46 protein-coding genes and 1 pseudogene (2 of these 47 only partly in view) are annotated in these 57,671 nt (G+C 60.1%); 28 read left to right on the top strand and 19 right to left on the bottom strand.

Features of this window, described 5'->3' with window-relative positions; genetic code table 11:
- Positions 1–227 carry the 5' portion of a lysozyme inhibitor LprI family protein gene (locus J3P93_RS09155; RefSeq protein WP_434596731.1) on the bottom strand. 178 nt of this gene lie to the left of the window's left edge, so only the first 227 of its 405 coding nucleotides appear in the window; its start codon is at positions 225–227; the stop codon falls past the left edge of the window.
- Between the two features lie 58 nt (positions 228–285).
- Positions 286–1,206, bottom strand: coding sequence for an ADP-ribosylglycohydrolase family protein (locus J3P93_RS09160; protein ID WP_434596733.1), 921 nt, complete (start codon positions 1,204–1,206; stop codon positions 286–288).
- A 192-nt stretch (positions 1,207–1,398) separates the two neighbouring features.
- On the opposite strand from J3P93_RS09160, the gene J3P93_RS09165 reads away from it, so the two are divergent.
- Positions 1,399–1,887, top strand: coding sequence for an SRPBCC family protein (locus J3P93_RS09165; protein ID WP_434596735.1), 489 nt, complete (start codon positions 1,399–1,401; stop codon positions 1,885–1,887).
- Between the two features lie 288 nt (positions 1,888–2,175).
- Here J3P93_RS09165 and acnA read toward each other — a convergent pair whose 3' ends face one another.
- Positions 2,176–4,917, bottom strand: a complete 2,742-nt coding sequence (gene acnA / locus J3P93_RS09170; RefSeq protein ID WP_434596737.1) for an aconitate hydratase AcnA — start codon at positions 4,915–4,917, stop codon at positions 2,176–2,178.
- Positions 4,918–5,139: 222 nt separating this feature from the next.
- Between acnA and rlmM the strand changes: the two genes are divergently transcribed.
- Positions 5,140–6,213, top strand: coding sequence for a 23S rRNA (cytidine(2498)-2'-O)-methyltransferase RlmM (gene rlmM, locus J3P93_RS09175; protein ID WP_434596739.1), 1,074 nt, complete (start codon positions 5,140–5,142; stop codon positions 6,211–6,213).
- A 182-nt stretch (positions 6,214–6,395) separates the two neighbouring features.
- Positions 6,396–6,647, top strand: coding sequence for a sulfurtransferase TusA (gene tusA, locus J3P93_RS09180; protein ID WP_434596741.1), 252 nt, complete (start codon positions 6,396–6,398; stop codon positions 6,645–6,647).
- A gap of 76 nt (positions 6,648–6,723) precedes the next feature.
- On the opposite strand, the gene J3P93_RS09185 is transcribed toward tusA, so the two are convergent.
- On the bottom strand, positions 6,724–8,133 hold the full coding sequence (locus tag J3P93_RS09185; protein WP_434596744.1) for an MATE family efflux transporter: 1,410 nt from the start codon (positions 8,131–8,133) through the stop codon (positions 6,724–6,726).
- Between the two features lie 158 nt (positions 8,134–8,291).
- Here J3P93_RS09185 and pdxB point away from each other — a divergent pair, with 158 nt between their 5' ends.
- On the top strand, positions 8,292–9,434 hold the full coding sequence (pdxB, locus tag J3P93_RS09190; RefSeq protein WP_434596746.1) for a 4-phosphoerythronate dehydrogenase PdxB: 1,143 nt from the start codon (positions 8,292–8,294) through the stop codon (positions 9,432–9,434).
- Positions 9,435–9,602: 168 nt separating this feature from the next.
- Here the strand turns inward: pdxB and J3P93_RS09195 are convergent, their stop codons facing one another.
- Positions 9,603–9,782, bottom strand: coding sequence for a PA1571 family protein (locus J3P93_RS09195; protein ID WP_434596748.1), 180 nt, complete (start codon positions 9,780–9,782; stop codon positions 9,603–9,605).
- Positions 9,783–10,041: 259 nt separating this feature from the next.
- Here J3P93_RS09195 and J3P93_RS09200 point away from each other — a divergent pair, with 259 nt between their 5' ends.
- Positions 10,042–11,826 (top strand): ABC transporter transmembrane domain-containing protein, encoded by a 1,785-nt coding sequence (locus tag J3P93_RS09200; protein WP_434596750.1) that lies wholly within the window; start codon positions 10,042–10,044, stop codon positions 11,824–11,826.
- Positions 11,827–11,882: 56 nt separating this feature from the next.
- Positions 11,883–12,902, top strand: a pseudogene (locus J3P93_RS09205) (Fic family protein).
- A 75-nt stretch (positions 12,903–12,977) separates the two neighbouring features.
- Here J3P93_RS09205 and J3P93_RS09210 read toward each other — a convergent pair.
- Positions 12,978–14,906, bottom strand: coding sequence for a transglycosylase SLT domain-containing protein (locus tag J3P93_RS09210; RefSeq protein WP_434596752.1), 1,929 nt, complete (start codon positions 14,904–14,906; stop codon positions 12,978–12,980).
- A 214-nt stretch (positions 14,907–15,120) separates the two neighbouring features.
- Between J3P93_RS09210 and J3P93_RS09215 the strand changes: the two genes are divergently transcribed.
- A complete protein-coding gene (locus J3P93_RS09215; protein WP_208940392.1) occupies positions 15,121–17,043 on the top strand; it encodes an ATP-binding cassette domain-containing protein in 1,923 nt (640 codons plus the stop codon).
- A gap of 173 nt (positions 17,044–17,216) precedes the next feature.
- On the opposite strand, the gene J3P93_RS09220 is transcribed toward J3P93_RS09215, so the two are convergent.
- Complete coding sequence (locus tag J3P93_RS09220; RefSeq protein WP_434596754.1) at positions 17,217–17,654, bottom strand: universal stress protein; 438 nt, start codon at positions 17,652–17,654, stop codon at positions 17,217–17,219.
- Positions 17,655–17,756: 102 nt separating this feature from the next.
- Between J3P93_RS09220 and J3P93_RS09225 the strand changes: the two genes are divergently transcribed.
- From J3P93_RS09225 to J3P93_RS09255, 7 genes are all read left to right on the top strand, one after another.
- Complete coding sequence (locus tag J3P93_RS09225) at positions 17,757–18,194, top strand: hypothetical protein (protein ID WP_434596756.1); 438 nt, start codon at positions 17,757–17,759, stop codon at positions 18,192–18,194.
- A gap of 528 nt (positions 18,195–18,722) precedes the next feature.
- Positions 18,723–20,870 carry a fatty acid oxidation complex subunit alpha FadB gene (gene fadB / locus J3P93_RS09230; protein ID WP_434596758.1) on the top strand — a complete coding sequence of 716 codons (2,148 nt, stop codon included), beginning with the start codon at positions 18,723–18,725 and terminating at the stop codon, positions 20,868–20,870.
- Positions 20,871–20,899: 29 nt separating this feature from the next.
- Entirely contained in the window at positions 20,900–22,075 is a 1,176-nt protein-coding gene (fadA, locus tag J3P93_RS09235; protein ID WP_007910465.1) for an acetyl-CoA C-acyltransferase FadA, read from the top strand.
- A gap of 93 nt (positions 22,076–22,168) precedes the next feature.
- Positions 22,169–22,405 (top strand): DUF1653 domain-containing protein, encoded by a 237-nt coding sequence (locus J3P93_RS09240; RefSeq protein ID WP_093099868.1) that lies wholly within the window; start codon positions 22,169–22,171, stop codon positions 22,403–22,405.
- Between the two features lie 114 nt (positions 22,406–22,519).
- Positions 22,520–25,153, top strand: coding sequence for a type I DNA topoisomerase (topA, locus tag J3P93_RS09245; RefSeq protein ID WP_434596761.1), 2,634 nt, complete (start codon positions 22,520–22,522; stop codon positions 25,151–25,153).
- Between the two features lie 144 nt (positions 25,154–25,297).
- The gene (locus J3P93_RS09250; protein ID WP_434596763.1) at positions 25,298–25,822 is read left to right on the top strand and encodes a DUF6586 family protein; all 525 of its coding nucleotides are present in this window, start codon (positions 25,298–25,300) and stop codon (positions 25,820–25,822) included.
- Positions 25,823–25,928: 106 nt separating this feature from the next.
- The gene (locus tag J3P93_RS09255) at positions 25,929–26,162 is read left to right on the top strand and encodes a hypothetical protein (protein ID WP_003226592.1); all 234 of its coding nucleotides are present in this window, start codon (positions 25,929–25,931) and stop codon (positions 26,160–26,162) included.
- 95 nt (positions 26,163–26,257) lie between these two features.
- Here the strand turns inward: J3P93_RS09255 and sulA are convergent, their stop codons facing one another.
- Complete coding sequence (gene sulA, locus J3P93_RS09260; protein WP_434596765.1) at positions 26,258–26,731, bottom strand: SOS-induced cell division inhibitor SulA; 474 nt, start codon at positions 26,729–26,731, stop codon at positions 26,258–26,260.
- A gap of 11 nt (positions 26,732–26,742) precedes the next feature.
- Positions 26,743–27,351, bottom strand: a complete 609-nt coding sequence (lexA, locus tag J3P93_RS09265) for a transcriptional repressor LexA (protein ID WP_090284744.1) — start codon at positions 27,349–27,351, stop codon at positions 26,743–26,745.
- 229 nt (positions 27,352–27,580) lie between these two features.
- On the opposite strand from lexA, the gene J3P93_RS09270 reads away from it, so the two are divergent.
- The 4 genes from J3P93_RS09270 to J3P93_RS09285 all read left to right on the top strand — a co-directional run bounded on the left by J3P93_RS09270 (position 27,581) and on the right by J3P93_RS09285 (position 33,509).
- Positions 27,581–28,288: a TetR/AcrR family transcriptional regulator gene (locus J3P93_RS09270; RefSeq protein WP_090284742.1), complete on the top strand. Its 708-nt coding sequence runs from the start codon at positions 27,581–27,583 to the stop codon at positions 28,286–28,288.
- 158 nt (positions 28,289–28,446) lie between these two features.
- The gene (gene nagZ, locus J3P93_RS09275; RefSeq protein WP_434596768.1) at positions 28,447–29,457 is read left to right on the top strand and encodes a beta-N-acetylhexosaminidase; all 1,011 of its coding nucleotides are present in this window, start codon (positions 28,447–28,449) and stop codon (positions 29,455–29,457) included.
- Positions 29,458–29,468: 11 nt separating this feature from the next.
- On the top strand, positions 29,469–30,206 hold the full coding sequence (locus tag J3P93_RS09280) for an S-methyl-5'-thioinosine phosphorylase (protein ID WP_090284738.1): 738 nt from the start codon (positions 29,469–29,471) through the stop codon (positions 30,204–30,206).
- Positions 30,207–30,215: 9 nt separating this feature from the next.
- Positions 30,216–33,509, top strand: a complete 3,294-nt coding sequence (locus tag J3P93_RS09285) for an SNF2-related protein (protein ID WP_434596770.1) — start codon at positions 30,216–30,218, stop codon at positions 33,507–33,509.
- Positions 33,510–33,587: 78 nt separating this feature from the next.
- On the opposite strand, the gene J3P93_RS09290 is transcribed toward J3P93_RS09285, so the two are convergent.
- From J3P93_RS09290 to mfd, 3 genes are read right to left on the bottom strand one after another with little or no spacing between them, the layout of a single operon-like run.
- Positions 33,588–36,278 carry an SNF2-related protein gene (locus J3P93_RS09290; RefSeq protein WP_434596772.1) on the bottom strand — a complete coding sequence of 897 codons (2,691 nt, stop codon included), beginning with the start codon at positions 36,276–36,278 and terminating at the stop codon, positions 33,588–33,590.
- Between the two features lie 11 nt (positions 36,279–36,289).
- A complete protein-coding gene (locus J3P93_RS09295) occupies positions 36,290–36,856 on the bottom strand; it encodes a CsiV family protein (RefSeq protein ID WP_434596775.1) in 567 nt (188 codons plus the stop codon).
- 9 nt (positions 36,857–36,865) lie between these two features.
- Positions 36,866–40,315: a transcription-repair coupling factor gene (gene mfd, locus J3P93_RS09300; protein ID WP_090284730.1), complete on the bottom strand. Its 3,450-nt coding sequence runs from the start codon at positions 40,313–40,315 to the stop codon at positions 36,866–36,868.
- 354 nt (positions 40,316–40,669) lie between these two features.
- On the opposite strand from mfd, the gene J3P93_RS09305 reads away from it, so the two are divergent.
- Positions 40,670–42,133, top strand: a complete 1,464-nt coding sequence (locus J3P93_RS09305; RefSeq protein ID WP_016775482.1) for a glyceraldehyde-3-phosphate dehydrogenase — start codon at positions 40,670–40,672, stop codon at positions 42,131–42,133.
- Positions 42,134–42,315: 182 nt separating this feature from the next.
- On the opposite strand, the gene J3P93_RS09310 is transcribed toward J3P93_RS09305, so the two are convergent.
- Positions 42,316–43,617, bottom strand: coding sequence for an MFS transporter (locus J3P93_RS09310; protein ID WP_434596778.1), 1,302 nt, complete (start codon positions 43,615–43,617; stop codon positions 42,316–42,318).
- A gap of 75 nt (positions 43,618–43,692) precedes the next feature.
- Here J3P93_RS09310 and J3P93_RS09315 point away from each other — a divergent pair, with 75 nt between their 5' ends.
- Positions 43,693–44,739 carry an FAD:protein FMN transferase gene (locus J3P93_RS09315; RefSeq protein WP_434596781.1) on the top strand — a complete coding sequence of 349 codons (1,047 nt, stop codon included), beginning with the start codon at positions 43,693–43,695 and terminating at the stop codon, positions 44,737–44,739.
- A 201-nt stretch (positions 44,740–44,940) separates the two neighbouring features.
- Complete coding sequence (gene sthA / locus J3P93_RS09320; RefSeq protein WP_090284726.1) at positions 44,941–46,335, top strand: Si-specific NAD(P)(+) transhydrogenase; 1,395 nt, start codon at positions 44,941–44,943, stop codon at positions 46,333–46,335.
- Between the two features lie 51 nt (positions 46,336–46,386).
- On the opposite strand, the gene J3P93_RS09325 is transcribed toward sthA, so the two are convergent.
- Positions 46,387–47,100, bottom strand: a complete 714-nt coding sequence (locus J3P93_RS09325; RefSeq protein ID WP_434596783.1) for a glycerophosphodiester phosphodiesterase — start codon at positions 47,098–47,100, stop codon at positions 46,387–46,389.
- 14 nt (positions 47,101–47,114) lie between these two features.
- Complete coding sequence (locus tag J3P93_RS09330) at positions 47,115–47,696, bottom strand: PilZ domain-containing protein (protein ID WP_203418786.1); 582 nt, start codon at positions 47,694–47,696, stop codon at positions 47,115–47,117.
- Positions 47,697–47,790: 94 nt separating this feature from the next.
- Here J3P93_RS09330 and J3P93_RS09335 point away from each other — a divergent pair, with 94 nt between their 5' ends.
- From J3P93_RS09335 to J3P93_RS09345, 3 genes are all read left to right on the top strand, one after another.
- Entirely contained in the window at positions 47,791–49,041 is a 1,251-nt protein-coding gene (locus J3P93_RS09335; RefSeq protein ID WP_434596786.1) for a lipoprotein-releasing ABC transporter permease subunit, read from the top strand.
- Positions 49,034–49,732: a lipoprotein-releasing ABC transporter ATP-binding protein LolD gene (lolD, locus tag J3P93_RS09340; protein WP_093099885.1), complete on the top strand. Its 699-nt coding sequence runs from the start codon at positions 49,034–49,036 to the stop codon at positions 49,730–49,732. Before J3P93_RS09335 ends, lolD begins: the two co-directional genes overlap by 8 nt.
- 61 nt (positions 49,733–49,793) lie before the next feature.
- The gene (locus J3P93_RS09345; protein WP_434596789.1) at positions 49,794–51,038 is read left to right on the top strand and encodes a lipoprotein-releasing ABC transporter permease subunit; all 1,245 of its coding nucleotides are present in this window, start codon (positions 49,794–49,796) and stop codon (positions 51,036–51,038) included.
- Between the two features lie 131 nt (positions 51,039–51,169).
- Here J3P93_RS09345 and J3P93_RS09350 read toward each other — a convergent pair whose 3' ends face one another.
- Together J3P93_RS09350 and J3P93_RS09355 are read right to left on the bottom strand one after the other, a co-directional pair.
- Entirely contained in the window at positions 51,170–52,516 is a 1,347-nt protein-coding gene (locus J3P93_RS09350; RefSeq protein ID WP_434596791.1) for a heavy metal sensor histidine kinase, read from the bottom strand.
- A complete protein-coding gene (locus J3P93_RS09355; RefSeq protein ID WP_090284711.1) occupies positions 52,516–53,196 on the bottom strand; it encodes a heavy metal response regulator transcription factor in 681 nt (226 codons plus the stop codon). Before J3P93_RS09355 ends, J3P93_RS09350 begins: the two co-directional genes overlap by 1 nt.
- Before the next feature lie 163 nt (positions 53,197–53,359).
- Between J3P93_RS09355 and copI the strand changes: the two genes are divergently transcribed.
- Positions 53,360–53,893 (top strand): copper-resistant cuproprotein CopI, encoded by a 534-nt coding sequence (copI, locus tag J3P93_RS09360; RefSeq protein WP_434596794.1) that lies wholly within the window; start codon positions 53,360–53,362, stop codon positions 53,891–53,893.
- A 61-nt stretch (positions 53,894–53,954) separates the two neighbouring features.
- The gene (gene queF / locus J3P93_RS09365; protein WP_434596796.1) at positions 53,955–54,785 is read left to right on the top strand and encodes an NADPH-dependent 7-cyano-7-deazaguanine reductase QueF; all 831 of its coding nucleotides are present in this window, start codon (positions 53,955–53,957) and stop codon (positions 54,783–54,785) included.
- 172 nt (positions 54,786–54,957) lie between these two features.
- On the opposite strand, the gene J3P93_RS09370 is transcribed toward queF, so the two are convergent.
- A complete protein-coding gene (locus J3P93_RS09370; RefSeq protein ID WP_434596799.1) occupies positions 54,958–55,221 on the bottom strand; it encodes a DUF4404 family protein in 264 nt (87 codons plus the stop codon).
- Positions 55,222–55,329: 108 nt separating this feature from the next.
- Entirely contained in the window at positions 55,330–55,950 is a 621-nt protein-coding gene (locus J3P93_RS09375) for an HAD family phosphatase (RefSeq protein WP_434596801.1), read from the bottom strand.
- Between the two features lie 198 nt (positions 55,951–56,148).
- Here J3P93_RS09375 and J3P93_RS09380 point away from each other — a divergent pair, with 198 nt between their 5' ends.
- Entirely contained in the window at positions 56,149–56,838 is a 690-nt protein-coding gene (locus J3P93_RS09380) for an MlaA family lipoprotein (protein ID WP_203418778.1), read from the top strand.
- Between the two features lie 343 nt (positions 56,839–57,181).
- Positions 57,182–57,671 carry the 5' portion of a two-component system response regulator RssB gene (gene rssB, locus J3P93_RS09385; RefSeq protein WP_434596804.1) on the top strand. 692 nt of this gene lie beyond the right edge of the window, so only the first 490 of its 1,182 coding nucleotides appear in the window; its start codon is at positions 57,182–57,184; its stop codon lies off the right edge, out of view.

Consider the following 57,671-nt stretch of genomic DNA (forward strand, 5'->3'; position numbering starts at 1 on the left):
CACGCCCGCTGTGCACTGACCAACAGTTTTTTGCCGTCCGCATTGTCCTTCAACCGTGCCGTGATCTGCTGATATACCGTGTTCAGTTCCTTGTCCGCCGCTTTAAAATCCTGGCCTGCACACTGATTCATTGTCGCCTGATCGCTGGCATTCGCGCAGTCAACGGCGGCATGGAGGAGCGGGCAGAACAGTAACGGCGACAGAGCCAAAAGCAGGCGCGGGGACATGGTCAGATCTCGCTGTATTGAAGGGCAGGTGCCGAGCAGTGTAGCGTTTGCGCTGCGTTCATTCAGTCGGGCGAATTCGGGAAGCTGCGAGCAAACGGTCGGCTATAGCCGCAATCTCTGCACCGTCGTGCAGGGTAGCGAGCCAATGCGCAGGAATGCCCTGTACGCCGTAATAGGCGCCGGCCAACTGACCGGTAATCGCAGCAGTGGTATCGGCGTCATCGCCCAGATTGGCCGCTTGCAATATCGCTGCTGCAAAGCTGTTCGTACGCTGAAAGCACCACAGCGCTGCTTCCAGCGACTGCACGCTGTAGCCGCTGCCTTTGATATCTGCCTCGGACAGGCTGAAGTAATCGCCACGGGCAATGGCCGCGACCTTGGGCTGTGAGAAGCTGGCGGATGACAGCCGGCGCAGCTCTGCTTTGCTTGCGCCTGCAAGGGCTTTGGCGATCAAGCCAGCCAGCAACTGGCAACACTCGATGGCTTCCGGGGCGGCGTGGGTAGTTCGCGAACTGTCGGCGGCAAAGGTGTGGATCTGCTGGAGATCGGGAAAGTAAAACAGCACCACCGGAGCCAGGCGCATCAGCGAACCGTTACCAGCGCTGTATGGGTCGGTCGAGCCGGCAAAAGGGTCAGCGGTTTGCTGATAGTGTGCCAGCGCCTGACTGACGGTCGTGCCGATATCGAAACACTCACCAGTCGAGCTGAGATAACCCCACTGCCACCAATTGAGATAGCGGCCCATCTGATCAACCGCATTGAAGCCATTTTTGGTCAGCAGACTTTCCGCCAGACACAACGCCATCGAGGTGTCATCGGTCCATTGCCCGGGTTCGAGGTGGAAGGGGCCACCACCAACCATGTCGGTCAACGGTTGGAATGATCCGCGTGGTTTGAACTCAACCGTAGTACCTACGGCGTCGCCGCACGCCAGACCGAGAAGGGCACCGCGATAACGATCGGCAAGGGATGGCAGCATGACGCAATCCTTTTCATTCATGTCGCTGGCAAAGGTACCAGCTTCGCTGCGAGAGGGGATCGGCATCCATCGTGGCACCGGCAAAAAATGGCAGCAGGATGTTTCCTTTCGGAAGTGGCTGCACCGCTTTGATACAACTTCACATTGGACATGTGGTCATACAAGCCTAGTGTTCAGAACAGGAGGTGACGTATGAAGCCAGTACCCAATAGTTTCGAACGCAAGATCACGCTCAAGGCGCCGCGTTCGCATGTCTGGCGTGCCCTGGTCGACGCCGAGGCGTTTGGTCAGTGGTTTGGCGTGGCGCTGGAGGGCCGTCGGTTCATTGCCGGTGAATGGACGCAAGGGCAGGTCACGTATCCGGGTTATGAACACGTTTTATGGAATGTGCTGATCGAGCGGGTCGAGCCGCAGCAGTTGTTTTCGTTTCGCTGGCATCCGTATGCGGTCAACCCGAAGGTCGATTACTCACAGGAGCCGACCACGCTGGTCAGATTCGAGCTAGAGGATTTTGAAAGTGGCACGCTGTTGAAAGTCTCTGAGTCCGGCTTTGCGCACATTCCCGATATTCGTCAGAAAGAAGCCTATTACATGGACAGTCGTGGCTGGGAGGAGCAATTAGGCAGGCTCGAGCATTTCCTCGCAGAGAGCGCCAAGGCCCGTGAAAGCGGTGGTGCCTGACGCGGCTAAGGGTTTTCGGAAGGGCGTCTATGGCGAATGTCTTACACGCTCTGGTAGCTTTTACGACTATTTCTGATTGGATCCACTGGGTAATCTACACACATCAACTGAGACACAGGGAGTGTTTCAGGATCAAGGACGATCGACCATTGCAAGGATCGCTGCCGACAGGGAGTCGATAATGGTCTTGGGAAAAACCCGCTTCGGCGGGTTTTTTTTCGCCTGTGGAAAAGTGCTGCGCGCAAAGGGAAACACCGCCAGATGGCGGTGTTTCTGTTTCTGCAAATATTACGAAGCAATCAACTGCCGCAATACGTAATGCAGAATCCCGCCAGCCTTGAAGTACTCCACCTCATTCAAGGTATCGATGCGGCACAACACCTCGATCTTCTCCTGACGCCCATCCTCACGAGTGATCAGCAGCGGCAGATTCATCCGTGGCGTCAGCTCCACACCGGTCAGCCCCTGGATTTCAAAGGTTTCCTTGCCGGTCAGGTTGAGGCTCTTGCGATTCTGGTCGAGCTTGAACTGCAGCGGCAGCACGCCCATGCCTACCAGATTCGAGCGGTGGATCCGCTCGAAACTTTCGGCAATCACCGCTTTCACGCCGAGCAGGTTGGTGCCTTTAGCTGCCCAGTCGCGGCTGGAGCCGGTGCCGTATTCCTGGCCGGCAATCACCACCAGCGGCGTCCCCGACGCCTGATACTTCATGGCCGCGTCGTAGATTGCCAGTTTTTCACCGGTCGGAATGTAGATCGTATTGCCGCCTTCTTCGCCGCCGAGCATTTCGTTGCGGATACGGATATTGGCGAACGTGCCGCGCATCATCACTTCGTGGTTGCCGCGCCGTGAGCCGTAAGAGTTGAAGTCACGCGGCTCCACACCTTTCTCGCGCAGATAACGCCCGGCAGGGCTGTCAGCCTTGATGTTGCCGGCGGGGGAGATGTGGTCTGTGGTTACAGAATCGCCGAGCAGTGCCAATACGCGCGCACCTTTGATGTCTTCGATCTGCGGCAGCGGCCCGGAGATATCGTCGAAGAAGGGCGGATGCTGAATGTAGGTAGAGTCGTGCTGCCACACGTACGTCGCCGCTTGGGGCACTTCGATCGCCTGCCACTGCTCATCGCCGGCGAACACCTCGGCGTATTCCTTGTGGAACATCGCGGTGTTGACCTGATTCACCGCGTCGGCGATTTCCTGGCTGCTCGGCCAGATATCACGCAAATACACCGGATTGCCTTGCTGGTCTTCACCCAGCGGCTCGCTGCTGATGTCGCTGCGCACGCTGCCGGCCAGGGCATAGGCGACGACCAATGGCGGCGAGGCCAGCCAGTTGGTTTTAACCAGCGGATGCACGCGGCCTTCGAAGTTACGATTGCCGGACAACACCGAGGCCACGGTCAGATCGGCTTTCTGGATGGCTTTCTCGATCGGCTCAGGCAATGGTCCGGAGTTGCCGATGCAGGTGGTGCAGCCGTAGCCAACCAGGGAAAACCCGAGCTGATCGAGATATTGCGTCAAACCGGCGGCCTTGTAGTAGTCGGTGACCACTTTCGAACCTGGCGCCAGTGAACTTTTCACCCACGGTTTGCGGGTCAGGCCTTTCTCTACTGCCTTTTTCGCCAGCAACCCGGCAGCCATCATCACGTTCGGGTTAGAGGTATTGGTGCACGAGGTGATCGCGGCGATGACCACGGCGCCATTTTTCAACCGATAGGTGTGGCCCTCATATTCGTACTCCGCCTCACCGACCAAGTCGGCATTGCCCACCGCAACGCCACCGCCACCCTCGCTTTCCAGACGGCCTTCTTCCTTGCTAGTGGGTTTGAACTGCAAATCGAGAAAATCACTGAACGCCTGCGCAACATTGGGCAGCGAAACGCGGTCCTGCGGCCGTTTCGGGCCCGCCAGACTGGCTTCGACGCTGCCCATGTCCAGCGCCAGGCTGTCGGTGAACAGTGGCTCCTGACCGGGCAGGCGCCACAGGCCCTGCGCCTTGGTGTATGCCTCGACCAGTTCGACCACGGCCGGCGGCCGCCCGGAGAGGCGCAGGTAGTCCAGTGTGACCTCGTCGACCGGGAAGAACCCACACGTCGCTCCATATTCCGGGGCCATGTTGGCGATGGTCGCACGGTCGGCCAGCGGCAGGTCAGCGAGGCCATCCCCGTAAAATTCGACAAATTTGCCCACCACGCCTTTCTTGCGCAGCATTTGCGTGACCGTCAGCACCAGGTCAGTGGCAGTGATGCCTTCCTTGAGCTTGCCGGTGAGTTTGAAACCGATCACTTCCGGAATCAGCATCGACACCGGTTGGCCGAGCATCGCTGCTTCCGCTTCGATCCCGCCAACGCCCCAGCCGAGCACGCCGAGGCCGTTGATCATGGTGGTGTGCGAGTCAGTGCCGACCAACGTATCGGGGAAGGCATAGGTGCGCCCGTCTTCGTCCTTGGTCCACACCGTACGCCCGAGGTATTCAAGGTTGACCTGGTGACAGATCCCGGTTCCCGGCGGCACCACGCTGAAATTATCGAAAGCGCTCTGGCCCCAGCGCAGAAAGGCGTAACGCTCGCCGTTGCGCTGCATTTCGATATCGACGTTCTGTTCGAACGCGCTGGCCGAGGCGAATTTGTCGACCATCACCGAGTGGTCGATCACCAGATCCACCGGCGACAACGGATTGATCCGCTGCGGATCGCCGCCGGCCTTGGCCATCGCCGCGCGCATGGCGGCGAGGTCGACCACAGCGGGTACGCCAGTAAAATCCTGCATCAGGACGCGGGCCGGGCGGTACTGGATTTCGCGGTCGGAACGGCGCTCCTTGAGCCATGCGGCGATGGCCTTGAGGTCAGCGCCGGTGACGGTTTTCTCGTCTTCCCAGCGCAACAGGTTTTCCAGCAGCACCTTCAGCGACATCGGCAGTTTGTCGAGATCGCCGAGGCTCTTGGCGGCGTCCGGCAGGCTGAAATAATGGTAGGTCTGGTCGTCGATTTGTAGGGTTTTGAGCGTTTTCAGGCTATCGAGGGACGGCATTACGAGCACTCCTTTGAGTCCGCACGGCTACGGACTGAGGAAACGGACAGAGCATTAAACCTAGCCCTGTTTTGAATAGCTGGCTATTAACTGGACTCTGTGGCGAGAACCAAGGTTCCAACATCGGCTATCATGCGCCGGTTTTCGTGACAGGCTTTGCTGTGAAGCAAGGCTTGAGCAGCGCGCAGGGGACCAATCCTCGTCCTTTGCCCAGGAGTAACAATGAACACCCTATTCATGCATTGCCGGCCAGGCTTCGAAGGCGAAGTCTGTTCGGAGATTTCCGACCTCGCCGCCCAGTTGAACGTGGCCGGTTACGCCAAGGCCAAAGCGGCCACGGCGTACGCCGAGTTTGTCTGCACCGAAGCAGACGGCGCCGAGCGCCTGATGCGCGGTCAGCGTTTCGCCGAGCTGATTTTCCCGCGGCAATGGGCGCGCGGCTTCTTCATCGATTTGCCGGAAACCGACCGTATCAGCGTGATTCTCGCGCACATGGCCGAGTTCCCGCTCTGCGGCAGCCTGTGGCTGGAAGTAGTCGACACCAACGACGGCAAGGAGCTGTCGAACTTCTGCAAAAAGTTCGAAGGCCCGCTGCGCAAAGCCCTGACCGCTGCCGGCAAACTTGTGGACGACGTCAGCAAGCCGCGCCTGCTGCTGACGTTCAAAAGTGGCCGCGAAGTGTTTCTCGGCATGGCCGACGCTGGTAACTCGGCGATGTGGCCAATGGGCATTCCCCGGTTGAAATTTCCCCGCGAGGCGCCGAGCCGTTCGACGCTAAAACTGGAAGAAGCGTGGCACCATTTCATTCCACGTGATCAATGGGAAGATCGTCTGCACAGCGACATGACCGGCGTCGATCTAGGCGCCGCGCCCGGCGGCTGGACCTGGCAACTGGTCAATCGCGGCATGCTGATAACCGCCATCGACAACGGCCCGATGGCCGAAAGTCTGATGGACACGGGGCTGGTTCAGCACCTGATGGCTGACGGCTTTACCTTCAAGCCCAAGCAACCGGTGGACTGGATGGTTTGCGACATCGTCGAGAAACCGGCGCGTAACGCGGCGATGCTCGAAGAGTGGATCGGCGAGGGCCATTGCCGCGAGGCGGTGGTCAATCTGAAGTTGCCGATGAAACAGCGCTATGCCGAAGTGAAGCGTTTGCTTGAACGCATCGCCGATGGCTTCAAGGCCCGCGGGATCAAAGTCGATATTGGCTGCAAACAGCTGTATCACGACCGTGAAGAGGTGACCTGCCATTTGCGCCGGCATGACACAAAGAAGCCCAAATCGCGCTGACACAAGACGAAGCCCTGTGGGAGCGAGCCTGCTCGCGAAAGCGTTGGTTCAGCCAATGATGTATTGACTGATAGATTGCCTTCGCGAGCAGGCTCGCTCCCACCGGAGTGTGTGGCTTAATACCGCAGGTGACCGAACCCCCGGCAATGCGCGACAATGTCGGCCAGTTTCAGGAGTGAACCATGAGTGAAATGTTCGATACCCCGGTCGACGGCACCCTCGACGCCACCGGCCTCAATTGCCCTGAGCCGGTGATGATGCTGCACCAGCACATCCGTGACCTGGTGCCTGGCGGCCTGCTCAAGGTCATCGCCACCGATCCGTCGACCCAGCGCGATATCCCCAAATTCTGCGTGTTCCTCGACCATGAACTGGTCGGCAAGCGCGAAGAGGCCGGTACTTACCTGTACTGGATTCGCAAGAAACACGCCTGAGTCCGAGGCCAACGCTTAAACAATTGTGGGAGCCAGCAGTCTGGCTCCCACATTTTTTTGCTGCGGTAGAAACTGCTCAGCCAGCCGAGCGACTGATGCGGATGCGTTTGCGCGCGCTGCGGGTCAGGCGGATCGACAGCATCAGTGCCGCACAGCTCAAGCCGACAATCAGACCCTGCCACAGACCGCTCGGGCCGCGTGGTTCGCCGAGCCAGTCGGTCAGGCCGAGGGCGTAACCCACCGGCAAGCCGATGCCCCAATAGGCGAACAGGGTCAGAATCATCGTCACGCGCGTGTCCTGATAACCGCGCAGGGCGCCGGCGGCGGTGACCTGGATCGCATCGGAAAACTGGAACAGCGCCGAATAGACGATCAGCATCGCGGCAATGTGGATCACTGTCGGATCAGCCGTATAGATCGCCGCAATCGGCTCACGCAGCACCAGCATCATGCTCGCCGACAGGCACGCATAGGCCAGTGCCGTGGCCATGCCGACACCCGCAGCAAAGCGCGCCTCGCGCGGCTCCTCACGGCCGAGCGCCTGACCGACGCGCACGGTGACGGCCATGCCCAGCGAGTAGGGGATCATGAACACCAGCGAACTGACATTGAGCGCAATCTGATGCCCGGCGACCACCGTGGCACCGAGGCTGCCGATCAGCAGGGCGATCACCGCAAAAATGCTCGACTCGGCAAACACCGCAATGCCGATCGGCAGACCGATCGCCAGCAGCCGCTTGATCACCGCCCACTGTGGCCAGTCGAAACGGCTGAACAGCTCGCTTGAGCGATACGCGGGAGCCCAGCGCTCGTAGCCGGCCATGCCGAGGGCCATCACCCACATCACGATCGCCGTGGCCCAACCGCAGCCGACGCCGCCCATGGCCGGCACGCCGAAATGGCCATAAATGAAAATGTAGTTCAGTGGAATATTCAGCGCCAGCCCGCACAGGCCCAACACCATCGCCGGCCGCGTGCGGCCCAGGCCATCACTGAAGCAACGCAGCACATGGTAGATCGCCACCGCCGGCAGACCGCTGGCGATGCCATGCAGATATTGCATGCACGGACCGATCAGTTCCGGATCGACCTTCATCAAGTGCAGAACGGGCTCAGCAGCGAGCAGCATCGCCGTGGCGATCAGACCAACCACCAATGCCAGCCACAGAGCCTGACGGACAATCGGGCCGATCTCGCTGTGCGTACCGGCGCCATAGCGCTGGGCAACTTTCGGTGTGGTTGCCAGCAGTGTGCCGGTCATCAGCAGAAACACCGGCACCCAGATCGAATTGCCCAACGCCACTGCCGCCAGGTCTTTCGGCCCGACACGCCCGGCCATCACCGCATCGACAAAGCCCATGGCGGTGGTCGCCAGTTGCGCGATGATGATTGGCAAGGCGAGGGCGAGCAGGGTTTTCAGCTCCAGGCGAATCCGCGCGGGGCGAGAAAGACAAACGGCGACAGGTTGATCAGTAACGGAATTCACAGGCAAAACGTCCACAGGTGTTGATGCGCAAGGCGCCGCATTCTACGCCGCTGACGTTGTAGTCAGGAAAAATCCTCGTTGTGGATTTGTAAGCGCAAAGGCTGCTGGCCCGGGAAGCGATCTGCACCTAAACTGCCGATCCGCCCAAGGAGCCCGCCATGCTGATTGTTGCCGACGAAAATATCCCGCTGCTCGATGCCTTTTTTGCCGGTTTCGGCGAGATCCGCCGAGTGCCCGGCCGTGCCATCGTCCGTGCGACGGTCGAGCAGGCCGACGTACTGCTCGTGCGCTCGGTGACCCAGGTCAACCGGGCGTTGCTGGAGGGCAGCAAGGTGCGCTTTGTCGGCACGTGCACGATCGGCACCGATCATCTGGATCTGGACTACTTCAATCAGGCCGGCATTACGTGGTCGAGCGCACCGGGCTGCAATGCCCGTGGCGTGGTCGATTATGTGCTGGGCAGCCTGATGACTCTTGCCGAAATCGAAGGTGTCGATCTGGCCAGGCGCACCTACGGCGTTGTTGGTGCGGGTGAAGTCGGTGGTCGCTTGATCAACGTGCTCAAAGGCCTGGGTTGGAATGTGAAAGTCTGCGACCCGCCGCGTCAGGCTGCCGAAGGCGGCGATTACGTTAGCCTCGACCAAATCATCGAGCAGTGCGATGTGATCAGCCTGCACACACCGCTGACACGTAGCGGTGAAGGCGCAACCTGGCATCTGTTTGATGAGCAACGTTTGCGCCAGCTCAAGCCCGGCGCATGGCTGATCAACGCGGCGCGCGGCCCGGTGGTAGATAACATCGCGCTGCGTCAGGTGCTGCTGGAGCGTGAAGATCTGCAGGCCGTGCTCGATGTCTGGGAGGCCGAGCCCGAAGTCGACGTCGCCTTGGCGGATCTCTGCGTGCTGGCGACCCCGCACATCGCCGGTTACAGCCTCGATGGCAAGCAGCGCGGCACAGCGCAGATCTATCAGGCGTATTGCACCTTTATCGGCCAACCCGCGAGCATTCAGCTCGCTGATCTGCTGCCGGCGCCCTGGTTGTCGCAAGTCTCGCTGCACGCCGACAGCGACCCGGCGTGGGCGCTGGCGATGTTGTGTCGTGGCGTATATGACCCACGCCGTGACGATGCGGATTTCCGCCGCAGCCTTGTAGGCAATGTCGCTGAGCAGCGTGCGGCGTTTGATGTGCTGCGCAAGCAGTATCCGGTGCGGCGCGAGATTGAAGGTTTGCAGGTGCGGATTCAAGGGGAGGCGCCGGCATTGGCGCAAATCGTCGCGGCGCTGGGGGCTGTGGCAGTCTAGAAAGCCGCGGCGATGCTTTCGCGAGCACGCTCGCTGCCACAAGGGATCTTCAGTGAATGGAATACCCATCTGGGAGCGAGCCTGCTCGCGAAGGCCGCAATACAGATCCTGAATTGCACCCATAAAAAACCCGGCAAACAGGGCCGGGTCAGGAAGACGGTGGCTATATCATTTTTGTTTGGCAGGCTTGACCAATCGCTTGTCCAGTTCGCGGCACGCATTCTGGATCATGCCTTCAGTGATCGGTACTTCACGCCCGTCCTTATCGATAATCGAGCAACCCAGAGACTGATCGGGCTTGGTGCGAATCACTTGAATCTTGTCTTCGCTAGTGTGTTGCAAGGACATGGCCTGTCTCCTCATCAGGTTGTGCGCCTAGATTAAAACCGCCGCGTGACCGGGCTGTGACAGCTCCCTGTGGTCGGTCGGCGAACGGCATCTTTACTCAAACAGAAATGGCCGTTCGTCTCAACCGCAACCTTAGACCAATCGTTTCTAGCATCTTGTGATCACGGGCATATTTAACCTGACTCATTGTGATTTACAGAGTTCCACCCCATCTGAGTCAACAGGCAGGCCCTATTCACCCAGCGCAGACGTGAATTCCATGATTTCGATGCTTTCTTCCCGGCACCGGCGCGCTTTGCGTCTGACCAGTCATTTTCTCCTGCCGTATCGCTGGCACGCCTTTGGCGCGCTGCTCGCACTGATCGTGACCGCCGGCATTACCTTGTCGATGGGGCAGGGCATCAAATTACTGGTGGATCAGGGCTTCATGACCCGATCGCCGCATCTGCTCAACCAGTCCATAGGGCTGTTCATGCTGCTGGTGCTCGGGCTGGCGGTGGGCACCTTTGCGCGTTTCTATCTGGTGTCGTGGATCGGCGAGCGTGTGGTCGCTGACATTCGCCGTCAGGTATTCAACCATCTGGTGTATCTGCATCCGGGTTTTTACGAGGACAACCGCAGCTCGGAAATCCAGTCGCGCCTCACCGCTGACACCACGCTGCTGCAATCGGTGATCGGCTCTTCGCTGTCGCTGTTTTTGCGCAACCTGCTGATGGTGATCGGCGGCGTCGTGCTGCTGTTCATAACCAACCCCAAGCTCACCAGCATCGTGGTGATCGCACTGCCGCTGGTGATCGCGCCGATTCTGCTGTTCGGCCGACGCGTGCGCAATCTGTCGCGCCTGAGCCAGGACCGGATCGCTGACATTGGCAGCTACGTTTCCGAAACCCTTGGGCAGATCAAAACCGTGCAAGCCTATAACCATCAAGTCCAGGACGAGCAGCGCTTTGCCTCGACGGTCGAGCAGGCGTTCGAGACTGCGCGTAAACGGATTTTTCAGCGCGCATGGCTGATCACCCTGGTGATCGTGCTGGTGCTCGGCGCGGTGGCAGTGATGTTGTGGGTCGGCGGCATGGACGTCATGGCCGGGCGGATTTCCGCAGGTGAGCTGGCGGCATTCGTTTTCTACAGTCTGATCGTCGGCAGCGCATTCGGCACCTTGAGCGAAGTCATCGGTGAACTGCAACGCGCGGCCGGTGCCGCTGAACGTATCGCCGAACTGCTGCGCTCGGAGAACATCATCCAGCCACCCACCACTGGGCTGGTGACCTTGCCGGCCCGGGTCAAAGGTGAACTCGAACTCAAGGATGTGCGGTTTTCCTACCCGTCGCGTCCAGAAAGCTATGCGGTCGATGGCTTGAATCTGACGGTGAACGCGGGCGAAACCCTCGCATTGGTCGGGCCGTCCGGTGCGGGCAAGTCCACGGTGTATGACCTGTTGCTGCGTTTCTACGATCCGCTTGCGGGACAGTTTTTTCTCGACGGCGTACCACTGAAAAGTCTTGATCCGCTGGATTTGCGCCGTTGCTTTGCCCTTGTCTCACAAACGCCTGCGTTGTTCTTCGGCACTGTTGAGGAGAACATTCGCTATGGGTGCCCGACGGCGACGCTGGAACAGGTCAAGGAAGCCGCCCGCATCGCCCACGCCCACGACTTTATCGAGCAGATGCCTGACGGCTACCAGACGCATCTGGGCGATGGCGGCCTCGGACTCTCCGGTGGCCAGCGCCAGCGTCTGGCCATCGCCCGGGCGTTGCTGGTCGACGCGCCGATCCTGTTGCTGGACGAAGCCACCAGCGCCCTCGACGCGCAGAGCGAGCACCTGATCCAGCAAGCCCTGCCCAGCCTGATGCACAACCGCACCACGCTGGTGATCGCCCATCGTCTGGCCACGGTCAAGAATGCCGACCGGATTGCGGTGATGGATCAGGGCAGGCTTGTGGCGATAGGTACGCATCAGGAACTGATTGCCAGCAATGCGCTGTATGCGCGGTTGGCGGCGTTGCAGTTCAATGATGGGAAAGGAATCGCTGATCAACTGTGATCAATGGTGCGTGTATCGGGCATTATGGCGGCCTGTTTGAATGCCTGGATGGACAAATGAGTCGTTATCAACCGCCGTTGACTCTCACCGCCCGAATGATCGCGCTGATTGCGGATATCAGCGAACAAATCGGTCAGCTCTCGGCTGTGGACGACAACAGGCAGACGCCGCAACTGCGCCGCAGCAATCGTATTCGAACGATTCAGGCTTCTCTGGCGATTGAAAACAATACGTTGAGCATCGAGCAGGTCACCGCCGTTCTCGCAGGACGTCGAGTGCTTGGGTTGCCGAAAGAAATCCAGGAAGTGCGCAATGCTTTCGCGGCTTATGAGGCCATGCCACAGTGACAGCCAGCCAGCAGGGCCGACCTGCTTCGAGCCCATGAGTTATTGATGCAGGGGTTGATTGATGAATCCGGACGCCTGCGTCGTGCGGGCGTCGGGATTTATCGCGGTGATCAATTGGTTCATATGGCCCCGCCGCCGAGCCGGATTTCTGCGTTGATCGACGATTTGCTGGCATGGCTAGACAACTCGGACTGGCATCCATTGATCACCAGTTGTGTTTTTCACTATGAATTCGAGTTCATCCATCCGTTTGCAGATGGAAACGGGCGAATGGGGCGGTTGTGGCAAACGTTGATACTCAGTCAGTGGCGACCGGTACTGGCTTATCTGCCTGTTGAGGCGGTCATACGCGAGGAACAGGACGCCTGTTACGCAGCGCTGTCGGCGGCTGACCGGATGGCTGAGGCTACGCCGTTCGTTGAGTACATGCTGCAGGCATTGAACGTTTCGCTGCGTGAGGCGATTGGTTCAGAGACGGTGACCGACCCAGTAACCGACCCAGTAGAGAGGCTGTTGCCGATACTCGCAAACCGATCCATGAGAACCAGCGAGCTGATGGTCGAGATCGGGCTGACACATCGAGCGACTTTCAGAACAAACTATCTCAAGCCAGCATTGGCGGCCGGATTGATCAAAATGTCTGATCCGGAAAATCCGAAAAGCCCAACCCAGAGATATCGCCTGACTGACCTCGGAACAGCCGCCGCCGCCAGATCGAAACGAAAATAAGGCTTCGAGCGTTTCAACAAAAATGCCCGTATCTCACGATACGGGCATTTTTTATGGCTCGGCGTCAGCTCGTTCTCACTGATCGTCGAAATATCGCTCATGCCAATCCACCAGCGGCTGTGGCGAGTTGAGCTTTTGGCCGTAGATCACCGAGTATGACAGCACGTTCTGCACGTACTGGCGGGTTTCGTCGAACGGGATGCTTTCCACCCAGACGTCGAAACTCAGGTGATCGGCGCCGCGCAGCCATTGGCGCACGCGGCCCGGGCCGGCGTTGTAGGCGGCGGAGGCGAGGACGCGGTTGCCGTTGAACTGGCTGTGCACCTGGCTCAGGTAAGCAGCGCCGAGCTGGATGTTCTTGTCCGGGTCGAGCACCTGCTGCGGCGAGGCCAGCGGGATGCTGAACTTGCGCGCGGTTTCCTTGGCCGTGCCGGGCATCAATTGCATGAGGCCGCTGGCGCCGACGCCGGAGCGGGCGTCGTCCATGAAAGCGCTTTCCTGGCGGGTGATGGCGAACACCCAGCTGGAATGCAGGCCGCGCACCTTGGCTTCGCGTACCAGCGCGTCGCGGTGGGCCATCGGGAAGCGAATGTCGAGATCGTCCCAATACTGCGCCTGGCTGATGGTGCGGATGGCTGGGAAATACCACTTCAGGTCATAGGCGAGTTTGGCCTGGGCGACCATTTCGTCACGGTTGAAATGGCGGCTGACGTGATACCACTCGCGGCGACCGTCGACGATCTGCCCGCGCGCGTGGAATTCCAGCGCGCGACGCACGCCCGGCGTGTTGCGCACCTTGTTGATCAAGGCCTGGCTGAGCACCAGCGGCTTGTTGTTCAGCGAGTACGGCGATTGCGAGCGATCAGCGGCGAGGAAGCCATAGAAGTCACGCTCGCGCGCGAGGTTCTTGTACAGCGTCTGGGCTTGCGGATTCTGCGGCTGGGCCAGTTCAAGGCTGCGCGCCTGCCAGTAGCGCCAGCGGTTGGTGGTGGCCAGATCCTGTGGCAGACGTTTGGTCAGTTCATAGGCGTCATCCCAGCGGGCCAGACGCAACAGCAGACGCAAGCGCCATTCGGAAACGGTGTTGTCGCGCAGCTCCGGGTCGTACTTGGTCATCACATCGAGGGCGCGGCTGTCGAAGCGGCGGGCCAGGGTCAGGCCGATTTCGCGGGCGATCGCGACTTTTTCATCGCGGGAGAAATGCATGCTGCTGGCGTAACCGTCGAGCAGGGCCATGGCCTTGTCGGGGTCCTGACGGGCGAGGCGGCGCAGGCCGAGGCTGACCACGTCGGACATCGGTTCATCGGCCGGGGTGAAGCGCGACGGTTGATTGAGCAGCTCGGGTTTTTGCGCGACATCGACCAGCAAACGACCGCGCGGGGCGAGGGTGGTCAAGCCGTTGATCAGGCTGTTCGCCAGCGGATAATTACGCGCTTGCGCGGCCAGTTTGGTGCGTTCCCAGCGTTTCTGTTCGGTGAGCTGGCCGTCCGCTGCCCAAATGCCAAACAGCGCGTCACACGCCGCCGGTTGCGATTTGCCGGTCAGCCAGAGTTTTTCCGCGTTGGCGTAACCCTCGGCTTTCTTGTCGTGGCTGATCTGGTATTGCGCATTCAGACAATCGAGTTCGGTGAAATTGAGTTTCGGGTCGTAATACTTGACGAAGGTTGCCCAGTCGCCGCGGTCGGCGAGCCAGCGCAACCAGCGCAGTTTCATCCAGTTGGCCTGAGGCAGATCACCGTGCTCGGCGAGAAACTTCTCGATCTCGGCATTGCTCGCGGATTTCAGGCGCGCGGTCAGTTCGTCATAAGCCAGATACGGCTCCAGCGGATAATCGGCCAGCGCCTGGCTGTAACGGAAATACGGGCCGGTATCGCCCTTGGCCAGCGCGCGCTTGGCTTCATCGTAATACTGGCGTTGGGTGGACAGGTCCACCGCCTGGGCGGATTGAGCGGCAGCGGCGGTGAAAAACAAACAGGACAAAACACTGAAAAGGCGACTGCGCATGAGACATCCGGGCAGAGAAATCATGACAAGTGCCGACCTCGGTCGGCACTGAATTGTCTGTAGCTTAGCCTTTTGCCAGCAAGCGGCGAAAGCTTTGCAGGGCTCGCAGCACAAGTTCGCAACAAATGTTGTGCAGAGTGCTTCCACAGACAAATTGCCGGCCTGCGCGAGCGCTGGTTCAGGTAGAATACGCGCCCGGTTTTTGGAGAAGCTCATGACCCTGCTCAAATTCAGCGATGTGTCCCTTGCGTTCGGCGCTATGCCGTTGTTGGACAAGGTGTCCTGGCAGATCGCCCGTGGTGAGCGGGTGTGCATCATCGGCCGCAACGGCACTGGCAAGTCCAGCATGATGAAACTGGTCAAGGGCGACCAGAAGCCCGATGACGGCTCGGTGTGGCGTGCCCCCGGTCTGAAAATCGGCGAATTGCCGCAAGAATTGCCGGTAGCCGACGAGCGGACCGTGTTCGACGTGGTTGCCGAAGGCCTCGATGGCGTTGGTGCATTGCTCGCCGAATACCATCACCTGAGCCAGAACATCGTCACCGATGCCGATCTGGACAAGCTCATGCACGTCCAGCACGACCTCGAAGCCCGCGATGGCTGGCGCTTGCAGACGTTGGTCGACAGCACCCTCAGCCGCCTGCAGCTGCCGGCCGACAAGACCCTCGCCGAATTGTCCGGCGGCTGGCGTCGTCGCGTGCTGCTGGCACAGGCGCTGGTCTCCGAGCCGGATCTGCTGCTGCTCGACGAACCGACCAACCACCTGGATATCGGGGCGATTGCCTGGCTCGAAGAAGCGCTGAAGGATTTCCAGGGCGCCGTACTGTTCATCACGCACGACCGTTCCTTCCTGCAGAACCTTGCCACGCGCATTCTCGAGCTGGACCGCGGCGGCCTGATTGACTGGAACGGCGACTACGCCAGTTTCCTCGTGCATAAAGAAGCTGCACTGGCCGCTGAAGAAACCGCCAACGCGCTGTTCGACAAGCGTCTGGCTCAGGAAGAAGTGTGGATCCGTCAGGGTATCAAGGCCCGTCGCACTCGTAACGAAGGCCGTGTACGTGCGCTGAAAGCCTTGCGTGTGGAGCGCAGCGAACGTCGCGAGCGTACCGGCAAAGCCAATATTCAGCTGGAAACCGCCGACAAGTCCGGCAAGCAGGTGATGGTGCTCGAGAATGTGAGTTTTGCTCACCCGGGCGGGCCGTTCCTGATCAAGGATTTCTCGATGGTGTTGCAGCGTGGCGATCGTATCGGTCTGCTCGGCGCCAACGGTACCGGCAAGACTACCTTGCTGAAATTGATGCTCAGCGGTCTGCAACCGACCAGCGGCAAAGTGGAAGAGGGCACGCGCATCGACGTGGCCTATTTCGACCAGTTGCGCCATCAGCTGGATCTGGAAAAAACCGTGATCGACAACGTTGCCGAGGGTCGCGATTTCATCGACATCGACGGCCAGAGCCGGCATGTCCTGAGTTACCTCGGTGACTTCCTGTTCAGCCCGCAGCGTGCGCGCACGCCGGTCAAGGCGCTGTCGGGTGGTGAGCGGGCGCGTCTGTTGCTGGCCAAGCTGTTCAGCAAGCCGGCGAACCTGCTGGTGCTCGACGAACCGACCAACGACCTCGACGTCGAAACCCTCGAACTGCTCGAAGAAGTGCTGCTGACGTTCAACGGCACGGTATTGATGGTCAGCCACGACCGGGCATTCCTCGACAACGTGGTCACCAGCACCTTGGTCTTTGAAGGTGAAGGCAAGGTGCGTGAATACGTCGGTGGCTATCAGGACTGGATCCGTCAGGGTGGCTCACCACGTCTGCTGGGCGTGACCGAAAGCAAATCGGGCAAGGCTGACTTGAACTCGGCGGTAGTCACCGCTGAGCCGGCACCGGTGGCGGCGCCTGCCGCTGCGGCTCCGGCAGCGAAGAAGAAGCTCAGCTACAAGCTGCAACGCGAGCTGGAGGCCTTGCCGGGCGATATCGACGCCAAGGAACAGCAGATCGCGGCGGTCGAAGCGGAAATGGCCGAGGCTGGTTTCTACCAGCGTCCGCCGGCAGAGACGGCCAAGGTGATCGCTTCGCTGGAGCAGTTGCAGGCCGAGCTGGATGCACTGGTGGAGCGTTGGGCCGAACTGGATGCCTGATTGATCCGGATGTGAAAAAGCCCGGCGCTCAGTGATGAACGCCGGGCTTTTCATATGTAAGCGCAGTTCCCTTGTAGGAGTGAGCCTGCTCGCGATAGCGTCCTGAAATTCGACACCTTCGTCGCTGACAGGACGCTATCGCGAGCAGGCTCACTCCTACATGGGACCGTATCTCAGCGCTTCGTCAGGTGCACCGCCAGCACATCGCACGGCGCGCCGTGCAGTACGTCGTTGGCCGTCGAGCCAAGCAACAGTGCCAGACCGTGGCGGCCATGGCTGCCTACCACGATCAGATCGCAGGTTTGTTCCTTGGCGAAGTGATGGATTTCCTGGCGTGGCTGGCCGTAGGTCAAATGGCAGTTGGCGCCTTCGAGTTCGGTGTATTTGAGCTTCAAACGTTCCAGGCGCTCCTTGGCCTGATCGAACTGCTGTTGTTGCAGTTGTGACAGATCCATTGGCACGTCGCCGCCGAACGCCATGGCCATCGGCTCGACGATATGCACCAGCGACAGTTTGGCGCCGTTGCTGACCGAAAGCTCGCGGGCGCGGTGGATCACAGGGTCGCACTCTTCGGTCAGGTCTACGGCGACCAGGATGTGGTGGTAGGGCATGAGGTGCTCTCCTGAGGTTTCAATAGTGGTAAGTATGGCTGGTTTCGAGCGCAATGGTTCCAGAGTGACACATGGCGCTCACCGAGAATGGGGAATAGAGATATGACGGTCTGGTTGGTGGTGTCAATCCTGCTGGTGGTTTTAAGTCCGCTGGCCTGGCTGCGCCCTTCGCGCGCGCAAAGCGGGCGTATCGCATTGCGCGCAGAGGCGCGACGCATCGGTCTGGCCATGCAACTGGCACCCCAGGAATGGCCGCACTGGCTGACGCAGCAGCCACCAAACCCGTGTGCGCAGTATTATCGCCCGCGTCGCGGCAATCAGCCTGCGTGCTGGACGTACTGGCAGAAATCGCCAGGGGTGTGGGTCAATCAATGGCAGGAAGTTTGCGAGGACCGTGCATTGCTGAATCATTTCGAAAAATTGCCGGGCAATGTTTTCAAGGTCGACGCCGACAAGCAGATGATTGCGCTGTATTGGGGCGAGAAGGGTGACCCTGCGGTTTTGCAGGATATTGACGCAACACTGAAAGCGCTTGCATGACCCGCGGACTTTTCGCACTGCAACGGTGTGAAAAGTCCGGCAGACGCACATTAAAAAGCCCGACATGATTCATCGGGCGGGGTTGGCCAGGCAGGCCGGAAAGAGTTTTTTCTGCTGACGCGGTTTCAAGCGCGCTGTGCATTTCGCTGTAGTCCCACCAGCGTAGCCCTTTAAACAAAGGCTGCGATGGATTAGGGCGATTTTTCTAATTATTGATTCTATGAATGGCTGGACATGCAAGTGCGTGTTGCAGGTCTTCGTCCTACGGAAATGACCGCAAAGTCGCGTTTCAACCGGTATTTTGGGCGATTGACAATTGCCGGGAATTCCGAGAAGGTGACGTACCCAAATCAAACGGGCGTATGAATTGAGCGTTTGTCTTACAGACTGCTCCTACAGAATCCCGACTATCGCGTTGGCGGGTGTGCCGGGTGGATTGGCGTTAGCATTGACGAAAAAGCGTCCTGCCGAGCCATTCGCCTGCGTCCGACGTGTACTGTTCAGCTTCCATATCGTGGAGATCAGTTGATGATTTACGAAGGTAAAGCCATCACGGTTAACGCTCTTGAAAGTGGCATCGTCGAATTGAAATTCGACCTCAAGGGTGAGTCCGTCAACAAGTTCAACCGTCTAACCCTGAACGAACTGCGTCAGGCCGTAGACACCATCAAGGCAGACGCTTCGATCAAGGGCGTGATCGTCAGCAGCGGCAAGGACGTGTTCATCGTCGGCGCCGACATCACCGAATTTGTCGACAACTTCAAGCTGCCGGATGCCGAGCTGGTTGCTGGCAATCTCGAAGCCAACAAGATCTTCAGCGATTTCGAAGACCTCAACGTGCCAACCGTAGCGGCCATCAACGGCATCGCCCTCGGCGGCGGTCTGGAAATGTGCCTGGCGGCTGACTATCGCGTCATGTCGACCAAAGCCAAAATCGGCCTGCCGGAAGTCAAACTGGGCATCTACCCAGGCTTCGGCGGTACCGTGCGTCTGCCGCGCCTGATCGGTGTCGACAACGCGATCGAGTGGATTGCCGCCGGCAAGGAAAACCGCCCTGAAGACGCCCTGAAAGTCAGCGCCGTCGACGCCGTGGTTGCCCCAGAGAAGTTGCAGGAAGCAGCCCTTGAGCTGATCAAGCGCGCCATCTCCGGCGAGTTCGATTACAAGGCCAAGCGTCAGCCGAAACTTGAAAAACTCAAGTTGAACGCCATTGAACAAATGATGGCTTTCGAAACCGCCAAAGGTTTCGTGGCCGGTCAGGCTGGCCCGAACTACCCGGCGCCGGTCGAAGCGATCAAGACCATCCAGAAAGCCGCGAACTTCGGTCGTGACAAGGCGCTGGAAGTCGAGGCCGCCGGTTTCGTCAAACTGGCCAAGACCTCGGCTGCACAGAGCTTGATCGGCCTGTTCCTGAACGATCAGGAACTGAAGAAAAAGGCCAAGGCCTACGACGAAATCGCCAAAGACGTGAAGCAGGCTGCCGTACTCGGCGCCGGCATCATGGGTGGCGGTATCGCCTATCAGTCGGCGTCCAAAGGCACGCCGATCCTGATGAAGGACATCAACGAGCACGGTATCGAGCAAGGCCTGGCCGAAGCCGCCAAGCTGCTGGTTGGCCGCGTTGACAAAGGTCGCATGACCGCCGCGAAAATGGCAGAAGTGCTCAACGGCATTCGTCCGACCCTGTCCTACGGTGATTTCGGCCATGTGGATCTGGTTGTCGAAGCGGTCGTCGAGAACCCGAAGGTCAAGCAAGCGGTACTGGCAGAAGTCGAAGGTCAGGTCAAAGAGGACACCATCCTCGCGTCCAACACGTCGACCATTTCCATCAGCCTGTTGGCGAAAGCCCTCAAGCGTCCGGAGAACTTCGTCGGCATGCACTTCTTCAACCCGGTGCACATGATGCCGCTGGTGGAAGTGATCCGTGGCGAGAAGTCGAGTGAGCTGGCCGTTGCCACCACCGTTGCCTACGCCAAGAAAATGGGCAAGAACCCGATCGTCGTCAACGACTGCCCGGGTTTCCTGGTCAACCGCGTGCTGTTCCCGTACTTCGGCGGTTTTGCCAAGCTGGTCAGCGCCGGTGTCGACTTCGTCCGTATCGACAAGGTCATGGAAAAATTCGGCTGGCCAATGGGCCCGGCCTACCTGATGGACGTGGTCGGCATCGACACTGGCCACCACGGTCGTGACGTGATGGCGGAAGGTTTCCCGGACCGCATGAAGGATGACCGTCGCTCGGCCATCGACGTGCTGTACGAAGCCAAGCGCCTGGGCCAGAAGAACGGCAAGGGCTTCTACGCCTACGAGGCCGACAAGAAAGGCAAGCAGAAGAAAGTCGCCGATCCTTCGGTGCTCGAAGTGCTCAAGCCGATCGTGTACGAGCAGCGCGAAGTCACCGACGAAGACATCATCAACTGGATGATGATCCCGCTGTGCCTGGAAACCGTGCGTTGCCTGGAAGACGGCATCGTTGAAACCGCCGCCGAAGCCGACATGGGTCTGGTCTACGGTATCGGTTTCCCTCCATTCCGTGGCGGTGCGCTGCGCTACATCGATTCGATCGGTGTCGCCGAGTTCGTTGCCCTGGCTGACCAGTACGCTGATTTGGGCGCGCTGTACCACCCGACCGCGAAGCTGCGCGAAATGGCCAGGAACGGCCAGAGCTTCTTCGGTTAAGCGCCCCCAACTAGAGTGAGAGTGAACTTATGAGCTTGAATCCTAGAGACGTCGTGATTGTCGACTTCGGTCGTACTCCGATGGGCCGCTCCAAGGGCGGCATGCACCGCAACACCCGCGCCGAAGACATGTCGGCGCACCTGATCAGCAAATTGCTGGAACGCAACGCCAAGGTCGATCCGGCGGAAGTCGAGGACGTGATCTGGGGCTGCGTCAACCAGACCCTGGAGCAGGGCTGGAACATTGCGCGCATGGCGTCGCTGATGACCCAGATTCCGCACACCTCGGCCGGCCAGACCGTCAGCCGTCTGTGTGGCTCGTCGATGAGTGCGTTGCACACCGCCGCACAAGCGATCATGACCGGCAACGGTGACGTGTTCGTGGTCGGTGGCGTCGAGCACATGGGCCACGTAAGCATGATGCACGGTGTCGATCCGAACCCGCACATGTCGCTGTACGCGGCGAAAGCCTCGGGCATGATGGGTCTGACCGCGGAAATGCTTGGCAAAATGCACGGCATCACTCGCGAGCAGCAAGACGCCTTCGGCGTGCGTTCCCACCAGTTGGCCCACAAGGCAACCGTGGAAGGCAAGTTCAAAGACGAAATCATCCCGATGCAGGGCTACGACGAGAACGGTTTCCTGAAACTGTTCGACTACGACGAAACCATTCGTCCGGAAACCACCCTGGAAAGTCTGGCGGCGCTCAAGCCGGCCTTCAATCCAAAGGGCGGCACCGTGACTGCCGGTACTTCGTCGCAGATCACTGACGGTGCTTCGTGCATGATCGTGATGTCGGCGCAGCGTGCCCAGGACCTCGGCATCCAGCCAATGGCGGTGATCCGTTCGATGGCAGTGGCGGGTGTGGACCCGGCAATCATGGGCTATGGTCCTGTGCCGGCAACACAAAAAGCCCTGAAGCGTGCGGGCCTTGGCATCAACGATATCGACTTCTTCGAGCTCAACGAAGCTTTCGCTGCACAGGCTCTGCCAGTGCTGAAAGATCTGAAAGTACTCGACAAGATGAACGAGAAGGTTAACCTGCACGGCGGCGCGATCGCCCTGGGTCACCCGTTCGGTTGCTCCGGTGCACGTATTTCCGGCACCTTGCTGAACGTGATGAAGCAGAATAGCGGCACCTTCGGGGTGGCCACTATGTGCATTGGTCTCGGCCAAGGCATCTCCACCGTCTTCGAACGCGTTTAAGCGTCTCGTCGATGGAAGCCGGGGCCCAGTGCCCCGGTTTTTGTTTTTGGGTTTTTTATTTTATTTTGAAAAAATTTCAGTGAGGGCCGAAGCATGCCGATACAACCTGGGCTCTACCAACATTACAAAGGTCCGCAGTACCGTGTGTTCAGTGTTGCGCGGCACTCCGAGACCGAAGAAGAAGTGGTCTTCTACCAAGCCCTGTATGGCGATTACGGCTTTTGGGTACGCCCGCTGAGCATGTTTCTCGAGTCGGTCGAGGTTGACGGCGAACAGGTGCCACGCTTTGCTTTGGTGCAGGTCGAACCGAGCGTTTTTGACAAGGCATGAGGCAAGGGCGCAGACAACCCTGTGCTTGACCTCACCTTGTATCAACTATATATAGCGGTGCCGCGTCAGGCGCCAACCGCCTTTCACTTCTAGAATTCAGGAATTTTCTGATCCATGGGCAAATCGCTGGTCATTGTGGAATCCCCGGCTAAGGCCAAGACCATCAACAAGTATCTGGGTAACCAATACGTGGTGAAGTCGAGTATCGGCCATATCCGAGACCTGCCCACCAGCGGTTCGGCTAGCGCCAGCAAAGAGCCAGCCGCCAAGCGTGGCAAGGCTGCCGCGGGTGAAGCTCCGGTACTCACGCCGAAAGAGAAAGCGCGCAAGCAGCTGGTCTCGCGTATGGGTGTCGATCCCGAGCACGGCTGGAAGGCCCAATACGAAATCCTTCCGGGTAAAGAGAAGGTCATCGAAGAGCTGCGCCGGCTCGCCAAGGATGCTGACACCATCTATCTCGCAACCGACTTGGATCGCGAGGGGGAAGCCATTGCCTGGCACCTGCGCGAAGCCATCGGTGGTGATGACAGCCGCTACAAGCGCGTGGTGTTCAACGAAATTACCAAGAAGGCCATTCAGGAGGCCTTCTCCGAGCCGGGCGAACTGGACATCGATCGGGTCAACGCGCAGCAGGCGCGCCGCTTCCTTGACCGCGTCGTCGGCTATATGGTCTCGCCGCTGCTCTGGGCAAAAATCGCCCGCGGCCTGTCCGCCGGCCGTGTGCAATCGGTTGCGGTGAAGCTGGTGGTCGAGCGCGAGCGCGAAATTCGTGCGTTCAACCCGGAAGAGTACTGGGAAGTGCATGCCGACCTCGGCACCACCAAAGGCTCGACCGTGCGTTTCGAAGTGGCTCGCGAGAAGGGTGAAGCCTTCAAGCCGCTGAACGAAGCCCAGGCCATGGCTGCGCTGGAAAAGCTCAAGGCTTCCAGCTACAGCATCGTCAAGCGCGAAGACAAACCGACCAGCAGCAAGCCGTCGGCCCCCTTCATCACGTCCACGTTGCAACAGGCGGCGAGCAACCGCCTGGGCTTCGGCGTGAAGAAAACCATGATGATGGCCCAGCGTCTATATGAAGCCGGCTACATCACTTATATGCGTACCGACTCGACCAACCTCTCGGCTGATGCCGTGGCGATGGCGCGAACTTATATCGAGGAAGAGTTCGGCAAGAAGTACCTGCCGGAAGCGCCGAATGTCTACAGCAGCAAGGAAGGCGCGCAAGAGGCTCACGAAGCGATTCGTCCGTCTGACGCCAACACCATTCCGAGCAAGCTGGCGGGCATGGAACGTGATGCCGAGCGTCTCTACGAGCTGATCTGGCGCCAGTTCCTCGCTTGCCAGATGCTGCCGGCGCAATACCTGTCGACCACCGTCAGCGTCGGCGCTGGCGACTTCGAGCTGCGCGCCAAGGGCCGTATCCTCAAGTTCGATGGCTACACTCGCGTCATGCCGCAAATTGCCAAGCCTGGCGATGACGACGTGCTGCCCGACATGGCGCAGGGCGACGTGATGAAGCTGATCAAACTCGATCCGTCGCAGCACTTCACCAAGCCGCCGGCGCGTTATTCGGAAGCCAGTCTGGTCAAGGAAATGGAAAAACGTGGCATTGGTCGCCCTTCGACTTATGCCGCGATCATTTCGACCATTCAGGACCGTGGTTATGTGACTCTGCACAACCGCCGTTTTTATTCGGAAAAGATGGGCGACATCGTTACCGAGCGTCTGTCCGAAAGCTTCTCGAACCTGATGGACTACGGCTTCACCGCCGGCATGGAAGAGAACCTCGATGACGTGGCCCAAGGTGAGCGCGACTGGAAAAGCGTGCTGGACGAGTTTTATGGCGACTTTAAAAAGAAACTCGAAGTAGCCGAAAACCCGGACAACGGCATGCGTGCCAACCAGCCGGTCATGACCGACATTCCGTGCACCACGTGCGGCCGTCCGATGCAGATCCGTACCGCGTCGACTGGTGTGTTCCTCGGTTGCTCGGGTTACAGCCTGCCGCCGAAAGAGCGTTGCAAGGCCACCGTCAATCTGGTTCCTGGCGACGAGATCGCTGCGGACGACGAGGGTGAGTCCGAGTCGCTGGTCCTGCGCGGCAAGCATCGCTGCCCGATCTGCAGCACGGCAATGGATGCCTATCTGCTCGACGAGAAGCGCAAGCTGCACATCTGCGGTAACAACCCGGATTGCGCCGGCTACGAAATCGAAGAAGGCAGCTACCGGATCAAGGGCTACGAAGGCCCGAGCCTGGAATGCGACAAGTGCGGCAGCGAGATGCAGCTCAAGACCGGCCGTTTCGGCAAGTTCTTCGGTTGCACCAACCCGACCTGCAAGAACACCCGCAAATTGCTGAAAAGCGGTGATGCGGCGCCGCCGAAGATGGACCCGGTGACGATGCCTGAGCTGAAATGCGAAAAGGTCAACGACACCTACATCCTGCGTGACGGTGCATCCGGCCTGTTCCTGGCGGCCAGTCAGTTCCCGAAAAACCGCGAGACCCGTGCTCCGCTGGTGATCGAGATTCTGCCGCACAAGGACGAGATCGATCCGAAGTATCACTTCCTCTGTGAAGCACCACAGAAGGATCCTGATGGCCTGCCAGCAGTGATCCGCTACAGCCGCAAGACCAAGGAGCAATACGTGCAGACCGAGGTCGACGGCAAGCCGACCGGTTGGAAAGCGTATTACGACGGTGGCAAGTGGACGGTGGAAGACAAGCGCAGCGCGAAAGCCAAGGCTGAGTAAGCGTTAGTCCGGCACTGAAAAGGCCGCCTGTGAACCCTCGGGTTTACAGGCGGCCTTTTTGTTTTGTACTTGCGGTCGGATCGGCTGATCCATGACACTGTCCGGCCTGTGTGAAGCAATTATTTCGTCGTGGAGGCTGCCGTCATGGCTCACGAACTTTATACCCGCACCAACCAGAAGATCTATTTCGCCGGCCTGTCGCTGGAAGCCCTGGCTCGCGCCGAGGAAGGCCGGGCAATGAATTCGCTGGCGCTGATTCAGGCCGGGCGTGAATCGACGCTCTTTCACCTCTACGGTGCCTTGCTGGGGCTTTGCCATGAGATCGCAGGTTTCTATCGCCTGCCGCAGGCCAGTGCACCGCGTGCAGAAATGTTGCTGACCCGTGAAGTGCTGGAGTCGATTACGATTCCTGAGCTGGCGGAAATGGTCGAGCTGGCGGGTAATCCGGAAACCTGGCTGGCTAAATTGCTGGCAGCGCATTCCGCTTTGTTTCAGCCACCGCGAGTGCCGCGCAAACCCAAGGGCGACGTTACGCAGCCGTTGATTCAGGCGATCAATCTGGATGAAGAGCAGGCCCCGGAGGAACTGAATCGTGAGGAGCTCGAGAGCTGGCGGCAGAATCTGAAAGGCTTGGCCATCCGTTTCCGCGAAGGCCTGAATGAATGCTGAGGGCGATTGACGCGGTGGCAATCTGAAACATGCTACTGGTCAAGATCCTGAGCGAAGCCCGAATGATGTCTATATAATGCCTGCCTTTCGTGGAGAACAGACTTTTATGCCAACGTCCTTTCTAGAAATTGTCGAGTTACCAGACGGCCGAATCGAACTGCGCAGGGCTGAGGACGAAGGTTCTTTGGTGACACTGGATTTCTCCGAGGATGCCAAAGCGTTCCTGCAGGGTCAGCATGTCGAAATCGCCAAGGCGATGTTGAGCGTCGGCGTGCAAATGGCCGGCCGCATGGTCGAAGGCGAGTTTGATAAGGAAGAAGGGCCGCGGGTTCTTCATTGATCCTGGCCTGTTTTCATCATCAGGCATTGCCGCTTCAGATCGGCTTCTCTGTCCATCGAGAAGCCCTGCGCTTCACACAGCGCGCGTAACAGCCATCAACCCAATCGGATATTCAAGCTCTGCGCATCGCCAGTACGCGCGGCGCTGATCAGTTGCTGGCGCAAACTGGCGTTCAGCGGGTTAAGCCAGGTTACTACAGTGTGACTACGACCCAGTCGCAGTGCTTCGCACGCCAGTTGTTGAGCGCTTTGCGTGCCCCGCGGTTGCAACAGCAGAATGCGTTCGCGGTTCAGGCCGGCATCGCGCAGCCAGGTTTGCGTCAGGCTGGCGGGTGGCGCGATCAGCGTCAGCCAGCGCGCATCCTGATCTTCGCTGAGTTCGCGAAGGATCGGGGCGAGCAGGTTCAGGCAGTTCCCGGCAGCACCGCGCAGTGACAGCTCACTGAATACTTCAGGTTCGGCAGTCCATGGGCGCTCGACCACATCTTTCAGGATCGGCGCCAACGGTTGCGCCAGAAACGCTTCGAACAAAGGCAGTTGTGTTTGCTGAGGGGTATGTGGGAACTGCATAAAGCCTCCTATTAGCGGCGAATGACGCCGACACTCAAGCCTTCGATCACCAGTTCCTGATCCTTCAGGTCGACTTCGATGGGGGCGAACTCCGGGTTTTCGGCAATCAGCCAGACCTTGCTGCCTTCACGCTTGAAGCGTTTGACCGTCACTTCATCGCCGATACGGGCCACGACGACCTGACCGTTGCGTGCTTCACGGGTGGTGTGCACTGCAAGCAGGTCGCCGTCGAAAATGCCGATGTCCTTCATGCTCATGCCGTGGACGCGTAACAGGTAGTCGGCACGGGGATGGAAGAAGGCCGGATTGATATTGCAGGATTCTTCGATGTGCTGCTGGGCCAGAATCGGCGCACCGGCGGCGACCCGGCCAATGATCGGCAGGGTGGAGTCGTCGGGTTTGGCTTCGAAGCCGGGAATGCGGATCCCGCGAGAAGCGCCTGGCGTCATCTCGATGGCGCCTTTGCGGGCCAGCGCCTTGAGGTGTTCTTCGGCGGCATTGGGCGATTTGAAGCCCAGCTCCTGAGCGATTTCCGCGCGGGTTGGCGGATAGCCGTTGTCTTCGAGGCAGCGTTTGATAAAGGCCAGAATCTCGGCTTGGCGTGGCGTCAGCTTTAGCATAATGATCGCTCTGTCTTTTTATACAGTGACTGGGATTATATACAGTGAAGCGATCTTGGCAATCGCCGTTTTTCGGCACGCCGCCAGACGGTCGACAGGCACGCTTTTTAAAGCGCCGGGCTTGTGTGGTTAAATAGCTGACCGACCATTCCCAAAACGAACCGGCAGGCTTGACAATGCATAGGCTGAAACGTATGTTTCAAACAAGTGTTTGTCAGGCGGAGTAGCCATGGCCCAGTCGGAAACCGTTGAACGCATTCTTGATGCTGCCGAGCAGTTGTTCGCGGAGAAAGGTTTCGCGGAAACCTCATTGCGTTTGATTACCAGCAAGGCCGGCGTCAACCTGGCAGCGGTGAACTATCACTTCGGCTCGAAGAAAGCGCTGATTCAAGCAGTGTTCTCGCGTTTTCTCGGGCCGTTCTGCATCAGCCTCGACAAAGAGCTGGAGCGGCGTCAGGCCAAGCCTGACAACAAGCCGACCCTCGAAGAGCTGCTGGAAATTCTCGTCGAGCAGGCGCTGGTGGTTCAACCGCGCAGCGGCAATGACCTGTCGATCTTCATGCGTTTGCTAGGGCTCGCCTTCAGTCAGAGTCAGGGCCACTTGCGCCGTTATCTCGAAGACATGTACGGCAAGGTCTTTCGTCGCTACATGTTGCTGGTTAATGAAGCGGCACCGCGCATTCCACCTATCGAGCTGTTCTGGCGCGTGCACTTCATGCTCGGTGCGGCCGCGTTCAGCATGTCCGGCATCAAGGCCTTGCGGGCGATTGCCGAGACTGATTTCGGCGTCAATACCTCGATCGAGCAGGTGATGCGCCTGATGGTGCCATTCCTCGCCGCCGGCATGCGCGCTGAAACCGGCGTCACTGATGCAGCCATGGCCACCGCGCAGTTGCGTCCGCGCAGCAAATCGACACCGGTCGCCGCCAAGGTTTGACCGCACACGGGTGGGCGCGGCAGCGGGGATCCGCTAAGCTAGCCGCCCATGCCGATTCTCGTTCTGAACCCGATCAACAGAAAAGTCACTGACCTGCCGAGCGCTGCTCACGGCAGCGACTGGCTGCGGGTCGGGTTTTCTGTTTCCAAGGAATTTCTATGACTGCTGGCCTGCAAGGCTCGTTGATGGTGGACGTCGCCGGTACCTGGCTGACGGCCGAAGATCGCCAATTGTTGCGCCAGCCCGAAGTGGGCGGCCTGATCATTTTTGCCCGCAACATCGAGCACCCACGACAGGTGCGCGAGCTCAGCGCGGCGATTCGCGCGGTTCGCCCGGATCTGCTGCTGGCGGTGGATCAGGAAGGCGGTCGGGTGCAGCGTCTGCGTCAGGGCTTCGTGCGTTTGCCGGCGATGCGCGCCATTGCCGATAACCCGAACGCGGAATACCTAGCCGAGCAGTGCGGCTGGATCATGGCCACCGAAGTGCTGGCGGTCGGTCTCGACCTGAGCTTCGCCCCGGTGCTCGATCTGGACTATCAGCGCAGTGCCGTGGTCGGTACCCGTTCGTTCGAAGGCGACCCGGAGCGCACCGCGGTGCTCGCCGGAGCCTTCATTCGCGGCATGAACAGCGCTGGCATGGCCGCCACCGGCAAGCATTTCCCCGGCCACGGTTGGGCCGAGGCGGATTCGCATGTGGCGATCCCGAACGACGAGCGCAGCCTGGAAGAGATCCGCTCCAACGACCTGGTGCCCTTCGCCAGGCTCAGCAAACAGCTGGCTGCGGTAATGCCGGCTCACGTCATTTACCCGCAAGTCGATGCGCAACCGGCCGGTTTCTCTCGCCGCTGGTTGCAGGACATCCTGCGCGGCGAATTGCAGTTTGACGGGGTGATCTTCAGCGATGACCTGTCGATGGCCGGCGCTCACGTGGTCGGCGATGCCGCCAGCCGCATCGAAGCCGCGCTTACCGCCGGTTGCGACATGGGTCTGGTGTGCAACGACCGCGCCGCCGCCGAACTCGCGCTCAGCGCCGCGCAGCGCATGAAGGTCAAGCCGTCCGCGCGTATTGCACGCATGCGTGGTCAGGCCTTTGCCAGCACCGATTATCGTCAGGATCCGCGTTGGCTGACCGCCATCGGCGCGCTCAAAGACGCTCAACTGATCGATTAAGGATTTTCGCTATGACCGTTTACGCAATCATCGGTGGCACCGGGCTGACCCAGCTCGAAGGCTTGAGCATTCGCCAGTCGCTGGCGGTGGACACCCCGTATGGCGCGCCGTCGGCCGAGGTGCAGATTGGCGAGTACGCCGGCAAGGAAGTGCTGTTCCTCGCCCGTCACGGCCATCCGCATCGCTTTCCGCCGCACAAGGTCAACTACCGCGCCAACCTCTGGGCGTTGAAGCAGGCCGGTGCTGAAGCGATCATCGCGGTCAATGCGGTGGGCGGGATTCATTCGGCCATGGGCACCGGGCATTTCTGCGTGCCGCACCAGATCGTCGACTACACCAGCGGCCGCGAGCACACCTTTTTCGCCGATGACCTGGAACACGTCACCCACATCGATTTCAGCTTTCCCTACAGCGAAGCGCTGCGCCAGCGCTTGATCGCCGCCGTCGCCGCCGAAGGCTGCGAGTACAGCGACCAGGGCGTTTATGCCTGCACCCAGGGCCCGCGTCTGGAAACGGTCGCCGAGATCGTGCGCCTGGAGCGTGACGGCTGCGACATCGTCGGTATGACCGGCATGCCGGAAGCCGCGCTGGCGCGAGAACTGGACCTGGATTACGCCTGTCTGGCATTGGTGGTCAATCCGGCGGCGGGCAAGACCACCGAAGTGATCACCATGGCCGAGATCGAGCAGGCGCTGCACGCTGGCATGGGCAAGGTCAAATCGACGTTGGCGCGGGTATTGGCCGGCTAAGGACTGTTCATGAGCGCACTTATCGAGGAGATCCTTTCGCTGCCGTGGACCGACGCGTTCACTAGCAACGCGCTGGCCAAGGCTCGCGCTTATGCGCTAGAGGATCGCGTCGAGATCCTCGAAGTCAATGACAGGCAAATCACCGCATTCTGCGTCGGGTCCAATCAGACAGCCTATGAGCAGACCCTTTCCATAGCCAGGCACCGAGGCGCGGGCGGGCTGCTTTGCTATTGCTCGTGTCCGGTCGGTTTCGACTGCAAGCATTGTGCGGCGGTGCTTTATTGTCTGGATATGAATGTCCGCGAAGCCTTCGGGCAGGAGGCTACGGTTGAGCTCGGTCGCTCACTCGAGCATTGGCTTTCCACGATCCCGGTGGCCGTCCAGCCTGCAGAGGAAAAAACTTCGCAAGCGGCAAGCACGCGGTTGTTTTATCAACTGAAGGCCTCACCGGTTGCCGGCAAGTGGCAGCTGGATATTTTCAAGGTTTATCAGCTCAAGAACGGCGAGCTGCGCGACGTCAAACCGTTATATTCGCTGTCGGACCTGCTGATGCGCCAGCCCGGTTACCTGACCGAGCAGGATCTGCGCATTGCCCGGCTGCTGGTGGCGATGCACTCCCATCACGCCTATTACAGCGGTTATCCGCTGGAGGGCAGCAGCGGTGCCGAACTGCTGGAAATGCTTCTGCGCACGTCGCGCCTGTTTCTCGATTTTCAAACCTTGCAGCCGCTGACGGCAGGCGCCAACCGCAGTGCGCAGTTTGCCTGGGCCGTACAGGCTGACGGCAGTTATCGCCCGCAATGGACAAGTGCCGAGGCGCCGGTGGAAAACGTGCTGGCGCTGGAGCCGCTTTATTACCTGGATCGCGAGCACCGCCAGATCGGCCTGTTACTCAATGATCTCGATGAGAAGCTGGCCTGCCACCTGGCCCTGGCACCGGAGATTCCGGCTCAACAGGCGTTGCAATTCAGTCATCGCATGAGCGCAGCGACCAAAGTGGCGCCACCGCACAAACTGACGGAACGGATCGTCGAGGATATGGCTCCCCAGGGTTATCTGATCCTGGCGAGCGGCAAACGCTACACGCGCTGGGAATACGAGCCAGAGCACCGTGCCGCTTTGCTGTTCACCTACGACGGCCATCCGGCGCAGGATCGCAACCCGGAAGTCATGATTCTGTCGGGCGCCGAGACCCAGCGGATTCAGCGCCAACCGGTCGCCGAAAAAGCCTTGCGTCAACAACTGCAAAAACACGGTTTCAAAAAAGCCTCGCGCAAAAGCAGCATCGATCTTCCGGGTGAGATGTTCACGCTGCCCGATGATTCTGCATGGCTGACCTTTACCCAGCAGGGTATCCCGGTCTTGCGCGATGCTGGCTGGGAGGTCGATGTCGGCAGCAATTTCCATTTCAACGTGGAGCCGGTCGAAGACTGGTACGCCGAGATCGAAGAGGATACCGGTCGGGAGTGGTTCGATCTGCAATTGGGCATTGTCGTCAATGGCGAGCGCCACAGCCTGTTGCCGATTCTTCTGCATCTGCTGCGTAGCCAGCCGCAATTGCTCGATCCTGTTTCCTTGGCAGAGCGCGGTGACGATGAGCTGCTGTTGGTTGAGTTGAAGGGCGGGCGCATTGATGCTGCCGACGGTGGCAAAGTCGCACTGCCTTACGGCCGGGTCAAACCGCTGATGGCCACGCTCAGTGAGTTGTATCTGGGCGGCCATCGCGTTGAAAGCTTACGCTTGAGCGCTCCGGATGCGGCGCGTCTGACACTGCTCGACGGGGTGCCGCTGACGTGGCAGGGCGGCGAACGCCTGCGCAGTTTCGCCCAACGCCTGCGCGAATCGACTTACACACCGGTCGCTGCACCTGCCGGCCTCAACGCGCAGTTGCGTCCGTATCAGCTCGAAGGCCTGAACTGGATGCAGACCCTGCGCGAGCTAGGGGTGGGCGGCATTCTCGGCGATGACATGGGGCTGGGCAAAACCCTGCAGACCCTGGCGCATTTGCTGACGGAAAAACAGGCCGGGCGCCTTGAACAACCGGCCTTGGCGGTCATGCCCACCAGCCTGATTCCCAACTGGCTGGACGAGGCGCAGCGCTTCACCCCGCAACTGAAGGTGCTGGCGCTGCACGGATCGGCCCGGCAAAAAGACTTCGCCAGCCTGAGCGAATACGATCTGGTGCTGACCACCTATGCGTTGCTGCCACGGGATCTGGAAGTGCTGCAACCGCAGCCGTGGAGTGTGCTGATTCTCGATGAAGCGCAAAACATCAAGAACCCGGTGAGCAAGGCCGCTCAGGCTGCCCGCGATTTGCAGGCCGATCAGCGCCTGTGCCTGAGCGGCACGCCGCTGGAAAATCACCTGGGCGAGCTTTGGTCGCAGTTCCACTTCCTGATGCCGGGTTGGCTGGGCGACAGCAAAACCTTCAATCGCGACTACCGCACGCCGATCGAAAAACACGGCAATACCGGACGCATGCAGCACCTGACCGCGCGGATAAAACCGTTCCTGCTGCGCCGCAAGAAAGATCAGGTCGCTACAGAGCTGCCGCCGAAAACCGAAATCGTCCATTGGGTCGAGCTCAGCGATGGTCAGCGCGATGTCTATGAAACTGTGCGCGTGGCCATGGACAAAAAGGTCCGCGACGAAATCGCCCGCAGCGGCGTCGCACGCAGCCAGATCATCATTCTCGATGCCTTGCTCAAGCTGCGTCAGGTCTGCTGTGACCTGCGTTTGATCAATACACCGCTGACGGCCAAAGCGCTGCGTTCCGGCAGCGGCAAACTGCTCAGCCTCATGGAAATGCTCGAAGAGTTGCTCGGCGAAGGGCGGCGGATTCTGCTGTTCTCGCAGTTCACCTCGATGCTGGCATTGATCGAGCAGGAATTGCAGCAGCGCGGGATCGGCTATTCCCTGCTGACCGGCGATACCACTGATCGGCGTACGCCAGTGAAGGATTTTCAGGGCGGCAAGGTGCCGCTGTTTCTGATCAGCCTCAAGGCCGGTGGCACTGGTTTGAATCTGACCGCCGCCGACACGGTGATTCACTTCGATCCGTGGTGGAACCCGGCGGTGGAAAATCAGGCTACCGATCGGGCGTATCGAATCGGCCAGAACAACCCGGTGTTCGTGTACAAGCTGATTGCCAAAGGCACCGTTGAGGAAAAGATCCAGGCATTGCAGCAGGAGAAAGCCGCGCTGGCCGGAGCGGTGCTGGAGGGTGGAACGACGGGTGGTTTCAAATTGGAGCAGGGCGATATCGAGGCGCTGTTTGCGCCGTTGCCTGTTTCCAAGGAGTGAGCCCTGAGTGATTGCGCAATATCGGGTGGCCCCATCGCTGGCTTGCCAGCGAAAGCTATCTAATCAGCGACGCCGATTTCAACGCTTCTCAAGCTTGTCCGGCAACGGCGCAAACAGCGCTTCGATATCATCACTCTGCAACTTCCAGTCGCCGGCCTTGCGTCCGTCGAGCACGCCCGCAGCGAGGTCGGATTTTTCCTTTTGCAGGTGCTGAATCTTCTCTTCCACTGTCCCGCGGGCAATCATCTTGTAGACGAATACCGGTTTTTCCTGGCCGATCCGATACGCCCGGTCTGTCGCTTGATTCTCGGTCGCCGGGTTCCACCACGGGTCGTAGTGAATCACCGTGTCCGCCTCGGTCAGGTTCAGCCCCACACCGCCAGCCTTCAGACTGATCAGAAAGATCTGACGTTTGCCGCTCTGGAACTCCTTCACTGGCGTGCGCCGATCACGGGTCTGACCGGTCAGCAGTGCGTAGGCGATCTTGCGTTTTTTCAGTTCGTCTTCGATCAGCGCGAGCATCGAGGTGAACTGGGAAAACAGCAAAATCCGCCGCCCTTCCTCAAACAGCTCTTCGAGCATTTCCATCAGGCTATCGAGCTTGCCCGAGGTGCTGCCGCGGGCGGGCAGGGTGGCGTCATTGACCAGGCGCAGATCGCAGCAGACCTGACGTAGCTTGAGCAGTGCTTCGAGAATGATGATCTGGCTGCGCGCCACGCCCTTGCGGGTGATCTCGTCGCGGACTTTTTTGTCCATGGCCAGGCGCATGGTTTCGTAGACGTCGCGCTGCGCTTCGTTGAGATCGACCCAATGGATGATCTCGGTTTTCGGCGGCAACTCGGTCGCCACCTGCTCTTTGGTGCGGCGCAGCAGAAACGGTTTGATCCGGCCGTTGAGGTGCTGAAGCCTGACTTCACTGCCGCGCTTTTCAATCGGCACACGGTAATCGGCGTTGAAGCTTTTCACATCGCCGAGCCAGCCCGGCAGCAGGAAGTGGAACAGCGACCACAGTTCGCCGAGGTGGTTTTCCAGCGGCGTGCCGCTCAGGCACAGGCGTTGGCGTGCATTCAGCTCGCGCGCAGCTTGTGCGGCTTTGCTGTTGGGATTCTTGATGTATTGCGCCTCATCCAGCACCAATACGTGCAGCGGCTGTTTCGCCAGACGCTCGACGTCTTTGGGCAGTAGCGCATAGGTGGTCAGGATCAGGTCGAAATCCGCGAGGTGGTCAAAGTGCTTTTTGCGAGTGGCGCCGTACAGCGCGACCACTTTCAATTGCGGCGTGAAGTGCGCGGCTTCGTCGAGCCAGTTCGGAATCAGGCTGGTCGGCATCACCACCATGCACGGCCGATCAAGGCGCCCGGCGTTTTTCTCGCTGAGAATATGCGCCAGGGTCTGTAGGGTTTTGCCCAGACCCATGTCATCCGCGAGAATCCCGCCGACTTCCAGTTGCCGCAGCGATTGCATCCAGCTCAAGCCTTCGAGCTGATAAGGGCGCAAGGTTGCGTTCAGACCTTCAGGCGCTTCAGCGCTGAAGTCGCGGATGTCGCGCAAGCGCTGGGCAAACGTGCGGATCTGTTCGCCACCCTCCCACAGCAGCGGAATGCCCTCCAGCGAATTGAGGCGTGTGGCATCCGCCTTGCTCAGGCGCAGGGTGGTTTCGCCCGGTTCCTGCAAATAGAACTCGCCCAGCGTCATCAACACCGGTTTCAAACGGCCGAGCGGCAGCGCCACTTGCAGCGGCCCGTGTTCGCTGTTGCGTTGCGGAATGTTGACCAGAATCAGCTCGTCATCGCGACGCCGGGCCAGGCGTTCCGGGTTGAGGATTTCCGCGTGCGAGCGCATCAGGTTAAGCAGGATCGGCAGCAGGCTCAGGCGTTCGCCGTTGACGATGATGCCCAGCTCCAGATCGAACCAGTCGCGTTCCGGCGCCTGTTCGACGGTGGCGTACCAGTCATCGACGGCGGTCAGATCGAAACCGAATTCTTCGTCGATCTGCAGTTCCCAGCCCTGACTGCGCAACTTCGGCAGGTCGTTGAGGGTGAAGGTCAGCCAGGCGCTGTCGTTGACCATTTCATACAGTTCGCCGGCGCTCTCCGGCAGGGCTTTGCTCTGTCTTGTGGCGATGCGGAAACCGAGAATACGCAATTGCTCGCGGTAGGACTGCTCGACGTCGGGGTGGCGTTTGACGCGCAGGGTCTGGGTGTCCTGACGAATCAGAATGTCGCTGTTTTTCTGCCCGCTGACGTACTCGTCCAGATAGCTGAACGACAGCGCCGCGCGGTGCTGGATATAGCGCTGCATGCGCCCGTTGCGTGGTTCGAAGGCGCTGAACTCGACGCTGGCCAGCCACAGGCGCGGCAACGGTTGCACGTTGTCGACCAGCACTTGTGGCGGCGCTTTCGGGCCGCGGTTTTCCAGCACTGCCTGGAGCTTTTCAAGCAACTCGGCGTCTTTGGCGGCGGCGGGGTAGTCGAGGGTTTCCTGGACTTTCAGCAGCACCGCCGCGCAGTGTTTGCAGTTGTTGCGAACGGGGCAGGTGCAACCGGCGTCGACCAGCAACAAGGTGCCTTTGGCCGACTCGCGCAAGTGAATGGTCTGACGGTAGACACTGCCGCCAGAGCCTTCGCAACTGGCGGTGATGGTCGCATCGCCGACCTGGGCGATGCGCACGCGGTTTTCCAGGGCATAGCGGCGGCCGCGCTCCAGGCTCTGTTCCTTGAACCGGCTGACCCACGAGGGTGCCAACGGTTTGCTCAGGGGCGGTGACATAGGGACTTCGATCAGTCCGGTACGACTTCAGGCGCTTCCCGTGGCGCAGGTGCGGTCAGGGAAGTGATCTTGATCAGCAGGGCCAGGTGGCCGTTGTCGAGGTAATTGAGCTGGCCATTCTTGGTGTGGCTGTCCTGTTTCAGGCGCTCACTGGCGGTGACCAGGCCATTGGCGTCGATCTGATTGACCCAGAAATCGGCGCTCACATCGGTGAAGCGGCCGAGTTTCATTTCCAGCGTGCCCTCGATCGGGAACTGACCGAATTGCTCCTGCCCGTCGCTGACCGCCACTTTCGCCGGCGTTTCGCCCAGCGTCTGCTGCCAGGCCTTGTGCACCAGTACGGTGTAGTCGCCGCTGGCGCCAAGTTTGCTGACCACGTCGTTCAACGCTGGCGTGCGTTGGCTGTCATCGCTCAAACGCTGTGCGCCGGCGGCCCAGTCTTCCGGTGCGGCGCGGCTGACGATGGCGGGTACGGCATTCTGGCGCACCAGAATCATTTCGACCTGATAGGTATCGTCGGCAAATGCCGCAGGTGCTACCAAAGCCAGTAGCAAAGTCAGCGAGCGAAACAGGCGCATTGGGCGTCCTTAAACAGTTTTCGGGAGGAGGCGCTCGAACAGCGCCTCTACAGTATTAAAGCGCTCTTCCGGGCGTTCCATCGGCACCTGGAACTTGAACATCGTCGCGCCTTCGAATTTGTAGCGTTTTGGTTGCGTCTGGATCAGCTTGATCAGCGTCATCGGGTCCACCGGCGTCTGCGCCTCGAACTCGATTCGGCCACCTTGCGGGCCGCCGTCGACTTTCTTGATGCCGAGCTTTTCTGCCTGCAATTTCAGTGCGGTGATGCGCACCAGATTCTTGGTCGGCTCCGGCAGCAAGCCGAAACGGTCGATCATCTCGACCTGTAGATCTTTCAGGCCTTCCTCGTCGGTGGCCGAGGCGATGCGTTTATACAGAATCAGACGTGCATGGACATCCGGCAGATAGTCTTCCGGAATCAGCGCCGGCACCCGCAGATTGACCTCCGGGCCGCCACCGAGCGGTTGATCGAGGTTGGGTTGCTCGCCCTTGCGGATCGACTTCACCGCGCGTTCGAGCATTTCCATGTACAGCGTGAAGCCCACGGCCTGAATCTGCCCGCTCTGGCCATCGCCGAGCAATTCGCCGGCGCCACGGATTTCCAGATCGTTGGTCGCCAGCACAAAACCGGCGCCGAGGTCCTGCGTGTTGGCGATCGCTTCGAGGCGCTTTTCCGCGTCCGAGGTGATTTGCTGGCGCGGCGGGGTCAGCAGGTAGGCGTAAGCCTGGTGGTGACTGCGGCCGACTCGGCCACGCAACTGGTGCAGCTGCGCCAGGCCGAACTTGTCGGCGCGCTCGATGATGATGGTGTTGGCGCTCGGCACGTCGATACCCGTCTCGATGATGGTCGAGGCGATCAGCACGTTGAAACGCTTGTGATAGAAATCGCTCATCACCTGCTCGAGTTCACGCTCGCGCATCTGCCCGTGGCCGATACCGATACGGGCTTCCGGTACCAGTTCAGCGAGGTCGGCGGCGCATTTCTCGATGGTCTTCACATCGTTGTGCAGGTAGTAGACCTGACCGCCACGCAGCAGCTCACGCAGCAGGGCTTCCTTGACCGTGCTCTTGTTCTGCTCCATGACGAAGGTGCGCACCGACAAGCGTCGTGCCGGCGGCGTGGCGATGATCGACAGGTCGCGCATGCCCGACACCGCCATGTTCAGCGTGCGCGGGATTGGCGTTGCGGTCAGGGTCAGGATGTCGACTTCGCTGCGCAGGGCCTTGAGCTGTTCTTTCTGGCGCACCCCGAAACGGTGTTCTTCGTCGATGATCACCAGCCCGAGGTTTTTGATCTTCACATCGTCGGACAGCAGCTTGTGCGTGCCGATGACGATGTCGATCTTGCCCTCGGCCAGATCAGCGATGGCCGCGTTGACTTCCTTGGCGGACTTGAAGCGGCTCATCACTTCCACGGTCACTGGCCAGTCAGCGAAGCGGTCGCGGAAGCTGTTGTAGTGCTGCTGGGCGAGGAGGGTGGTCGGCACCAGAATCGCCACCTGCCGCCCGCCGTGCACGGCAATGAACGCCGCGCGCATGGCCACTTCGGTCTTGCCGAAACCGACGTCGCCGCAGACCAGCCGGTCCATCGGTTTCGGCGCGAGCATGTCTTCGCGTACGGCTTCGATGGTCGATTGCTGATCGGGGGTTTCTTCGAACGGGAAGCCGGCGCTGAACGTCGCGTAATCGGCTTTCGGATCGGCAAATGCGTAGCCTTCACGGGCGGCACGACGGGCATAGATGTCGAGCAGTTCGGCGGCGACGTCACGCACCTGTTCGGCGGCTTTGCGCTTGGCTTTCTGCCAGGTTTCCGAGCCGAGGCGATGCAGCGGCGCCAGCGAGTCGTCGCTTCCGGTATAACGCGCGATCAGGTGCAGGTTGGCCACCGGCACATAGAGCTTGGCGTTCTCGGCGTATTCCAGGGTGAGGAATTCGGCAGCCTGATTGTCGATTTCCAGAATTGTCAGGCCCAGATAGCGGCCGACACCGTGGTCGATGTGCACCACCGGCGCGCCTTCGCGCAGTTCGGTGAGGTTCTTGATCACCGCGTCATTGCTGACGTCGCTGCGTTTCTCACGACGGCGGCGTTGCATGACGCGCTGCCCGAACAGCGGACTTTCCGCGACCAGCGCCAGCGCCGGATCGTCGAGCGCCATACCTTCATCAAGTGGCGCAATGGTGATCGCCAGACGATCCTTGCTTGCAACAAAATCCGGCCAGCTATCGACGGTTTTCGGCCGCAGCTTCAGGCGTTCGAGCAACTCCAGCAACACCTCGCGACGGCCCGCGGATTCGGCGGTGAACAGCACCCGACCGGGGAACTCATCGAGGAACGCGGCGAGCGCGGCCAGCGGTTGTGTGGCTTTGGCTTCGATCGCCAGATCCGGCAGCGCGTGCGCCGGAAAACGTTCGCGGCCGACACCGGTTTCCACGTCCTGTTGGCTGGCCACCACACGCGGCCAGCTTTTCAGGCGGGCGAAGCAGTCTTCGACCGGCAGGAACAATTCGGCCGGCGGCAACAAAGGACGCGAAGGATCGACGCGGCGTTCTTCATAACGATTGCGCACGTCGTTCCAGAAATTCTCCGCGGCCTGCTCGATGCCCGGCAGCGAAAACACTTGCGTGTCCTGCGGCAGGTAATCGAACAGCGTCGAGGTTTCGTCAAAGAACAGCGGCAGGTAGTACTCGATACCGGCCGGTGTGATGCCGCTGCTCAGGTCCTGAAAGATCGGGCAGCGACGGAAATCGACGTCGAAGCGCTCACGGAAACGCGCCTTGAAGCGCGTGACCGCGTCTTTCTGCAGCGGAAATTCTCGCGCCGGCAGCAGCTTGACCGATTCGACTTTGTCGATCGAACGCTGGGTTTCCGGATCGAAGGTGCGCAGGGTTTCGATTTCGTCGTCGAACAGATCGATACGATAGGGCAGTTTGCTGCCCATCGGGAACAGATCGATCAGCGCGCCGCGGACGGTGAATTCGCCGTGCTCATACACCGTGTCGACGTAGCGATAGCCGCTGGCTTCAAGCCGCGAGCGCATCTGCTCGACGTCGAGCTTCTGACCGATATCCAGCACCAGACTGCTGCCAAGCAGGAATCGGGTCGGCGCCAGACGATGCAAGGCCGTGGTAATCGGCACCACCAGCACGCCATGCACCAGTTCCGGCAGCCTGTATAAGGCAGCGATACGCTGGGAGATGATGTCCTGGTGCGGCGAGAACAGGTCGTAGGGCAGGGTTTCCCAGTCGGGGAAATGCAGAACGGGCAAATCCGGGGCGAAGAAACTCAGCTCCTGTTCCAGCCGTTCAGCGCTCTGGCTGTCGGCGGTCAGTAGCAGGGTGAAGCGCTTGGCAGCGCTGGCAGCCTCGGCAATCGCCAGACTGAGGGCAGCACCGGGCAGATTGCCCCAGTGCTGTTTGCCTGCCTCGGCAGGAAGTAGCGGTAGACGCAGAACAGGCACGGAAGGTTGAGCTCCAGGCTTTGCGACAAAGTCGGTAATTGTAGCGGCGTCCGGTGCCGGCTGTCAGTTGCAGACTGCGTCTATCTTCGCTGTTTTGACGAAATGTAGTGGTAACCATAAAAAAGAGCAGTTTTTATAGGGTTATGTAGTGCCGAAACCGGGTGGTGTTACGGAGGGTTACAGACATCGTCTAACACTCGTCGAAAAATTGACTACGCTGCAGGCCGCGTATTTACTGGGCTGGCGCGGGGCGTAATTTTTTTGAACGGAAATTTGTTACCGATTGCGCGACAAGCGCGCATTGCTACGGCAGGTTGTCGGCGGCATAATGTAGCCCCTTTTTTCTGCCCCTACATGTGGAAGGTTACCGTGACTCAGAAGCCCGACCAGTGTCTTGGTGAATGGATCGACCGTGAAGCACTCGCAGAAGCGATGATTCCGCTTATCGGTCAGCTCTACCGCAATAACAACGTGGTGAGCTCGATCTATGGCCGCAGTCTGATCAACCAGTCTGTCATCGCGATTCTCAAAGCCCACCGCTTTGCTCGCCACCGTTCTTCCGACGACAGCGAACTCTCCGTCCACGAAACATTCCCGCTGCTCAAAGCCATGAGCGAGCTCAAGCTCGGCGCGGCTTCGGTGGATCTGGGCAAGCTGGCGTTCAAATTCCGTAACGAAGGCAATGGCCGCAGCGCCGAGCAGTTCGTTCGTGAAGAGATGGCTGACGTGGTTGGTCAGCAGAACGCTTCCGCACGTAAAGGCACCGACGTCGTGCTGTACGGCTTCGGTCGTATCGGCCGCCTGCTGGCGCGCATCCTGATCGAGAAAACCGGTGGTGGCGACGGCCTGCGTCTGCGCGCCATTGTCGTGCGCAAAGGCGCCGAAAACGACCTGACCAAACGCGCCAGCCTGCTGCGCCGCGATTCGGTACATGGTTCGTTCAACGGCACCATTACCATCGACGAAGAAAACAACACCATCACCGCCAACGGTAACCTGATCCAGGTGATCTACGCGAAGAACCCGACCGAGGTGGATTACACCCAGTACGGCATCAAAGACGCGCTGCTGGTGGACAATACCGGTGTATGGCGTGACGCCGATGGCCTCGGTCAGCACCTGGCCTGCCCGGGTATCGACCGCGTTGTTCTGACCGCGCCTGGCAAGGGCAAGCTGAAGAATATCGTTCACGGCATCAACCACGGTGAAATCACTGCTGACGACAAGATCGTGTCTGCGGCGTCCTGCACCACCAACGCCATCGTGCCGGTGCTGAAAGCGGTAAATGACAAGTTCGGCATCATCAACGGTCACGTCGAAACCGTTCACTCGTACACCAACGACCAGAACCTGATCGACAACTTCCACAAGGGCGATCGTCGTGGCCGCAGCGCCGCGCTGAACATGGTGATCACCGAGACCGGTGCTGCCACCGCTGCTGCCAAGGCTCTGCCTGAGCTGGCCGGCAAGCTGACCGGTAACGCGATCCGCGTTCCGACGCCAAACGTGTCGATGGCCATTCTCAACCTCAACCTTGAGAAAGCCGCCACCCGTGAAGAGATGAACGAGTACCTGCGCTACATGGCGCTGCACTCCGAGCTGCACAAGCAGATCGACTTCGTCAATTCGCAGGAAGTGGTGTCCACCGACTTCGTTGGCTCGCGCCACGCCGGCGTGGTCGACGCCGAAGCGACCATCGTTCAGGACAACCGCGTTGTGCTGTACGTCTGGTACGACAACGAGTTTGGCTACAGCTGCCAGGTGGTTCGCGTGATGGAAGACATGGCTGATGTAAATCCGCCAGCGTTCCCGCGCTAAGCATTAGCTGCACATGAAAACGCCCCGACTTGTGTCGGGGCGTTTTTTTATGCCTGAAAAATCTTCATAGCCTGTTGCGGCCCCATCGCTGGCAAGCCAGCTCCCACAGGGTCTTGGGGTGCGAATGCAATCGTATAACCGCCCAGTAAACCTGTGGAAGCTGGCTTGCCAGCGATGGCGTCCTATCGGGCGCCGCCAGGGATGGCCGCTTGCGCCGTCCGCAGTTCATGCTTGTTGCCACGGAACAACACCAGCGTCGCGATCAACCCCAGCACCGCCGCGCCACTCAGCCAGATCCCCGGCGCAGCCTTGTTGTCCAGCACATGAATCAGGTAAGTGCACGCCGCCGGGGTGAAGCCGCCGAACGTCGCGGTCGCCAGGCTGTAGGCCAGCGAGAATCCGGTGGTGCGCACTTCGACCGGCATGATTTCGGTCAGCGCCACGACCATCGCACCGTTGTACGAGCCGTACAGGAACGACAGCCACAATTCGACGATCAGCAAATGGCTGAAACTCGGATTCGCCACCAGCCACGACAGCGCCGGGTACGCGGTCAGAATTGCCAGAATCGTCGCCGCGAGCAGCAGCGGCTTGCGCCCGATCCGGTCGGACACCGAACCCATCACCGGCAGCCAGAAGAAGTTCGACAAGCCGATGCACACCGTCACCAGCAATGCATCGAGATCGGACAGCTGCAGTTCGGCCTTGCCGAAGGTCGGGGTGTAGGCGGTGATCAGGTAGAACGACACCGTGGTCATCACTACCAGCGCCATACCGGCGATGACGATGCCAAAGTTCTGCCCGATCGAGCGGACAATTTCGCGCAGGGTAGGGCGATGTTTTCTGGCCTGGAACTCGGGTGTTTCCTCCAGCGAGCGGCGAATGACGAAGATCACCGGCACGATCATGCAGCCGATCAGGAACGGCACGCGCCAGCCCCAGTCGCCCATCTGCTCGGGGCTCAGCCAATGGTTGAGGCCGACGCCGAGCAGTCCGGCGAAGACCACCGCCGCTTGCTGGCTGGCGGACTGCCAACTGACGAAAAAGCCTTTACGCCCCGGCGTGGAAATTTCTGCCAGATACACCGAGACACCGCCCAGCTCGACGCCCGCCGAGAAGCCCTGCAGCAAACGACCGAGCAGCACCAGCAGCGGCGCGGCAACGCCGAGCGTCGCATAGCCCGGCACACAGGCGATCAGCACCGTGCCGGCGGCCATCATTGCCAGAGTAATGATCAGGCCTTTGCGCCGACCGTGGCGGTCGATGTAGGCGCCGAGGAAAATTGCCCCGAGCGGGCGCATCAGGAAACCGGCGCCGAAGGTCGCCAGCGATAGCATCAGCGACGCGAAGGCGCTGTCGGTGGGAAAGAAGGTCTTGGCAATGGCCGTGGCGTAAAAGCCGTAGACCATGAAGTCGAACATCTCGAGGAAGTTGCCGCTGACAACGCGAAAGATCGCTTTGCCGGTGCCCGGGCTGGTGGACATGGTCGGTTACTCACTGTTTCAATTTTATAAAAAGGCGTGCCGCCCGGCAGGAGCACGCGGGCGCTGTAGTTCATAATGGCCGCCATGGTTTTGCGCAGAGATGAAGATTTGTTAACTGGACGCTGGGCGGGGCTTGTGATGTTGGCGACGGTGTTGGCCGGCTGCGGCAATGGCGACACTCAGGAGGTGGTCGGCGGCGCGACCATGGGCAGCACGTGGTCGGTCAAATATGTGCGCCACGCTGGGCTCGCCGATCCCGGGCAAGTTCGTCGCGAAGTGGAAGTCATCCTCGGCGAAGTCGACCGTCAGTTGTCCACTTATCGCAATGATTCGGACATCGAACGTTTCAATGCTTTGCCGGCCAACAGTTGTCAGACCATGCCGGCATCGGTGCTCGAATTGATTGGTGTCGGCGAAAAGCTTGCAGTTGAAAGCGAAGGGTCCTACGACCTCACCGTCGAGCCGTTGATGAATCTGTGGGGCTTCGGTCCGCAAGGTCGGCAGGAGAAGATCCCTTCCAGCGCTGCCGTCGCCGAGGTGATGCAGCGTGTCGGCCACCGGCATCTGCGCATCGACGGCGAGCGATTGTGCAAGGACGCAGCCGTCGAAGTCGATTTCAACAGCCTCGCCGCGGGTTACGCGGTCGATACCATCGCCGCCAGGCTGCAGGCCATGGGCATCGACAATTACCTGGCCGAAGCCACGGGCGAGTTGAAGGCGCAAGGCAGCAAAGCCGACGGCTCGCCCTGGCGCATCGCGCTGGAAGCACCGCGCGATGATCAGCAGGTCGCTGAGCGCGTCATTGAAATCGACGGATACGCGGTCTCGACCTCTGGCGACTACCGTAACTATTTTCTCCAGGACGGTCGGCGCTATTCCCACACCTTCGATGCCCGCAGCGGCGCACCTGTCCTGCATGACCTGGCGTCCGTCACGGTGATTCATCCTTCAGCGTTGATGGCCGATGGACTATCGACGCTGTTGCTGACTCTCGGCCCGCAAAGGGCAATGGACTATGCCCAAACGCATGACGTTGCTGCATTCTTTGTCGAGCGTGCCGATACAGGTTTTGTCATCCGCAGCAGTCCGGCGTTCGAGCGGCTGGTTGGCGCAAAAAACTGACTGAAGACAACACGAAAGCTGGCGTTGTAGTGCAGGCAAAAGTAGCCTACGACGCGACCAAGGGTTAATGTGCGCGGCGTTGACGCTTCTATAGACTGTGTCCGGGTTCTGTACTGGCCCCCAATTGTTCCTTCGCGCCGCCGTTCGGCGTGATTTAGCCGCCGGTGCTGCTGGCACCGCGGCCTGTTCTGAGGAGTACGCATGGCTGTCTACAACTACGACGTGGTGGTACTGGGTTCCGGCCCGGCGGGAGAAGGCGCGGCAATGAACGCCGCCAAAGCGGGGCGCAAGGTCGCGATGGTCGACAGCCGTCGCCAGGTCGGCGGCAACTGCACCCACCTCGGCACCATCCCGTCCAAGGCACTGCGTCACTCGGTGCGGCAGATCATGCAGTTCAACACCAACCCGATGTTCCGCGCGATCGGTGAGCCACGCTGGTTCTCCTTCCCGGACGTGTTGAAAAGCGCCGAAAAAGTCATTTCCAAGCAAGTCGCTTCGCGCACCGGCTACTACGCCCGCAACCGCGTCGACGTGTTCTTCGGCACCGGCAGCTTCGCCGACGAGCAGACCATCGAAGTGGTGTGCGGCAATGGCGTGGTGGAAAAACTGGTGGCCAAGCACATCATCATCGCCACCGGCTCGCGCCCGTATCGCCCGGCCGACATCGATTTCCACCACCCGCGTATCTACGATAGCGACACCATCCTCAGCCTCGGCCACACCCCGCGCAAACTGATCGTTTACGGCGCTGGCGTGATCGGCTGCGAATACGCCTCGATCTTCAGCGGTCTGGGTGTGCTGGTGGAACTGGTCGATAACCGTGGGCAATTGCTGAGCTTCCTCGACTCGGAAATCTCCCAGGCGTTGAGCTACCACTTCAGCAATAACAACATTACCGTGCGCCACAACGAGGACTACGACCGCGTTGAAGGCGTCGACAACGGCGTGATCCTGCACCTCAAGTCCGGCAAGAAGATCAAGGCCGACGCCTTGCTCTGGTGCAACGGCCGTACCGGCAACACCGATCAGTTGGGTCTGGAAAACATCGGCGTCAAGGTCAACAGCCGTGGCCAGATCGAAGTCGACCAGAACTACCGCACCTGTGTAGAGAACATCTACGGTGCCGGCGACGTGATCGGCTGGCCGAGCCTGGCCAGTGCCGCTCACGACCAGGGCCGTTCGGCGGCGGGCAGCATCGTCGACAACGGTAGCTGGCGCTTCGTCAATGATGTGCCGACCGGGATCTACACCATTCCGGAGATCAGCTCGATCGGCAAGAACGAGCAGGAGCTGACCCAGGCGAAGGTGCCGTACGAAGTCGGCAAGGCGTTCTTCAAGAGCATGGCGCGGGCGCAGATCGCCGGCGAGCCGCAAGGCATGCTGAAGATTCTCTTCCACCGCGAAACCCTGGAAGTGCTCGGCGTGCATTGCTTCGGTTATCAGGCCTCGGAGATCGTCCACATTGGTCAGGCGATCATGAACCAGCCGGGCGAGCTGAACACGCTGAAGTATTTCGTCAACACGACGTTCAACTACCCGACCATGGCCGAAGCCTATCGGGTAGCCGCGTACGACGGCCTCAACCGGCTTTTTTGACGGGCTCCGGCCGGTGGCCTGAGCCGGCCGGGGAGACCGATTTCAGCAATTCTAAAGGGTGGCAGTGGCCAAACCGGGAAAGTCTGTAATCAGGCTGTCAACGCCGAAGTCGGCGAGTCTGCGCATCAGCGCAGGCTCGTTGACGGTCCACACCGACACATGCAGCCCCTGACGCTGCGCCTTCTGCAGGCGTTCCGGCGTACACAGTGTCCAGTTCAGCGCGAGAATTTCGCAGCCATAGCTCGCCGCGACCTTCAACGGGTCGAGCCAGGCGTATTCGGCGACCAGTCCACGCGACACATCCGGCACCAGATCCAGCGCCGCTTTCAGCACTTCCCGCGAACTCGAGGTGATCGTCACCCTGTCGAGCAGGCCATGGCGCTGAGCCATTTCGCGAATCGCCAGCACGGTGGTTGCCGCGCGGGTGCGCGAAGCGCTTTTGACTTCCAGCTGCCAATGCTCGAAATCACACTTCTCGAACAGCTCTTCCAGCGTCGGAATCGGGCACGGTTTGACCCATCCGGGCCCGCCCTTGCGCGCGTCATAGGTAACCAGCTCGGCGGCGGTGTGCTCGACCACCTTGCCGCGCCGGTCAGTGGTGCGCTTGAGCGTCGGGTCGTGAATGACCATCAGCTCGCCGTCCTTGGACAGGTGCAGGTCCAGTTCGCAGCGGCGCACGCCGTGTGCAAGACAGGCCTGAAAGCTGCTCAGGGTGTTTTCCGGTGCTTCGCCCTTGGCGCCGCGGTGGCCGTAGATAAGGGTCACGGTTCTTCCTTAAGTTAAATGCCTGATTCGTTCTGTTCGCGGGCCAGACGTCGTTCCTGAGCCTGCTTCTGCAAGATATAGCGGGCCAGCAGTTGGCGCTGGGCGTCGGTCAAGTGTTCGAACTCGGTGCCGACGTCGTAGCCATCGCCCTTGGGATCACAGTGAGTCACCCGGGCGCGCAGCAGCAGGCCCAGGGCCTGTGGCATCAGCACCAGTTTCACCGACAGGTGTGCGCCCGTGGCGACCGGCGTCGGGTACTGAAACTCGATGCCGCCTTCAGAGATGATCACCGGTTGCGGCTCGCCGATGTGACCGAGCACGGTCAGGGCGACCACCTGGCTGAGCAGGTCGATGCGTTTGTTCTGGGATTTGAGGAATGCAGCGATGGCGCGGTCGCGCTCGCTGATCTGGCGCAACAGGTGCTGCGACTCGAATTCGCTCAGGTGCAGTTCGCTGAGCAGGTTGAAGAGTGGGGAAGCATCCTGCAACACTTCCTCGCCTGCGGCTTCGGGAGCGGACAGGGGCCGAATTTCCAGTGCGATCATGTCCTCGATACGGTAGTATTCGCGGCGATCTTCTTCATCTAATGTCGACATGGCGAACCCATGGTAGCGGCGGTGGTCTGAGTGTAAAGCTGGTTATCGACCCCCGCCACAAGGACGTTCCTTTTCCCTCCGAACAAGCCCCGACATGTTCAGACCTCTCTTCGTATTTATCGGCACGCGTTATACCCGTGCAAAGCGTCGCAATCATTTTGTGTCCTTCATTTCCCTGACTTCGATGATCGGGCTCGCCCTTGGCGTGGTCGTGATGATCGTCGTGCTGTCGGTGATGAACGGCTTCGATCATGAGATGCGCACCCGCGTGCTGGGCATGGTGCCCCACGCCACCCTGGAAACCGGCGAGCCGATCAACGACTGGCAGAGCCTCGCCGCCAAGGTGAAACAGAACCGGCAGGTGACGGCAGTAGCGCCGTTCACCCAGATGCAGGGCCTGCTGACCAATAACGGTCAGGTCTCCAAAGTGCTGCTCAATGCCATCGACCCGGCCCTCGAACGCAACGTGTCGATCATCGACAACTTCATGAAGCAGGGCAAACTCGACGACCTGACGCCCGGCAGCTTCGGCATCGTCATCGGCGACAAGGCCGCGACCAAGCTGGGTGTCGGCATCGGTGACAAGGTGACCTTCGTCGCGCCGGAAGTCAGCGTGACCCCGGCCGGGATGTTCCCGCGCATGAAGCGCTTCACCGTAGTCGGCATTTTCCACGTCGGCGCCGGCGAACTCGACGGCTATCTGGGTGTGACCAACCTGCAGGATCTGGCCAAGATGCATCGCTGGAAAGCCGATCAGGTGCAGGGCCTGCGCCTGAAGTTCGACGACCTGTTCCAGGCGCCGCGCGAGGCTTGGAACATTGCCCGGCAACTCGGCGAGGACCGTTACTACGCCCGCGACTGGACCCGCACCCACGGCAATCTGTATCAGGCGATCCGCATGGAAAAAGCCATGATCGGCCTGCTGTTGCTGCTGATTGTTGCCGTCGCCGCGTTCAACATCATTTCCACGCTGGTGATGGTGGTCAACGACAAGAAGGGCGACATCGCCATCCTGCGCACCTTGGGCGCGACACCGGGCACGATCATGCGCACGTTCATGGTGCAGGGCACGGTGATCGGCGTGGTTGGCACCGCAATCGGCGCGGTGGTCGGGATTTTCGCTGCGCTCAATGTAAGCGCGGCCATCTCGGCACTGGAAGGCCTGATCGGCCACAAATTCCTTAATGCTGACGTGTATTTCATCGATTATCTTCCTTCGCAGGTGCAGAGCCAGGACGTGGTCATGGTCTGCGCCGCTGCGTTGGTCCTGAGTTTCCTCGCCACCCTGTATCCCGCCTGGCGTGCCGCGCGCACCCAGCCGGCGGAGGCGTTACGTTATGAGTGAGTCGGGCATGAGTGAACAAGCAATCCTGAGCTGCCGCAACCTGGGCAAATCCTATGAAGAAGGCCCGGAGTCGGTACAAGTGCTGGCCGGTCTGCAACTGGAGTTGCATCCGGGCGAGCGGGTGGCGATTGTCGGCAAGTCGGGTTCGGGCAAAAGTACTTTGCTCAATCTGCTCGGCGGCCTCGATACACCGACCCAGGGCAGCGTCTGGCTTGATGGCGAAGAGCTTTCGGCGCTGAGCGAGAAGAAGCGCGGCCTGTTGCGTAACCGCGCGCTCGGCTTCGTTTACCAGTTCCACCATTTGCTGCCGGAATTCACCGCGCTGGAAAACGTCTGCATGCCGCTGTTGATCGGCAAGACGGCTATTCCCGAAGCGCGTCAGCGCGCCACGGCCTTGCTGGAACGTGTCGGCCTCGGCCATCGCCTTGAACACAAGCCTTCGGAGCTGTCCGGCGGCGAACGCCAGCGTGTGGCTATCGCCCGGGCACTGGTGAACAATCCTGGCCTGGTGATGCTTGACGAGCCGACCGGTAACCTCGATCTGCACACGGCCGAAGGCATTCAGGATTTGATGCTTGAGCTGAGCACTTCGATGCGCACAGCGTTTCTGGTGGTGACTCACGACATGAATCTGGCCCGCCAGATGGACCGCGTCCTGCAGTTGCAGGAAGGCTGCCTCACGCCTATCTGACTGGTCGAAACCCGATGCCTGAGGGCGTCGGGTCTTTTATTTTTATACGGTGCCCCAGCGAATGTTCAGACCGTTATCGATCTTTATCGGCACGCGCTATACCCGCGCCAAGCGCCGCAATCGCTTTGTTTCGTTCATCTCGATGACCTCGATGATCGGCCTCGCCCTCGGTGTGCTGGCGATGATCGTGGTGCTGTCAGTGATGAACGGCTTCCAGCGCGAGATGAGCTCGCGCATCCTCGGCATGGTGCCGCACGCAACCATCGTCGGCGTCAAACCGATCGACGATTGGCAACCGGTCGCCGCCGCCGCGATGAAGAATCCGGAAGTGACCGCCGCCGTGCCGTTCACTGAGATGGAAGGCATGCTGTCCTACAAGGGTTCGATGCAGCCGATCCAGATCAGCGGCGTCGATCCGGCGCAGGAAGGCAAGGTCTCGATCGTCGCCCAGCACATTGTGCAAGGCCGTCTCGATGCGTTGAAACCTGGCGAGTTCGGCGTGGTGATCGGTGAGATCACCGCGCGACGTTTCCGCCTGAATGTCGGTGACAAGATCACCCTGATCGTGCCGGAAGTCAGCACCGCGCCGGGGGGGGTCACCCCGCGTATGCAGCGTTTGAACGTGGTCGGCGTGTTCAAGGTCGGCGCTGAGCTGGATGGCTTGATGGGTCTTATTCACGTCGCCGATGCCGCGGCCATGCAGCACTGGCAGCCGAATCAGGTGCAAAGCGTGCGGCTGGCGGTCAAGGACCTCTACGCGGCGCCGAAGGTCTCCTCGGACATCGCCGCTGGCCTGGGCGCCGAGTTCAAGGCCGATGACTGGACCCACACCCAGGGCAGCCTGTTCAGCGCGATGAAAATGGAAAAAACCATGATCGGCCTGCTGTTGCTGATGATCGTCGCGGTGGCGGCGTTCAATATCATCGCCACGCTGATCATGGTGGTGAACGACAAGGGCGCGGACATCGCCATCCTGCGCACCATCGGCGCCACGCCACGGCAGATCATGGCGATTTTCATGGTCCAGGGCACGGTGATCGGCATTGTCGGCACCATCATCGGCGGCGTGCTGGGCGTGATTGCCGCGCTGAATGTCAGCGAAATGGTCGGCTGGGTCGAGCGCGTCAGCGGGCAGCACATCTTCAGTTCCGACGTGTATTTCGTCAGCAACCTGCCCTCGGAATTGCAGGGCGGTGATGTGCTGTTGATCTGCTCGGCGGGTTTTATCCTGAGCTTCCTGGCGACGGTGTACCCGGCGTGGCGGGCGGCGAAGATCGAGCCGGCGCATGCGCTGAGATATTCCTGAGTTTGGCAGGCTCGTTCCCACGCTCTGCGTGGGAATGCCTCAACGGACGCTCCGCGTTCGGCCTTGAAGGGACGCAGAGCGTCCCGGGCTGCATTCCCACGCAGAGCGTGGGAACGATCAACTTGTCAGCCTCAGGCTCGGGGCAACTCGATCACAAACCGCGTCACCCCAGCTTCTGATTCGCAATGAATCTGCCCTCCATGGGCGCGAACGATCGATTGCGTAATCGCCAATCCCAACCCTGCATGTTCACTGCTGCCTTCCTGGCGCGCCGGATCAGCCCGGTAGAAGCGGTCAAACAACCGCGGCAGCAACTCCTCTGAAATTCCTTCTCCACTGTTCTGGATGCAGACGCGAACAGAGTTCGCCTGATCGGCAATGCTCAGCCGCACATAACCTTCAGGCGGGGTAAACCGTAGCGCGTTATCCAGCAGATTCGACAAGGCCCGGCGCAACATGCCGCGATCACCGTCGATTCGCGCTTGGCCCTCTCGACTCAATTCAATCCCGGCGTCCTCCGCCAACGGCGCAAAAAACTCCAGCAGCGCATCGCTTTCTTCCGCCAGCTCCAGCGCTTCGCGCTTGGGCACCAGCAAGCCGTGATCGGCCTTGGCCAGGTACAACATGTCGTTGACCAGTTGCGCCATCCATTGCAGTTCTTCGAGGTTGCTGTGCAGCGCTTCGCGATAGTCCTCGAGCGGGCGAGGGCGGGTGAGGGTGACCTGGGTGTGGGTCAGCAGGTTGGACAACGGCGTGCGCAATTCATGGGCGATGTCGGCCGAGAATGCCGAGAGCCGCTGAAACGAGTCGTCGAGGCGTGCGAGCATGGCGTTGAAGCTGTGGGCCAATTCGGCAAGTTCGGGCGGCATTTGCGTTTCCGGCAGTCGGGCGTTGAGCGACTGCGCGGAAATCCCCCGGGCCACCGTGCTCATGCGCCGCAACGGACGCAAGCCACTGCGCGCCGCCCAGGCGCCGAGCAACGCGGTGGCCAGCGCTGATAAACCCATGGTCAGCCAGATCAGGCGCTGCATGCGTTGCAAAAAGTGCTGGTGGTGGGTGATGTCCAGCAGCAGCGTTAGCTGCGGTGAATCCGCCGTGTCCGGATACAGCGGGGCGCGCAGTACGCGGTAATCGGTGCCGTCAGTGCTGATCGTCGACAGGCCCGGTTGTAATGGCAGGTTTTTCGGAATTTGTGCGGAGCTGTCATACCAATGCTGACCATCGCCGCTGGTGATGCGCAGCGAAAGATCGGCCTGGCGGCTCAGCTCGTCCGCCAGACGCGCGTCGCGTTGAGCGGGCTGAATATCCTGCAAGGCGCGACGCAGAGCGACCAATTTCGTCTCCAGTTGCTGCTGGTCGAGTTCAATAAAATGCGCCTCGCTGGCGCGATCGAACAGCACGCCGGCGAACAGCGATACCACAGCAGTGCAGGCGGCAAACAGCAGGGCCAGGCGCGAACTCAACGAAAGCCTGCGCATCAGGCGCCACGCTCTTCGAGCACATAGCCCATGCCGCGCACGGTGTGGATCAGCTTGTCGGGGAAGTCGTCGTCGATCTTCAGGCGCAAACGGCGGATCGCCACTTCGATGACATTGGTGTCGCTGTCGAAATTCATGTCCCAGACCTGCGAAGCGATCAGCGACTTCGGCAACACCTCGCCCTGGCGGCGCAGGAGCATTTCCAGCAGGGCGAATTCCTTGGCGGTCAGGTCGATGCGCTGGCCGCTGCGCTCGACACGGCGGCGGATCAGGTCCAGGCGCAGATCGGCCAGTTGCAGGCTGGTTTCCTGCGGGGTGGCGCTGCCGCGACGCAACAGACTGCGCACCCGCGCGAGCAGTTCGGAAAAGGCGAAGGGCTTGACCAGATAATCGTCGGCGCCGAGCTCAAGGCCGTGAACCCGGTCTTCCACCGCGTCTTTGGCCGTGAGAAAAAGTACCGGCGTATCCAGCCCGGCACTGCGCACTGCCTGGACAATCTGCCAGCCACTGCGCCCCGGCAACATCACGTCGAGGATCAATAAGGCGTAATCACCGCTCAGCGCCAATTGCTGACCGCTGTTGCCGTCAGCCACCAGCTCCGTGTTGAACCCGGCCTCGGTCAGGCCCTGGCGCAGGTATTGGCCGGTTTTCGCTTGGTCTTCGACAATCAACAGTTTCATGGGCGGCTCGGGTGTTTTCCGGTGTGCAAACGATAGCGTTATACCTTGGCCCCACGCGGCAGGTGCCAACCTGACAAAGTTGTAATCTGCCTGTCAGGTGAGTGCCAGCGCATGGCGGCTAGAGTGTCCCACAGGCTGAACCTTATCTTGTTGGAGCATGACAATGTTTTTGCGTAAATCCCTGATGTTGGCCGCCGGTCTGCTGGCGCTGAGCGCACCGGTGTGGGCGGCGCCGGCGCACACGTTCGATTTTGGTCAACCCGCGTCGGCCGCCCAGGCTTCTCGCAGCGTTGAGGTGGTCATGGGTGATATGTCGTTCGATCCCAAGACCCTCCAGATCAAGCCCGGTGAGACGATTCGTTTTGTGCTGGTGAACAAGGGCCAGTTGCTGCACGAATTCAACCTTGGTGACGCCGCGATGCATGCCAGCCACCAGCAGGAAATGTTGCAGATGCAGCAGAGCGGCATGCTTACGCCTACCGGCATGAAGGAAATGTCCCACGACATGGCCGGCATGGACCACGCCGCGATGGGTCACGGCATGAAGCACGACGATCCCAACAGCGTGCTGGTCGAGCCGGGCAAGACCGCTGAATTGACCTGGACCTTCAACAAGGCGACGAGCCTGGAATTTGCCTGCAACATTCCCGGGCATTATCAGGCCGGCATGGTCGGCAAATTGACTGTCAGTCAGTAAGCACTCAAAGGCGCGGGCAAAGGCTGGTAGAATCCGCTGATTCTTCAGTCAGGTTTCCGCCATGCATCCCGCAGCCGAACATTCGCCGCTGGGCAAATCCAGCGAATACATCGCCACGTACACGCCGTCCCTGCTGTTTCCGATTCCGCGCACCGCGAAATGGGCCGAGCTGGGTTTGACCGCCGAAACCCTGCCGTACAAAGGCGTGGATTTCTGGAACTGCTTCGAACTGTCGTGGCTGTTGCCCTCGGGCAAACCGGTGGTAGCGATCGGTGAATTCAGCATCCCGGCCGATTCGCCGAACATCATCGAATCGAAGTCGTTCAAGCTGTATCTGAACTCGCTGAACCAGACGCCATTCGCGGACATCGCCACCCTTGAGGCCACGCTGGTCAAGGACTTGTCCGCCGCGGCCGGCAAACCGGTGGGCGTGCGCGTTCGCAGCCTCAAAGAGGTGGAAGCGGAAGGTGTCGTGGCGGTGCCGGGTGTGTGCATCGATGATCTGGATATCAGCGTCAGCAACTACGAACATCCGCGCCCGGAACTGCTGCGTTGCGACGATTCGCGCGTCGTCGAAGAAAGCGTGCACAGCCATCTGCTCAAGTCCAACTGCCCGGTGACCAGCCAGCCGGACTGGGGCAGTGTGGTGGTGGAATATCGTGGCTCGGCGCTGGATCACGCCAGCCTGCTCGAGTACATCGTCAGCTTCCGCCAGCATTCGGACTTTCATGAACAGTGTGTCGAGCGGATTTTCCTCGACCTGCAGCGCTTGTTGAAGCCCGAGAAACTCACGGTGTTTGCGCGGTATGTGCGTCGCGGTGGGCTGGATATCAATCCGTATCGCAGCACTGAAAGCGTACAGCTGCCGAATCATCGGCTGGTGCGGCAATAAAGATCATCTGTAGGAGTGAGCCTGCTCGCGATAGCTGATTGACGTTCAGTACTGATGTCGACTGATACACCGCTATCGCGAGCAGGCTCACTCCTACAGGGGGCCGCGTTGCAAATCCCGGGAATGAAAAAGCCCTGCCATCGCTGGCAGGGCTTTTTTGTGCGGCGGGGGATCAGATGCCCATGCTGCCCAGGGTATTCATGATGTTGCGCAGGGTACCGGCGATGGTCGGGTGTTCCACTTCAAAGCGCTCCACCGCCAGGTTCACGCCGTCTACCAGGTTGTTGTCCTGAAGCTGATTTTCCAGCTGGATCTTCGACTCGATCTGCCCCATCAGTTCATGCAGATGCGTGCGTTCTTCTTCAGAGAGCGGCGGATTCGAATCCAGTTGCTCGCGCAGGGCGTTAAGTTGTTCTTGCAGGTCGCGGGCGGGCATGGTGGTTTCCTTTTATCAATAGGCACTGGCATTGACCGCAGCCGTGCGCCAAAGGTCGGTGGCTGACCTTTAGATTAATCCACTCACGCCAAACCTGCATGATCCTGGTCAGGGCTTTTCGCCTTTGAGGCGGCGCAGGTTGATGTCCGCCAGACAGGTGTCGAGCTCGCTCAGATGATCGATCACCGAATGCACGCCAAGAGCGAACAGCTGCATCGTCGCCTTGCCACGCAACATCTCGCGCTCCTTCTGGCCCAATGCTTGCCATTCCACAGGCGCCAGCCCGCAGAGTGAACCGCAGGAGGCGAGGCCGATGGTCCACAGTCCGGCGTTGAGGCCTGATTGCAGCAATCGCGGTTCGCCACTGACCAGCACGCAACCATCAAGGCTGTCGACGTTCAACGCCATCAGCGCTTGCCAGCAAGCATTGGGCGCTGGCCATGGAATTGTTGTTGCCGAATGTTGCGCAGGTTTGATCCAGGATGGCAGCGCGGCTGACAACGACTGCGTCAGGGCGGCGGGCAGCTCATCCAGCCAGGCACAGGGAATCTGCTGGCGCTGCAAGCTGCGCAAGCTGTCGAGCGCACCCGGCGTGGCCTCGGCGTGCTCGGGCAGGGCGTTGGCCTGTTGCCGTGCACGCGCGCCGAAATCCACCAGGCAACCGCTCAGGCCAAACAGCACGGCAGTCAGGCGCGAGGCGGTGAGGGGCAAGGTTTCGGCGTGAGTCATGGCAACGTCCCTGAAATAACGCTCAGGCTAGGGCGCGTCGGTGACAGTTGGATGACAATGACGTGAACGACCCGCGCGGAAAGATCCTACAGATCGCTGCATCGGTCAGACTGTCCAAACCGGCGTTTACGCTTATACTAGCGGCCTTAATGCCCGGACTCCGACGTCCGCGACGCTACAATCCAAGGAGTTTTTTCTATGCGCTTGAGCCATCCGCTCGCTCAGCTTTGTGTCTACGCCGGCCTGTCGCTGGCGCCGTTGGCCAGCCAGGCGGCCACGGAAGATGATCCTTGGGAAAGCGTCAACCGTCCGATCTTCCAGTTCAACGACTTCGTTGACACTTACGCGCTCAAGCCGCTGGCGCAGGGTTATGAATTCGTCACACCGCAGTTCGTTGAAGACGGCATTCACAACATGTTCCGCAACGTCGGCGACGTCACCAACCTGGCCAACAACATTCTGCAGGCAAAGCCAGCGGCCGCTGGCGTCGACACGGCACGTCTGATCTTCAACACCACGTTCGGTCTGCTTGGCTTCTTCGACGTCGGCACCAAGATGGGCCTGAACCGCAGCGACGAAGATTTCGGCCAGACCCTCGGCTACTGGGGCGTGGGCAGCGGTCCTTACGTGATGCTGCCGCTGATGGGCCCGAGCACTTTGCGTGACGCACCGTCGAAATACGTCGACGGCTTTACCGGCCCATACCGCTACATCGACCACGTGCCGACTCGCAACTCGATCTTCGGCCTGAACATCGTCGACACCCGCGCCAGCCTGCTGTCGAGCGAGAAGCTGATCAGCGGCGACAAGTACACGTTCATCCGCAACGCCTACTTGCAGAACCGCGAGTTCAAGGTCAAGGATGGCCAGGTCGAAGACGATTTCTGATTTCGACCGGTAAACAGGAAGGCGACCTCAGGGTCGCCTTTTTTGTCTGTGAAGCAGGCGCGACCCGGCAGGGTGACCTTCCATCCGGTTACGCTTCCGGCGGTTCTTATAACTCTCGGTGCTTTGACAAACAAAGTCGTCAAGCGACCATCGGCGCACGCTTGAAACGCTCTGCGGATGGGAGTACCGTCTGCGCCTTAGAAGGGCACCTCTGTTTAAAACCGCGCGCAAAGCGAATGCTTGAAAGCGCTGCAGCAGAGAGGCTAGAAAGCGAATCCAGTAGTCTGTGCAAGGCCCGAGGCCTCGCCGCTACGCCAACCTAATTCTGGCGCCGTTTGCCCACATGCCAAAAACCAGTGCCACGCTGCTGATAATCGATGATGACGAGGTAGTGCGCGCGAGTCTCGCGGCCTATCTGGAAGACAGTGGTTTCAGCGTCCTGCAGGCCGGCAACGGTCAACAGGGTCTTCAGGTATTCGAGCAAGACACGCCCGACCTGGTCATCTGCGATCTGCGCATGCCGCAGATGGGCGGTCTCGAACTGATTCGTCAGGTTACCGAGCGCTCACCGCAAACGCCGGTGATCGTCGTTTCGGGTGCCGGCGTGATGAACGACGCGGTCGAGGCCCTGCGCCTGGGCGCGGCGGATTACCTGATCAAGCCTCTCGAAGATCTGGCGGTGCTCGAGCATTCCGTGCGTCGAGCCCTGGATCGTGCGCGCCTGCTGCTGGAAAACCAGCGCTACCGCGAGAAGCTGGAGAAGGCCAACCGCGAGCTTGAGGCCAGCCTCAATCTGCTCCAGGAGGACCAGAATGCTGGTCGCCAGGTGCAGA

The organism is Pseudomonas sp. R3-57 (assembly GCF_051132065.1).
In the GTDB taxonomy this organism is placed as follows: domain Bacteria; phylum Pseudomonadota; class Gammaproteobacteria; order Pseudomonadales; family Pseudomonadaceae; genus Aquipseudomonas.

Excerpts from the sequence above, each read along its gene's own strand:
- sulA (WP_434596765.1), bottom strand. The coding sequence starts at position 26,731 with ATGCAGTTCCCACATACCCCTCAGCAAACACAACTGCCTTTGTTCGAA.
- acnA (WP_434596737.1), bottom strand. The coding sequence starts at position 4,917 with ATGCCGTCCCTCGATAGCCTGAAAACGCTCAAAACCCTACAAATCGAC.
- J3P93_RS09330 (WP_203418786.1), bottom strand. The coding sequence starts at position 47,696 with ATGTCGACATTAGATGAAGAAGATCGCCGCGAATACTACCGTATCGAG.
- fadA (WP_007910465.1), top strand. The coding sequence starts at position 20,900 with ATGAGCTTGAATCCTAGAGACGTCGTGATTGTCGACTTCGGTCGTACT.
- tusA (WP_434596741.1), top strand. The coding sequence starts at position 6,396 with ATGAGTGAAATGTTCGATACCCCGGTCGACGGCACCCTCGACGCCACC.
- J3P93_RS09165 (WP_434596735.1), top strand. The coding sequence starts at position 1,399 with ATGAAGCCAGTACCCAATAGTTTCGAACGCAAGATCACGCTCAAGGCG.
- J3P93_RS09295 (WP_434596775.1), bottom strand. The coding sequence starts at position 36,856 with ATGCGCCTGTTTCGCTCGCTGACTTTGCTACTGGCTTTGGTAGCACCT.
- sthA (WP_090284726.1), top strand. The coding sequence starts at position 44,941 with ATGGCTGTCTACAACTACGACGTGGTGGTACTGGGTTCCGGCCCGGCG.
- J3P93_RS09345 (WP_434596789.1), top strand. The coding sequence starts at position 49,794 with ATGTTCAGACCGTTATCGATCTTTATCGGCACGCGCTATACCCGCGCC.
- rlmM (WP_434596739.1), top strand. The coding sequence starts at position 5,140 with ATGAACACCCTATTCATGCATTGCCGGCCAGGCTTCGAAGGCGAAGTC.
- pdxB (WP_434596746.1), top strand. The coding sequence starts at position 8,292 with ATGCTGATTGTTGCCGACGAAAATATCCCGCTGCTCGATGCCTTTTTT.
- J3P93_RS09255 (WP_003226592.1), top strand. The coding sequence starts at position 25,929 with ATGCCAACGTCCTTTCTAGAAATTGTCGAGTTACCAGACGGCCGAATC.
- J3P93_RS09215 (WP_208940392.1), top strand. The coding sequence starts at position 15,121 with ATGACCCTGCTCAAATTCAGCGATGTGTCCCTTGCGTTCGGCGCTATG.
- J3P93_RS09305 (WP_016775482.1), top strand. The coding sequence starts at position 40,670 with ATGTGGAAGGTTACCGTGACTCAGAAGCCCGACCAGTGTCTTGGTGAA.
- queF (WP_434596796.1), top strand. The coding sequence starts at position 53,955 with ATGCATCCCGCAGCCGAACATTCGCCGCTGGGCAAATCCAGCGAATAC.
- J3P93_RS09250 (WP_434596763.1), top strand. The coding sequence starts at position 25,298 with ATGGCTCACGAACTTTATACCCGCACCAACCAGAAGATCTATTTCGCC.
- J3P93_RS09225 (WP_434596756.1), top strand. The coding sequence starts at position 17,757 with ATGACGGTCTGGTTGGTGGTGTCAATCCTGCTGGTGGTTTTAAGTCCG.
- J3P93_RS09350 (WP_434596791.1), bottom strand. The coding sequence starts at position 52,516 with ATGCGCAGGCTTTCGTTGAGTTCGCGCCTGGCCCTGCTGTTTGCCGCC.
- lolD (WP_093099885.1), top strand. The coding sequence starts at position 49,034 with ATGAGTGAGTCGGGCATGAGTGAACAAGCAATCCTGAGCTGCCGCAAC.
- J3P93_RS09210 (WP_434596752.1), bottom strand. The coding sequence starts at position 14,906 with ATGCGCAGTCGCCTTTTCAGTGTTTTGTCCTGTTTGTTTTTCACCGCC.
- J3P93_RS09240 (WP_093099868.1), top strand. The coding sequence starts at position 22,169 with ATGCCGATACAACCTGGGCTCTACCAACATTACAAAGGTCCGCAGTAC.
- topA (WP_434596761.1), top strand. The coding sequence starts at position 22,520 with ATGGGCAAATCGCTGGTCATTGTGGAATCCCCGGCTAAGGCCAAGACC.
- J3P93_RS09355 (WP_090284711.1), bottom strand. The coding sequence starts at position 53,196 with ATGAAACTGTTGATTGTCGAAGACCAAGCGAAAACCGGCCAATACCTG.
- J3P93_RS09380 (WP_203418778.1), top strand. The coding sequence starts at position 56,149 with ATGCGCTTGAGCCATCCGCTCGCTCAGCTTTGTGTCTACGCCGGCCTG.
- J3P93_RS09270 (WP_090284742.1), top strand. The coding sequence starts at position 27,581 with ATGGCCCAGTCGGAAACCGTTGAACGCATTCTTGATGCTGCCGAGCAG.
- J3P93_RS09280 (WP_090284738.1), top strand. The coding sequence starts at position 29,469 with ATGACCGTTTACGCAATCATCGGTGGCACCGGGCTGACCCAGCTCGAA.
- nagZ (WP_434596768.1), top strand. The coding sequence starts at position 28,447 with ATGACTGCTGGCCTGCAAGGCTCGTTGATGGTGGACGTCGCCGGTACC.
- J3P93_RS09220 (WP_434596754.1), bottom strand. The coding sequence starts at position 17,654 with ATGCCCTACCACCACATCCTGGTCGCCGTAGACCTGACCGAAGAGTGC.
- J3P93_RS09310 (WP_434596778.1), bottom strand. The coding sequence starts at position 43,617 with ATGTCCACCAGCCCGGGCACCGGCAAAGCGATCTTTCGCGTTGTCAGC.
- J3P93_RS09195 (WP_434596748.1), bottom strand. The coding sequence starts at position 9,782 with ATGTCCTTGCAACACACTAGCGAAGACAAGATTCAAGTGATTCGCACC.
- J3P93_RS09160 (WP_434596733.1), bottom strand. The coding sequence starts at position 1,206 with ATGCTGCCATCCCTTGCCGATCGTTATCGCGGTGCCCTTCTCGGTCTG.
- J3P93_RS09335 (WP_434596786.1), top strand. The coding sequence starts at position 47,791 with ATGTTCAGACCTCTCTTCGTATTTATCGGCACGCGTTATACCCGTGCA.
- copI (WP_434596794.1), top strand. The coding sequence starts at position 53,360 with ATGTTTTTGCGTAAATCCCTGATGTTGGCCGCCGGTCTGCTGGCGCTG.
- J3P93_RS09290 (WP_434596772.1), bottom strand. The coding sequence starts at position 36,278 with ATGTCACCGCCCCTGAGCAAACCGTTGGCACCCTCGTGGGTCAGCCGG.
- J3P93_RS09315 (WP_434596781.1), top strand. The coding sequence starts at position 43,693 with ATGGCCGCCATGGTTTTGCGCAGAGATGAAGATTTGTTAACTGGACGC.
- fadB (WP_434596758.1), top strand. The coding sequence starts at position 18,723 with ATGATTTACGAAGGTAAAGCCATCACGGTTAACGCTCTTGAAAGTGGC.
- lexA (WP_090284744.1), bottom strand. The coding sequence starts at position 27,351 with ATGCTAAAGCTGACGCCACGCCAAGCCGAGATTCTGGCCTTTATCAAA.
- J3P93_RS09375 (WP_434596801.1), bottom strand. The coding sequence starts at position 55,950 with ATGACTCACGCCGAAACCTTGCCCCTCACCGCCTCGCGCCTGACTGCC.
- J3P93_RS09370 (WP_434596799.1), bottom strand. The coding sequence starts at position 55,221 with ATGCCCGCCCGCGACCTGCAAGAACAACTTAACGCCCTGCGCGAGCAA.
- J3P93_RS09285 (WP_434596770.1), top strand. The coding sequence starts at position 30,216 with ATGAGCGCACTTATCGAGGAGATCCTTTCGCTGCCGTGGACCGACGCG.
- J3P93_RS09200 (WP_434596750.1), top strand. The coding sequence starts at position 10,042 with ATGATTTCGATGCTTTCTTCCCGGCACCGGCGCGCTTTGCGTCTGACC.